This is a genomic window from Spirosoma luteum DSM 19990 (assembly GCF_000374065.1).
Taxonomy (GTDB): Bacteria; Bacteroidota; Bacteroidia; order Cytophagales; family Spirosomataceae; genus Spirosoma; species Spirosoma luteum.
Window position 1 is genome coordinate 1 of sequence record NZ_KB893262.1, and the last position, 56,610, is coordinate 56,610.

Annotated in this window: 61 protein-coding genes and 1 pseudogene (1 of these 62 only partly in view); 25 read left to right on the plus strand and 37 right to left on the minus strand. The window is 46.8% G+C overall.

Annotated elements, in window-relative coordinates:
- Positions 1-1,542: 1,542 nt before the first annotated feature.
- From B156_RS0115860 to B156_RS0115880, 5 genes are all read right to left on the minus strand, one after another.
- Positions 1,543-1,863, minus strand: a complete 321-nt coding sequence (locus B156_RS0115860) for a hypothetical protein (protein WP_018620739.1) — start codon at positions 1,861-1,863, stop codon at positions 1,543-1,545.
- A 201-nt stretch (positions 1,864-2,064) separates the two neighbouring features.
- On the minus strand, positions 2,065-2,994 hold the full coding sequence (locus B156_RS0115865; RefSeq protein WP_018620740.1) for an NAD-dependent epimerase/dehydratase family protein: 930 nt from the start codon (positions 2,992-2,994) through the stop codon (positions 2,065-2,067).
- 61 nt (positions 2,995-3,055) lie between these two features.
- Complete coding sequence (locus B156_RS0115870; protein ID WP_026260853.1) at positions 3,056-3,418, minus strand: VOC family protein; 363 nt, start codon at positions 3,416-3,418, stop codon at positions 3,056-3,058.
- A 291-nt stretch (positions 3,419-3,709) separates the two neighbouring features.
- Positions 3,710-4,297, minus strand: coding sequence for a polysaccharide deacetylase family protein (locus B156_RS0115875; RefSeq protein WP_018620742.1), 588 nt, complete (start codon positions 4,295-4,297; stop codon positions 3,710-3,712).
- Between the two features lie 237 nt (positions 4,298-4,534).
- Positions 4,535-5,212: a recombinase family protein gene (locus B156_RS0115880; protein ID WP_018620743.1), complete on the minus strand. Its 678-nt coding sequence runs from the start codon at positions 5,210-5,212 to the stop codon at positions 4,535-4,537.
- Between the two features lie 103 nt (positions 5,213-5,315).
- Between B156_RS0115880 and B156_RS0115885 the strand changes: the two genes are divergently transcribed.
- From B156_RS0115885 to B156_RS0115910, 6 genes are all read left to right on the plus strand, one after another.
- Positions 5,316-5,750: a hypothetical protein gene (locus tag B156_RS0115885; protein ID WP_018620744.1), complete on the plus strand. Its 435-nt coding sequence runs from the start codon at positions 5,316-5,318 to the stop codon at positions 5,748-5,750.
- A gap of 438 nt (positions 5,751-6,188) precedes the next feature.
- Positions 6,189-6,653, plus strand: coding sequence for a YpsA SLOG family protein (locus tag B156_RS29295; protein WP_018620745.1), 465 nt, complete (start codon positions 6,189-6,191; stop codon positions 6,651-6,653).
- Positions 6,653-6,874, plus strand: coding sequence for a DUF6965 family protein (locus tag B156_RS0115895; RefSeq protein WP_018620746.1), 222 nt, complete (start codon positions 6,653-6,655; stop codon positions 6,872-6,874). Before B156_RS29295 ends, B156_RS0115895 begins: the two co-directional genes overlap by 1 nt.
- Positions 6,875-6,881: 7 nt before the next feature.
- Positions 6,882-7,091, plus strand: coding sequence for a hypothetical protein (locus B156_RS0115900; RefSeq protein ID WP_018620747.1), 210 nt, complete (start codon positions 6,882-6,884; stop codon positions 7,089-7,091).
- Between the two features lie 46 nt (positions 7,092-7,137).
- Positions 7,138-7,689 carry a hypothetical protein gene (locus B156_RS0115905; protein ID WP_157627063.1) on the plus strand — a complete coding sequence of 184 codons (552 nt, stop codon included), beginning with the start codon at positions 7,138-7,140 and terminating at the stop codon, positions 7,687-7,689.
- A gap of 283 nt (positions 7,690-7,972) precedes the next feature.
- On the plus strand, positions 7,973-8,860 hold the full coding sequence (locus tag B156_RS0115910) for a DNA/RNA non-specific endonuclease (RefSeq protein WP_018620749.1): 888 nt from the start codon (positions 7,973-7,975) through the stop codon (positions 8,858-8,860).
- Between the two features lie 483 nt (positions 8,861-9,343).
- Here B156_RS0115910 and B156_RS0115920 read toward each other — a convergent pair whose 3' ends face one another.
- The 3 genes from B156_RS0115920 to B156_RS0115930 are packed head-to-tail and all read right to left on the minus strand — an operon-like array spanning position 9,344 to position 11,306.
- The gene (locus tag B156_RS0115920) at positions 9,344-9,550 is read right to left on the minus strand and encodes a hypothetical protein (RefSeq protein WP_018620751.1); all 207 of its coding nucleotides are present in this window, start codon (positions 9,548-9,550) and stop codon (positions 9,344-9,346) included.
- Between the two features lie 18 nt (positions 9,551-9,568).
- On the minus strand, positions 9,569-10,852 hold the full coding sequence (locus tag B156_RS0115925) for a Y-family DNA polymerase (protein WP_018620752.1): 1,284 nt from the start codon (positions 10,850-10,852) through the stop codon (positions 9,569-9,571).
- Positions 10,836-11,306: a LexA family protein gene (locus tag B156_RS0115930; protein ID WP_018620753.1), complete on the minus strand. Its 471-nt coding sequence runs from the start codon at positions 11,304-11,306 to the stop codon at positions 10,836-10,838. Before B156_RS0115930 ends, B156_RS0115925 begins: the two co-directional genes overlap by 17 nt.
- A 270-nt stretch (positions 11,307-11,576) precedes the next feature.
- On the opposite strand from B156_RS0115930, the gene B156_RS0115935 reads away from it, so the two are divergent.
- Positions 11,577-12,803: a tyrosine-type recombinase/integrase gene (locus tag B156_RS0115935; protein WP_018620754.1), complete on the plus strand. Its 1,227-nt coding sequence runs from the start codon at positions 11,577-11,579 to the stop codon at positions 12,801-12,803.
- 195 nt (positions 12,804-12,998) lie between these two features.
- On the opposite strand, the pseudogene B156_RS32610 reads toward B156_RS0115935, so the two are convergent.
- The 3 genes and pseudogenes from B156_RS32610 to B156_RS0115945 form a co-directional block, all read right to left on the minus strand.
- Positions 12,999-13,142: pseudogene (locus B156_RS32610) on the minus strand (hypothetical protein); the annotation flags it as partial.
- The gene (locus B156_RS32215; RefSeq protein ID WP_245563754.1) at positions 13,076-13,240 is read right to left on the minus strand and encodes a hypothetical protein; all 165 of its coding nucleotides are present in this window, start codon (positions 13,238-13,240) and stop codon (positions 13,076-13,078) included. The pseudogene B156_RS32610 and the gene B156_RS32215, both read right to left, overlap by 67 nt.
- A 59-nt stretch (positions 13,241-13,299) precedes the next feature.
- Positions 13,300-14,037, minus strand: a complete 738-nt coding sequence (locus tag B156_RS0115945; protein ID WP_018620756.1) for a hypothetical protein — start codon at positions 14,035-14,037, stop codon at positions 13,300-13,302.
- 653 nt (positions 14,038-14,690) lie between these two features.
- On the opposite strand from B156_RS0115945, the gene B156_RS0115950 reads away from it, so the two are divergent.
- Positions 14,691-15,809: a replication initiation protein gene (locus tag B156_RS0115950; protein WP_018620757.1), complete on the plus strand. Its 1,119-nt coding sequence runs from the start codon at positions 14,691-14,693 to the stop codon at positions 15,807-15,809.
- A gap of 207 nt (positions 15,810-16,016) precedes the next feature.
- Here B156_RS0115950 and B156_RS0115955 read toward each other — a convergent pair whose 3' ends face one another.
- The 4 genes from B156_RS0115955 to B156_RS0115970 form a co-directional block, all read right to left on the minus strand.
- Positions 16,017-16,385 (minus strand): hypothetical protein, encoded by a 369-nt coding sequence (locus B156_RS0115955; RefSeq protein WP_018620758.1) that lies wholly within the window; start codon positions 16,383-16,385, stop codon positions 16,017-16,019.
- Complete coding sequence (locus tag B156_RS0115960; protein WP_157627064.1) at positions 16,375-16,689, minus strand: hypothetical protein; 315 nt, start codon at positions 16,687-16,689, stop codon at positions 16,375-16,377. Before B156_RS0115960 ends, B156_RS0115955 begins: the two co-directional genes overlap by 11 nt.
- A 188-nt stretch (positions 16,690-16,877) precedes the next feature.
- Positions 16,878-18,338 (minus strand): serine hydrolase, encoded by a 1,461-nt coding sequence (locus tag B156_RS0115965; protein ID WP_245563755.1) that lies wholly within the window; start codon positions 18,336-18,338, stop codon positions 16,878-16,880.
- 170 nt (positions 18,339-18,508) lie between these two features.
- Entirely contained in the window at positions 18,509-20,986 is a 2,478-nt protein-coding gene (locus B156_RS0115970; protein ID WP_018620761.1) for an outer membrane beta-barrel family protein, read from the minus strand.
- A gap of 216 nt (positions 20,987-21,202) precedes the next feature.
- Here B156_RS0115970 and B156_RS30350 point away from each other — a divergent pair, with 216 nt between their 5' ends.
- From B156_RS30350 to B156_RS0116000, 4 genes are all read left to right on the plus strand, one after another.
- A complete protein-coding gene (locus B156_RS30350; RefSeq protein ID WP_157627065.1) occupies positions 21,203-22,258 on the plus strand; it encodes a sensor histidine kinase in 1,056 nt (351 codons plus the stop codon).
- Positions 22,227-22,970 carry a LytR/AlgR family response regulator transcription factor gene (locus tag B156_RS0115980; protein WP_040585718.1) on the plus strand — a complete coding sequence of 248 codons (744 nt, stop codon included), beginning with the start codon at positions 22,227-22,229 and terminating at the stop codon, positions 22,968-22,970. Before B156_RS30350 ends, B156_RS0115980 begins: the two co-directional genes overlap by 32 nt.
- Before the next feature lie 573 nt (positions 22,971-23,543).
- Positions 23,544-26,654: a lantibiotic dehydratase gene (locus tag B156_RS0115995; protein WP_084757765.1), complete on the plus strand. Its 3,111-nt coding sequence runs from the start codon at positions 23,544-23,546 to the stop codon at positions 26,652-26,654.
- A gap of 278 nt (positions 26,655-26,932) precedes the next feature.
- Entirely contained in the window at positions 26,933-27,427 is a 495-nt protein-coding gene (locus tag B156_RS0116000) for a LytR/AlgR family response regulator transcription factor (protein ID WP_018620767.1), read from the plus strand.
- Here B156_RS0116000 and B156_RS0116005 read toward each other — a convergent pair.
- From B156_RS0116005 to B156_RS0116055, 11 genes are all read right to left on the minus strand, one after another.
- Complete coding sequence (locus B156_RS0116005) at positions 27,424-27,876, minus strand: hypothetical protein (protein ID WP_157627066.1); 453 nt, start codon at positions 27,874-27,876, stop codon at positions 27,424-27,426. The two genes, B156_RS0116000 and B156_RS0116005, sit on opposite strands and share 4 nt — an antisense overlap.
- 51 nt (positions 27,877-27,927) lie before the next feature.
- Positions 27,928-28,326 (minus strand): hypothetical protein, encoded by a 399-nt coding sequence (locus tag B156_RS0116010; protein ID WP_157627067.1) that lies wholly within the window; start codon positions 28,324-28,326, stop codon positions 27,928-27,930.
- Positions 28,316-28,732 carry a DUF6166 domain-containing protein gene (locus tag B156_RS29305; protein ID WP_018620770.1) on the minus strand — a complete coding sequence of 139 codons (417 nt, stop codon included), beginning with the start codon at positions 28,730-28,732 and terminating at the stop codon, positions 28,316-28,318. The genes B156_RS0116010 and B156_RS29305 overlap by 11 nt, the downstream gene beginning before the upstream one ends.
- Positions 28,719-29,117, minus strand: coding sequence for an HPF/RaiA family ribosome-associated protein (locus B156_RS0116020; protein WP_018620771.1), 399 nt, complete (start codon positions 29,115-29,117; stop codon positions 28,719-28,721). Before B156_RS0116020 ends, B156_RS29305 begins: the two co-directional genes overlap by 14 nt.
- A gap of 18 nt (positions 29,118-29,135) precedes the next feature.
- Positions 29,136-29,774, minus strand: a complete 639-nt coding sequence (locus B156_RS0116025) for a PD-(D/E)XK nuclease-like domain-containing protein (RefSeq protein WP_018620772.1) — start codon at positions 29,772-29,774, stop codon at positions 29,136-29,138.
- 35 nt (positions 29,775-29,809) lie between these two features.
- Positions 29,810-30,160 carry a hypothetical protein gene (locus tag B156_RS0116030; protein WP_018620773.1) on the minus strand — a complete coding sequence of 117 codons (351 nt, stop codon included), beginning with the start codon at positions 30,158-30,160 and terminating at the stop codon, positions 29,810-29,812.
- A 120-nt stretch (positions 30,161-30,280) separates the two neighbouring features.
- Positions 30,281-30,820: a hypothetical protein gene (locus B156_RS0116035; RefSeq protein ID WP_157627068.1), complete on the minus strand. Its 540-nt coding sequence runs from the start codon at positions 30,818-30,820 to the stop codon at positions 30,281-30,283.
- Between the two features lie 98 nt (positions 30,821-30,918).
- Positions 30,919-31,626: a hypothetical protein gene (locus B156_RS0116040; RefSeq protein ID WP_018620775.1), complete on the minus strand. Its 708-nt coding sequence runs from the start codon at positions 31,624-31,626 to the stop codon at positions 30,919-30,921.
- A 79-nt stretch (positions 31,627-31,705) separates the two neighbouring features.
- Positions 31,706-32,020 carry an SH3 beta-barrel fold-containing protein gene (locus tag B156_RS0116045; RefSeq protein ID WP_018620776.1) on the minus strand — a complete coding sequence of 105 codons (315 nt, stop codon included), beginning with the start codon at positions 32,018-32,020 and terminating at the stop codon, positions 31,706-31,708.
- A 54-nt stretch (positions 32,021-32,074) separates the two neighbouring features.
- Positions 32,075-32,275 (minus strand): hypothetical protein, encoded by a 201-nt coding sequence (locus tag B156_RS0116050; protein ID WP_018620777.1) that lies wholly within the window; start codon positions 32,273-32,275, stop codon positions 32,075-32,077.
- A gap of 242 nt (positions 32,276-32,517) precedes the next feature.
- Positions 32,518-34,149, minus strand: coding sequence for a toprim domain-containing protein (locus B156_RS0116055; RefSeq protein WP_018620778.1), 1,632 nt, complete (start codon positions 34,147-34,149; stop codon positions 32,518-32,520).
- A 21-nt stretch (positions 34,150-34,170) separates the two neighbouring features.
- Between B156_RS0116055 and B156_RS0116060 the strand changes: the two genes are divergently transcribed.
- Complete coding sequence (locus B156_RS0116060) at positions 34,171-34,659, plus strand: lipocalin family protein (protein ID WP_018620779.1); 489 nt, start codon at positions 34,171-34,173, stop codon at positions 34,657-34,659.
- 13 nt (positions 34,660-34,672) lie between these two features.
- Here B156_RS0116060 and B156_RS0116065 read toward each other — a convergent pair whose 3' ends face one another.
- Positions 34,673-36,100 carry a DUF3945 domain-containing protein gene (locus B156_RS0116065; RefSeq protein WP_018620780.1) on the minus strand — a complete coding sequence of 476 codons (1,428 nt, stop codon included), beginning with the start codon at positions 36,098-36,100 and terminating at the stop codon, positions 34,673-34,675.
- Positions 36,101-36,218: 118 nt separating this feature from the next.
- Between B156_RS0116065 and B156_RS30355 the strand changes: the two genes are divergently transcribed.
- Both B156_RS30355 and B156_RS0116075 read left to right on the plus strand, forming a co-directional pair.
- Positions 36,219-37,073: a M23 family metallopeptidase gene (locus B156_RS30355; RefSeq protein ID WP_018620781.1), complete on the plus strand. Its 855-nt coding sequence runs from the start codon at positions 36,219-36,221 to the stop codon at positions 37,071-37,073.
- 362 nt (positions 37,074-37,435) lie between these two features.
- Positions 37,436-39,454: a PAS domain-containing sensor histidine kinase gene (locus tag B156_RS0116075; RefSeq protein ID WP_040585743.1), complete on the plus strand. Its 2,019-nt coding sequence runs from the start codon at positions 37,436-37,438 to the stop codon at positions 39,452-39,454.
- A gap of 223 nt (positions 39,455-39,677) precedes the next feature.
- Here B156_RS0116075 and B156_RS0116080 read toward each other — a convergent pair whose 3' ends face one another.
- On the minus strand, positions 39,678-40,196 hold the full coding sequence (locus B156_RS0116080) for a DinB family protein (RefSeq protein WP_018620783.1): 519 nt from the start codon (positions 40,194-40,196) through the stop codon (positions 39,678-39,680).
- Positions 40,197-40,533: 337 nt separating this feature from the next.
- Entirely contained in the window at positions 40,534-41,244 is a 711-nt protein-coding gene (locus tag B156_RS0116085; RefSeq protein ID WP_018620784.1) for a class I SAM-dependent methyltransferase, read from the minus strand.
- 258 nt (positions 41,245-41,502) lie between these two features.
- Between B156_RS0116085 and B156_RS0116090 the strand changes: the two genes are divergently transcribed.
- The gene (locus tag B156_RS0116090) at positions 41,503-41,811 is read left to right on the plus strand and encodes a type II toxin-antitoxin system RelE/ParE family toxin (RefSeq protein ID WP_018620785.1); all 309 of its coding nucleotides are present in this window, start codon (positions 41,503-41,505) and stop codon (positions 41,809-41,811) included.
- Between the two features lie 15 nt (positions 41,812-41,826).
- Positions 41,827-42,141, plus strand: coding sequence for a HigA family addiction module antitoxin (locus B156_RS0116095; protein WP_018620786.1), 315 nt, complete (start codon positions 41,827-41,829; stop codon positions 42,139-42,141).
- Between the two features lie 32 nt (positions 42,142-42,173).
- Here B156_RS0116095 and B156_RS0116100 read toward each other — a convergent pair whose 3' ends face one another.
- A complete protein-coding gene (locus B156_RS0116100; protein ID WP_018620787.1) occupies positions 42,174-42,386 on the minus strand; it encodes a DUF2158 domain-containing protein in 213 nt (70 codons plus the stop codon).
- A gap of 202 nt (positions 42,387-42,588) precedes the next feature.
- Between B156_RS0116100 and B156_RS0116105 the strand changes: the two genes are divergently transcribed.
- The 8 genes from B156_RS0116105 to B156_RS0116140 all read left to right on the plus strand — a co-directional run bounded on the left by B156_RS0116105 (position 42,589) and on the right by B156_RS0116140 (position 47,692).
- Positions 42,589-42,915: an ArsR/SmtB family transcription factor gene (locus B156_RS0116105; RefSeq protein WP_018620788.1), complete on the plus strand. Its 327-nt coding sequence runs from the start codon at positions 42,589-42,591 to the stop codon at positions 42,913-42,915.
- Between the two features lie 53 nt (positions 42,916-42,968).
- Positions 42,969-43,550: a DUF6428 family protein gene (locus B156_RS0116110; protein WP_245563757.1), complete on the plus strand. Its 582-nt coding sequence runs from the start codon at positions 42,969-42,971 to the stop codon at positions 43,548-43,550.
- A 30-nt stretch (positions 43,551-43,580) separates the two neighbouring features.
- A complete protein-coding gene (locus B156_RS0116115) occupies positions 43,581-44,021 on the plus strand; it encodes an arsenate reductase ArsC (protein WP_018620790.1) in 441 nt (146 codons plus the stop codon).
- A 45-nt stretch (positions 44,022-44,066) separates the two neighbouring features.
- Positions 44,067-45,173: an ArsO family NAD(P)H-dependent flavin-containing monooxygenase gene (locus B156_RS0116120; RefSeq protein ID WP_018620791.1), complete on the plus strand. Its 1,107-nt coding sequence runs from the start codon at positions 44,067-44,069 to the stop codon at positions 45,171-45,173.
- Between the two features lie 6 nt (positions 45,174-45,179).
- Entirely contained in the window at positions 45,180-46,265 is a 1,086-nt protein-coding gene (gene arsB / locus B156_RS0116125; protein WP_018620792.1) for an ACR3 family arsenite efflux transporter, read from the plus strand.
- A complete protein-coding gene (locus tag B156_RS0116130; RefSeq protein ID WP_018620793.1) occupies positions 46,262-47,065 on the plus strand; it encodes a metallophosphoesterase family protein in 804 nt (267 codons plus the stop codon). The genes arsB and B156_RS0116130 overlap by 4 nt, the downstream gene beginning before the upstream one ends.
- A 34-nt stretch (positions 47,066-47,099) precedes the next feature.
- The gene (locus tag B156_RS0116135; protein WP_157627069.1) at positions 47,100-47,345 is read left to right on the plus strand and encodes a hypothetical protein; all 246 of its coding nucleotides are present in this window, start codon (positions 47,100-47,102) and stop codon (positions 47,343-47,345) included.
- Positions 47,346-47,419: 74 nt separating this feature from the next.
- Complete coding sequence (locus B156_RS0116140) at positions 47,420-47,692, plus strand: hypothetical protein (protein WP_040585720.1); 273 nt, start codon at positions 47,420-47,422, stop codon at positions 47,690-47,692.
- A gap of 276 nt (positions 47,693-47,968) precedes the next feature.
- Here B156_RS0116140 and B156_RS0116145 read toward each other — a convergent pair whose 3' ends face one another.
- The 7 genes from B156_RS0116145 to B156_RS0116175 form a co-directional block, all read right to left on the minus strand.
- The gene (locus B156_RS0116145; protein WP_018620796.1) at positions 47,969-48,778 is read right to left on the minus strand and encodes an SAM-dependent methyltransferase; all 810 of its coding nucleotides are present in this window, start codon (positions 48,776-48,778) and stop codon (positions 47,969-47,971) included.
- Positions 48,779-49,035: 257 nt separating this feature from the next.
- Positions 49,036-49,644 (minus strand): cupin domain-containing protein, encoded by a 609-nt coding sequence (locus B156_RS0116150; protein WP_018620797.1) that lies wholly within the window; start codon positions 49,642-49,644, stop codon positions 49,036-49,038.
- Between the two features lie 382 nt (positions 49,645-50,026).
- On the minus strand, positions 50,027-50,491 hold the full coding sequence (locus B156_RS29315) for a GNAT family N-acetyltransferase (RefSeq protein WP_040585723.1): 465 nt from the start codon (positions 50,489-50,491) through the stop codon (positions 50,027-50,029).
- A 135-nt stretch (positions 50,492-50,626) separates the two neighbouring features.
- Positions 50,627-51,382: an SDR family NAD(P)-dependent oxidoreductase gene (locus tag B156_RS0116160; RefSeq protein WP_018620799.1), complete on the minus strand. Its 756-nt coding sequence runs from the start codon at positions 51,380-51,382 to the stop codon at positions 50,627-50,629.
- 193 nt (positions 51,383-51,575) lie between these two features.
- Positions 51,576-52,433 carry a helix-turn-helix domain-containing protein gene (locus B156_RS0116165; protein ID WP_018620800.1) on the minus strand — a complete coding sequence of 286 codons (858 nt, stop codon included), beginning with the start codon at positions 52,431-52,433 and terminating at the stop codon, positions 51,576-51,578.
- Between the two features lie 622 nt (positions 52,434-53,055).
- A complete protein-coding gene (locus B156_RS0116170) occupies positions 53,056-55,158 on the minus strand; it encodes a YWFCY domain-containing protein (RefSeq protein WP_018620801.1) in 2,103 nt (700 codons plus the stop codon).
- A 44-nt stretch (positions 55,159-55,202) separates the two neighbouring features.
- On the minus strand, positions 55,203-56,610 hold the 3' portion of the coding sequence (locus tag B156_RS0116175; RefSeq protein ID WP_018620802.1) for a relaxase/mobilization nuclease domain-containing protein. It continues 665 nt past the right edge of the window; the window shows 1,408 of its 2,073 coding nt (coding positions 666-2,073); the start codon falls outside the window, past its right edge; it ends in the stop codon at positions 55,203-55,205.

Below are 56,610 nucleotides of genomic sequence, written 5' to 3' on the forward strand. Positions count from 1 at the left end.
ATCCAGCACCTGACGTTTCCAATCGGTAATTTGTTGGGTATGAATGCCAAATTCGCTGCTGAGTTGGGGCAGCGTTTTGGCGCCCTTGAGGGCTTCCAGGACCACTTTGGTCTTGAAGGCAGCGTCGTGGACGCGACGGGTTGAGTTGGTCATTTTTAAACATTTTGTAGGTCGAAACTAATTGATTCAAGTTATCCTACCTGTCCAGTTTTTGGGGAGCATTATAATTTACTTACATAACAGGAGCAAATATGTGAATTTTGATAAGCTTGTGCATCATTAACGAGTATCTGAATACTGCTAATGAACAAGCCTAAGCAAATGCTATTTACGCTCTTATTTCTGTGGTTGGGGTACGCTAATGAATCGGTTAGAGCTCAACAAATTGATATTCCGGGCGTAACCGATATCACCAGCATTACAGCCACATCATCACCCGATTCAGCTAGTTTCGCCAAGTGGATAACTAAAAATTGGCGAGACTCTACATACTTCGTTCAACAGGTTACTAGTCAATTAGGCACTGTAACTTATCGAAGTGACTTGAAGGCCTATGTCATCTCGTGCGTCAATCCGAATGTAGTTTATACGCCTGACACAGCCGTTTGTGATCAATGGACGGGCGTTGTATGTAATTGGCCTAAAGCCAATAAATGGAACAATAAGGTAGTACACTTCAATGGTCGATACTTTCAAGCCCCTGGTGTAATGTTACGATACGGAGGTGAACGGATTTTTTATCTACATCTAACCGATATTCGATAAGGAGGCTGTTTTGTATTTCTCTCTGTAAATGATCATCACCTATTACACAGATATCTGTTATTAATCCCTTTACATAATCGTCACTTATACAACAGGCATTTATGATAAATCTAACTAAGGTTTACTTCATAGCCACATTACTGCTATCAACTATAGCAAGTCAGAGTTGTACAAAAAAGGCGGCTTCAACCATAACTCGTTCAACAGTAAAAGTTGATTCAACCCTGAGTAACCAGTCTCGATCTGCTCGTTCAACCCCAATGATAATTGACTCAGTAGTAGCTCCACTTGATACGAATTGCCATATAGATGGACCCGTTATTGCCCAAGCAAGAGACTTTGAAGGATACGTGTATTATCTGGGAACGACCAAACTATATAGTATAACCTATACTGTTCCCAATACCATAGATACACAATGGATCGGCTACGTCTGCAACATGCCTGAAGAATTTAAGCGAGGTTCATTAAAGGTTATGTTCAGCGGAAAATATTATCACGCTTACAAGCATATAAAACATCCTGGCATTGATGGACATCCTCAACTCTATCTCGTATTAGAGAAAATACGTATGATGTAAGGACAACTTGAAATTAAACTTTTTGAAGAAAGACTTCTATAACGAAGTCTAATCTTTTTTCACTTTAGTTTCACAACATAATTGGTAGTTATACAACGATCATAAAAATAGTACAAAATCAACTCGCATCGCAATTTTTGATATGTTGATTTTGTACTTTATGAAGAATATCACTTAATAGTTATTTTTACTTGAACTACTTTTTTGTTGTCACAAGCACGACGCCATTTTTGCCTTTTTGCCCAAATCGACTAATCAAATCATTGGTTGAAGCGGGTGAAAGGACTGTTATATTATCAATTTGATTAGGATTGATTTTTAGCCTACCCTGGCTAAGATCGCCGAAATAACCTTTCTCTACATTATCAACGATCAAAAGGGGTGGCCCATCAGCTCCTTTTAAGAATTGACTAGTGGTCGGTGAGGGAGGAATACCATTACTAACCTTGCTACAGCTAATGAAGCTAAAAGCAAAACAACCGAGTAAGGCGACTAGAATAGTATGTTTGAGTTTCATAGCCTAAGGTTCTTAGAGATAAGAGAATGGAATAAGTCCTTAAATATCAGAATAATACTGCTTTCAGGTACAAGCTAGTTAAGTATAATTTATAATTATTGACAGACGCGTTGTATAACTACCAATTATGTTATTCGATTAAAAGCAGATCTATTCAAAGAATAGCTAATGAACTAACTTGGAATAGGTTAAATTCGCTTTCTAAGAACTTGTCTGATTCAGCTTGCTCAAAACGGCTGGAATACCAATCTCGAAAGAACCATACTTCGGTTGCCACTTTAACTCTCGTTTGGCTTTCGCATTACTGACTCGGAACGAGCTGGTCAGCGATTTCACCAAAGGACCGCCGATCAATAATCCGATTAACCAAGGCGGAATACTACCCACCGACTTGACCCCTTGAGCGGAGGTGATCAAATCGACTAGTTGACGCAGAGGAATGGGTTTATTATCGACAATGTTATAAACCTCCCCGTACCGGCCATGAGTCAACGCCAACCCGAAGGCGCTGGCTAAATCGTCTACTTGAATTGGACTCCAGTAGTTTTGTCCTTTACCAAACACCCGAAGTTGGCCTTTTTTCAGCGTGTCATAGAACGACGTCTTGAATAGGCCACCAGGTCCGTATACGAAGCCAGGACTGAGCACCAGAAGTTTGAGCCGCTCTTTTTGGTGTAACTTCATCAGTTGAGTCACCACCCGAGCATGACCTTCTCCTAAAGGAGACGGCCTAGCCGGAGTGTGCTCATCAATCCACTCGGTGCCGTGGTCGCCATAATTGAAACAGCCACTAGTATAGATTAAGATTTTATCATGCTCAAGACAAGCTTTCGCTAAAGCGAGCGTCATCGCTTCATCGGCTTGATTAATTTTATCCTTGGTAGCATTGGTGAATCGTCCTTTCATCCCCAACTGAGCGGTCTGAATAACCGCATCAACAGTCGGCACAATGGGTAGATAGGTTTGGGGTGAAGTCATATCGCCCATCTGCGTATTCATTCCTTTCTGGGAGAGCGAAACGGCTTTGGCCGGATCGCGAATCAGCCCAATGACTTGATGCCCTTGCTGAAGCAATTCCTTGACGACTGCCGCCCCCACGAATCCCGTGGCCCCTGTGACAAACACATTCATATTTGCTGTTCTATAAGTGCCACTATGTTAATCGAATATCCAATGTAAGCTGACTCTAATTCTACGAAGAGACATGAATAAGCCCAATTTCGTTTCCATCAGGGTCATAGTAGCTTACTTTGCGGGTATTACTTTCGGGTCGTTCTTCTTTATTAGACTGGATGCCACGGGCTGCAATCTGGGAAACCACCGGTTCCAGGTCGGCCACCATCACATTTTGTATCGAGTGTCCGGCGTGTTGGGGCAACACGATCATGTAGATCATCAGGTGTTCGGCTACCTGCCAGACGGCTTCCACCTCGTTCGGGAAAAAACTGGGTTCACACCCGAAAAACCGTTGATACCAATCCAGCGACGCGTCATAATTTGACACCGCTATACCGGCAAACAGATCCTTTCCTTGCCCATTTAATGCGGGTTTCATTTCCTGTGACATAATCCATTCGATCTAATCATGAAAATAAGTAGATTTTTGGCATTAACTAAGTTATATAATCAACCGTTATGAAAAGCTAAATCGACTTTTACATAAATAAGCCGCTATATTCGCTTTATCAACAGGGAATTATAGATTCCCTAATGGTGTGGATAGAACGGGGCCGCCCGTGCGGCGGAAAGCAGACTAACAATGTTGGTCTGCTTTTTTGTTAAGCATGTAAAGTAATACAGATTGTAAGACAGACATTTGAACCCTTATACTGACGTATGACTAGCATTAAATTGCGCCTTTAAGCTGATCCGTTTTCTGGCGTAAATACGCCCTGATTTCCTGATCGTCTTCTACTAGCAGCTGTTGATGAATCGTTAGAAACCGGGCTTTCCGGGTGGCAAACCACTCGCTGGTCATAAACTCCCCCAGCCACTGACTGAAATCAAGTAACTCGGGTTGCTGGTGGGAATAGGTGAAGTACGCCGTGAAACCAGCCTGAGCCAAATTGGACCATTCATATTTTGGGAGTGGGTGAATGGGATGGCCAAAGAACTTATCCAGTACATACGTGTTGGCACAGAAAGTTTGCCAGATTTTGGCTTTGGCCTCGGCAAGCTTGCCCGACTTAAAGAGCAGCACTGCCCACTCAAACAAAAAGTCCGGAAAGCCAATATCATCGGGAAACGTTTTGGCAAACCAGCGGGTATAACCTAACCCCCCTTTGTAATCGGCCAGCTGGAGAGAATAGCGGGTAGGCAAATAACGCAGTCCCCGGGAATCATCATAGCCACCAAACTTCCGTTTTTCGGCCGCTAAGGCGCGTTTGATATCGGCTATCTTTTTGATGAGCCGCTGGCTCTGTTTGGGCGTCATACGTCGGGATAGTGGCTGGCTAAAACACCGACGAATATAGTGTCTTAGCCATCAATAAGTCAAGCCATTACCTTGGCTGATGAGATGGAAAAAGCAATCCTTATCAGGGGCACTTACCTGGGAAAAATCACAATGAACGGAGTCAATTTGTTGGTTAGAAAATTCAACACCTTCACCCCGCATCTTTGTTAAATACAATTAAGTGGATTTATAAACTCGTTCACGTAACCATTCCGGTTAGTTGAAAAGTGCCATAATACGTTGCACCTGCACGGCCTGAAATTGTTTCCCTCTACGGGTTCTGAAACCGTGCTCATTTAAGGTAGCCGCGATACCACTCCAGCTCGCTCCCGCCCCGCGCAGTGACCGGGCAAAGGCAGCCGCCCTCCGATTGTTCTCATGCTCGCGGGCATTCAGCTGCCGAACGGCCAGTCCCTTCTGCACCGCTAGGACCGTTAAATTTTCTGGTTTACCCAACACGTAACCAGCCCGTTTCTTTTCGGCCAGTGCTTTACGGGTACGATCGCCGATGACTTCCCGTTCGTGCTGGGCCATGGTGGCCATTACTCCGATGGTGAGCGTATTGGCCTCGGGCATATCGGCACAGACGAACTCGGCCCCCGAATCCCTTAATGTAAAAATAAAGGCTACGTTACGTGTTAACCGGTCGAGTTTGGCAATCAGGAGCACGGCTCCTTTTTCTTTGCAAAGCGCAATGGCTTTGAGCAGCTCAGGTCGGTTGTTTTTTTTGCCCGACTCAATGTCAGTGAACTCGGCGACAATTTCACCCCTGTTATAGATATAGGAATTAACGCTGGTACGCTGGGCCGAGAGCCCAAGGCCGCTGGCTCCCTGGCGCTGGGTCGACACGCGAAAGTAGGCCACGTACTGTTTGTAACTGAACGGGTGTTCCACGGCACAAAAGAAAGGTTAATAAGCCAAAGATAAGTCAAATTTACATTTTTCAAACGTCCGTTTAAAAAATGTAAATTACGAAAAATCCGGGTAGATTTGGGTCGTGAATACCCCGACCATCCAACCTCACCAACTTAGTACGGATTATAAAGTACTTATCGAGCACCTGGCCCTTTGCTGGGTGAGCGCTGATCTCTCACCCGAATGGTACTGGGAAGGCGAGCGGTTAGCCGAGCCGATCAGCTACCTGTACCTCGACTACCTGCGCTCCATCGGGAACCTGCTGCTAGCCACTCAGGACCCGGATCGTACCGAACAGATCTTTACGGCCGTGCTGAACCAGGCACAGGCGCTCGATAAATCTCCGCTCTGGGTGGAGCAGGAGTTAACTTTCGAAGGCATCATCGACGGAGCTGACCGGTCCGATTTTCTGCGGTTTGATCTGGAGCAGGCTATTCAGCACACCGATGGGAAGGTCACTGATGAACTGCTTGACCAATATAGTGAGCGGTTAAAACGATTTACCGACTATGACTAACCCGGAGCTATTTATATCGGTTTAGTTTTGACGGCACGTTTCAAGAAAGCGCTCAATAAACTTTTACAACCCGTACTAGAGGCCCTGGACTTGTAAAATTGATGATCAAATTCTGGCTGATGAATCAATCGCAGCTGCTAGACAGTAAGCGTTTATGATTATCCTTCGTTTAGTTCTGACTTTACTCTTTTTGCTACCTCTCTGGTTAGCCGTTGACACGCAGACTGTAACCTGCCGCACCAGCCAACATCCACACACGGTTAAACGTCCGGCTCCACGCACTGTTTACGTCTCTATTTGTGAGAGCCGTAGCGCGTATGCGTATCATAGAAGCAGATGCCGGGGACTGGCCCGGTGTACGCATGGGGTAAGTCAGATGACGGTTGCCCAGGCGCAGAACGTTGGCTATGTTCCTTGCAAAATCTGCTACTGACAACGATGCACCATCTTCAACGCGTTATCTCTGGTGGTCAGACCGGCATCGACCAACTTGGCCTAGAGGTGGCCAGGCAGCTTGGCATCCCCACGGGGGGCGTTGCCCCCAAAGGTTATTTAACCGAAACCGGCCCCGATCTGACACTACGTGATCACTACGGGCTGAGGGAACACGAATCGGCCCACTATCCACCCCGTACCCGCGCTAATGTCAGGCAGTCAGACGGGACGGTTATTCTGGGGGAGTTATCGGGTGGGACCAAATTAACACGGGCTACCTGCCAGAAAGAAGGTAAACCCTACCTGGTGAATCCCCCCGCGGACGAGTTGCGGACCTGGCTGGTCGATAAGCAGATCAAGGTGCTGAATGTGGCCGGGAACCGGGGAAGTAGATTACCATCAGAAGCGGTTGACCACTACCGACAGGTATTAGTAGACGCATTCACCAATCAGCCATCAATACCCTAATGGAAAGTAAAGAAGAACTGATCAACTGGTTCAAGGGGCGGGACTTACCCACCGGACATTTTCGCATTTCATCCTACGAAACAACCGACAACCTGACTAACCTGATCGAGCTGGCGCTGGCTAACATGGAGCGGGGCAATAAGACGTCACAGGCTGTACTCACCCGCGTTAAAGCAAAGCTGGAGCAGTCCGGTACCGAATCGACACCGGTGACGGCTTGACCGGATTATGAGCGCTGATGACAAACCCATAGAGTTGCCAACTGATAAAGTCGATAGTCGACGGGCTGCCCGTTCCGCTATTATCTGGTTGCTGATTGGTCTGGGTATTGGCTTGATCATGGGCTATCTGCTGTATGCTCTGCGGAATGATACGGTACAGCAACAGTACGAGGAGCACCTGCTCCGATACCACAACGATCCCAGGCCCCCGGCCTGACACTGGTCGGGTTTGAGCATTCTCCCACTACCTGTTACTTTCGGGCATGAACTATATGCTATGGATGGTAGTCCTGTTAACCGGGTGCGCTGGTTCGAAGCCGGTATCTTCCGGCCCGGACGGTGTGTATGCCGGTGTGCTTCCCACCAAAAACAACCTTGTCTTCTACCGGACCACCGTATCAAGGCGTGGTATACCTTCGGGGATGGCCGACAGCCGGGCTCGAGCCTGGTTTCAGACAGCAGGCCGGGCATTAAATGCGATGGAGCAGAAGCCCATCCGATACAAGACGGATTTGGTCTATCTGGCCACCCTACCCGGTCGCCGGTTTGCGGCTGATCCGGCTAACGACGAAGTGTTTATTCCTGCCTTACGCTTCTGGGTAACTGTCGATAACCGGGGGGATAGTACCCGCGTGTTTACTACGAACTACGAGGTACTGGATAAGACCAGGCATTACCAGCCGCTGGAAAAACAGGGGTATGATGCCCCACCCAAACAGCCCTGGGTGTCGATGTGGCTGGCCGACGTGGACGCGGCCGTGACGGAAATGATCCGCTCGCTGACGAACCGAATCACTCAGCCGGCTCCTCGTTGAAACCCGGGTCAGCCACCTTCGTTACGTCACGGTTGTGATCTTTTTTCCATTGGGTGGTGTACCGGGGGACATACACTGATCACGCTGGTCATGGGGTGGCGACCCCAACCCGAATTGCCCACTCCCTGGTAGGCGTAGCCAAACCGAACGATAACGAGGAGCGGGGATATAGTATTCCCCGCCCGTTTGGAGGAAAACAAAAAAGCAGTAACTGGATACGTACAAACTGACGGCTGAAACGGACGGGTTCGTTATCTTGCCACAAAACCCAACGTAATGAACGATGAAGACTTTTCGACTTAGCTTACTAAGCCTGGTATTGGCCGTCCTCTTATCGGATTGTAAGCAATCAGACCTCCCCCTTACTCCAGGCTCATCAATCCCTACCCGGGATAACAACCTGGCGCTGGGTAATCCATCGGGTGCTACCACAACCGAGGTCAATAACTACCTGCTTGACAAACAGACCTTCACCCTCAGCTATAATGCCGGGCGGGGTATTCCCAATTGGGTAAGCTGGCATCTGTCAACCGCCTGGAAGGGCAGCGCATCCCGTTACGGGGGTAGTTTCATTCCGGATGCCACCATACCGGCCAATGCCTACCCGGTCAAACACAGTGACTATACCAATACCGGCTTCGATCGGGGCCATATGTGCCCCAGCGACGATCGGGACTCGACGGCCGAGGAGAATAAGACCACCTTCCTGCTGTCAAATATTGTGCCCCAGGCTCCCCGTTTTAACCGGCAAAGCTGGCGACTATTAGAAGAATACACACGCTCCCTGCTGGCCGATGGAAACGAGTGCTACATCATTGCGGGCACCTATGGCCAGGGCGGGTCAGGCGATAACGGTACGGTGCAAACGCTGGCAGGCGGTAAGTTGGCCGTTCCTTCATTCTTATGGAAAGTAATCGTAGTGTTGCCGGTGGGCAGTAACGATGCACAACGGGTGGATACCCGGACCCGGGTGATAGCCGTATGGATGCCCAACACCAATGAGACAGGTGATCAGAAGTGGTCAAATTTCCGGGTTAGCGTGGACGCCATTGAAAAACAAACGGGTTATGATTTGCTGTCGGCCCTGCCGGTGGCCATCCAACAGGTGCTGGAAGCGGGAACCGACAATGCGTTTATTCAGTCGGTGTATCAACAGCCAACTGGTTGGTAAATTGATGGGTAGTTATCGACTACCGATGAAACCGCTCAGAAAACCCTAGCGTTGATTGAACCCATGGTTTTACTATCTTTCTAGTGGTCCCGCTCCGGTAGTGGTGCGGCATTCCGAAACGCCACTACGACGATGATTCAATTAACTATTTTCCACTGAAGCAACCAATAGCACTAATGACAATTGACATGATAAATCTAGCGCTCTCAATGGGGGAAATAATTTGTTTTATCATCCTATTGGCTTATCTGTGGAAGAAGACTGATTGGAAACAAGAGCGGGAATTTGAGCGGTTTATGCACAACATTGATTCAAAAAAACTACCTAAACATTCACGATCACAGAACCGATAGCGGTTAATCTTGGCTCGAAGTCAACAAGTCATTGTTCTTGTGTCATGGTAATTTTTAGGAGTTGTTTGGTTTGGGCATGGATTCCAATCAAGGGTAGCTGGCAACACGGCCAATCATGATTTGCCAGTGGCTATGGTAGTGGTTGTTTATCGGCCAACTTTTTCACATCGTCAGGGTTAACGAGTTTCGACTTCTGGTGTTTATTTCCATCGGGCTGAACCTTGAGTTTGCCCGATGACATCCAGGCAATTACGGTTGCTTTGTAGGATTTACGCGTGATATCGTTTTTGATGGGTGTGACCATCACCCGGTCCCCCGGCGCAATGACTCGGTTCATAACAGTGTTAGATTAAGCTCACGATGCTTCCAGTATATCTTCCCAGCGCGTCGTATACCGCTTGCTGAGATACTTCTGCTTCATGGGCCAATCGGGATTATACTGCTGAGAAGCCAGCCTGAGCTTATCCTGGCCATATCGCTGGTTTACCTTGTCAACGACTGACGATAGTGCCAGTAGCTTCTCATTGGGACCGTCTACGAATACGCCCTTTTGCCGGTAATCCCCGGGCACTAAATCCGATAGCATAATGCCCACCTTGAGGTAGTTATAGCCAAAGCGAAAGATGGCTTTAAGCCCCGATTCAGCGTATGTAAGTAGCTCCGTGGTTGAATTAGTGGGATGAGGTAAGGTAAGCGTGATGCTATTACTATACTGCTTAGCTGGTAACCCGTTGCCGGGTGTTTTGCGGAATCGATCGGTGTGTAGAAACACGGTAATCGCTCCGCATAATGAATCCTGTTTGCGTAGCTTCTCACAGCATCGGCATAAATGGGTAGTCAGGGCGTCGGCTAGGTTGGCCAGGTCGGGAATGAGTTTGCCAAAGCCAGGAGCCGTACAGATCGTTTTCCTGGCTGGTGGGTTTATCTCCAGCATGTGGCAGGGAAAGCCGCGCAGTTCATGCACCATACGCAATCCGTTCACCGTCATCAGGCTGTTAATCCAATCATCGGGCACGTCACGAAGTTGGGCCGCTGTATTGATGCCAAAGGCCTTCAGCTTGGCCGCGTAGCGACTGCCTACACCCCAAAGATCTTTTACCGGAAACTCAGAAAGTGCCTCCGCAATGGCTTCAGGGGTATCCAGTACGCACACCCCGTTTAGCTCCGGCGTTCTCTTGGCCAGTCTGTTGGCCAGCTTGGCCAGGGTTTTGGTTGGTCCGAAACCGACGCAAACGGGGAGCCTGAGCCACTGGTCCACCTTCTGCCTTATAGCTGTCCCTAAGTCCTGATAGGTTGGGTAAGTGCCCATATATTCCTCAATCCATAGAAACGCTTCATCAATCGAATACACCTCTACATCAGGCGCAAACTGGGTCAAAACGCTCATGAGTCTTGACGAAGTGTCACCGTAAAGCTCATACGCAGAAGAGAATACGACGATATCATGCTGCTCCCGAAGCTCTTTGGTTTCAAAGAACGGCTGGGCCATTTTTATGTTCAGGGCCTTCGCTTCATTGGACCTGGCCACAATATTTCCATCGCGGTTAGAGAGCACAATAATGGGTTTGCCCTCCAGGGTAGGGTCAAAACTGCGATGGGCACTGGCGTAAAAATTGTTCGCGTCAACTAAAGCGTACATACTTGGGCGGTTTAGAAACAATGAATGTGACCACACCTAGCACCCGAAATTGATCCTTACCCAGGTGGACGTAAATCGGCGGGTACTTCTCATTACTGGATTCAAGCATAATCATGTGCCCTTTGCGAACGAACCGCTTAACGCAGCAATCTCCATTGACCCAGGCCACCACTACGCTACCTGAAAACACCATCTTAACAGAATCCACAACCAGAATTGAACCCGGATAAATGTAGTCGCCAATCATGCTTTCGCCTACCGCCTTCACGAAATACGTGCAGTCGGGATGAACCACGCATAATTCGTCCAAACTTAGCTTTTCACGGATGTAATTCTCGGCGGGACTGGTAAATCCTGCGGAGACTAATGACTCATAAAACGGTAGCCGCCTGCGCCGGGCTGAGTTAACCAGGTAGATATTTTCGGATGGTATACGATCTAAGGTATCAATCATGGGCGGTCGGTGAATACTGCATCAAACCGCTATATTATACTTTTGTTATATATATTGCAAGTATCATACATCATCAACCTATTGGCTATTTTTCATTTCGGTCCGGCCGCTCGGTGGTCCGACTGGATAGCCGAGCAACTATGGCCTCGTTTTGTAGTGTAGACCGATAAGCCGAAGATTAAAAGAGATTAGTTTCAACAATTCATGGAAAACCTAATTTCCGAGATGTTGAAATTATACTTATCTTACTGCCTTACTGTCAAATGCTATATGGCAACCCGATCCACATCGATCATCGCTGGCAAGCCTGTCAACGAAACCATTCAGGTTGGTGAGCATGTGCTGACCGTAAGTCAGGCACTGAACTACTTTACTGCCTGGTTACCAAAGCCCGGTAACTATCCCCGGGTTGTCCGTCCGTATCTCCTGTTTTGTTTGGCCAATGCCTATCCCATTGACCGATTTAGTCTAGGTCTGTTTGCAGCAGGCCTGTCGGCAAATCGGGTGTCTCCCTTGCGGAAATTTCTATTGTTTTATCACACGCAGGGCACACCCCGTTTAGTCGCTGACCCGCCCCGCGCTTCGACAACGATTCCGGCCGCCAACGAATTGATCCTGGGCTTTCTCCACGATACGACCACCTTGCGGGGGGATGAGTCCAAAGATACCTATACCAAATCCCTCAACGCGTTCTTTCGCTACCTGGCCGATGAGCAACTGCAGGGCAGGCAAGCATCATTTGCCGGGCAGACCGTAGGACGCTATGTCGAATGGCTCAAAAATGAAGGGCTATCGGCCTTTACCGTCAATATCCGACTTTCAGCGATTAAGCAGTTAGCAGCCTGGGTGATCAAGAATCGCCATAAAGTGGGGGTATCAGCCGAGCAGGTAGATGCGTTGCGAGACGTAGCGGCCGTACGCGGTTTGACGACCGAACGCAAGTTTTATAAAGACAGTCTGCAACAGGCCGAGCGTGACGAGCTGCTTCAGGCGATTGACGATCCAATGGACCGGGCCATCGTAGCCTTGCTGGTGATTGAAGGACTGCGGACGGTCGAAGTTACCCGGCTTAAAGTGGGTGACATCGATTTTGAGCGCCAGCAGCTTTGGGTGAAAGGTAAGGGGAAAAATACAAAAAAAGACATCATCCTGTTCCCTACGTGCGCTCAGGCGCTGGACCTGTATTTACAGGAAGCTTACTATTGGCCCATTTCTACCCATGCAGGAAAAGCCTTGTTTCCTGCGTTGAAAACCCATCAAATTCGGTACCGGGTTGACAAATACTTGAAGCAATTAGCCCTGAAAAGGCCCCGCTTATCAGCTCATAGCTTACGCCACACAACGGGTCAGTTGCTGATTCAGGAAGGTGTTGAACCCATTCATGTGCAGCGGCACTTGCGGCATGAATTGTTCGAAACCACCCAATTTTACATCAAAAAACAAACCGAACAGGATTACTATGTAAAAATAGTGGTATCTAATAAGTCAGATGCATAAGGCTGTAATGAAGAAAATAACGTTAATCACTTAATACATTGTCTCGTTGTAAAAAAATATGTTTAATGCTTTGTTGCATTAAGCTTTTGTATTTATGTAACATTGTAACAAACGGCTTTTGCTCTTATATGAATTGGTACTGTAATTCAGGCATTATACCAATTAGCAGGGGATAGTTTGTAACTATTCAAGTAACTATTGACCATTGTTTTGACTGAGTATATCAATCGCTATTGGGGCCTCGGCAGGTAGACGTTGTACGGTTAACGCCATCATTGAAAGAAAATACATATTTTTTTGGCCTCGCTCAATTCGTGAAATGTAAGTTTGATCCAAGCCACATCGGTCAGCAAGCTCTTCTTGCGTAACGCCTTTTTAAAGCCTTCCTTTTTGACCGCTTTACCGAACGCCAGTGGAATAGAACTCTCCTTTATCATAGAAACAAAGTCCGGTAGCTCTTCGCGCTACAGAAATACCCGATAGGCTATCCTCCTGGTTACTCAGCAGAGCGAATGTATAAAGCGGCTTTACCAAAATTAACTCGATCCGTATACGTCTCCAATTCACGGTCGATGAGTTTGTTATCGTAGGGGACAGGTCGGGTGATGTATTTGGTATCAATAAAGATGATATTCAGCCGCTCATTGATTAGTTTTTCCGTACTCCGCTCGTCCGTACGCTGAGTATGCTTTAACATGTGCTCATTGGCCGTCCCCGTCTTGATCTCTTCCGTATCCTCAAAGTACCGGAATGAACAATACCAATAGCGATAATAGTGATGGTAATTCGATACACAGAATTGAAATTGATCGGGGGACTGGCGAATAGCGCGTAATAAACTATCAATATCCTGCAATTTCTGGTGTTGGCCCGGTGTCAACTCGTCCAGAAAGGATCGGGCATACAAATTATCGCGTTGCTCCTTCAGAATATCGTGGGCTGAGTCGGGTTTGATACCCCGGTCAATCTTATACTTATGCTTGTTATAAAAAGTAAGGGAGATGGCTGGCCGCTCGAAATTAACCAGTTTCAGATTTTTGAAGGGTTTTCCTGGCCTATAATAGGGTCTGAACAGCTCCATTTGCTCGGCGGGTACAAAGTAGTACTCTAGATCGGTCTCTTTGGGTAAAGCACTGACCTGATGAGTAAGTGGCTGTAAAAGAGTGGTGCAGGACTTTAGTAATTGACGAATTGCGGGTAAGGGCAGTAGGTCGGATTGCTTAGCTTTAGCCATACGGGTAAGGATTAGTAAAATATAGACTCCTATTTCCCTGCAAGGTAAATAGTTATATGTAAATTTCCTTTTTTACCCTTTTATATAATCAAAATTAGCGTTTGATTTTTTTGAATTTTATCAATTATTCCTTTTGATTGATTTAAGAGGTCTGTAACTTGCTAATTAACAATAAGTTATGAGCACAAAAACAAGGTTTAGTCGGTACGAAAGTGAGGTTTAGTCGGTTTTGGATAGCTCAAAAAGTGAGGTTTAGTAGGAAGAAAGGTTAGGTTTGGCCGATATAAAGGTGAGGTTTAGTCGGTCTGTTAAGTAAAGGTTAGGTTTGGCCAGGGTGAAAGTGAGGTTTAGTCGGTGTCTTATAATTACCAGCAGAATTGCGTATTTTCTGTGACCAATTGACACATTTATGCCGGTTTATCCCTGAAACCGGGGTATATATCCTCAAACTAGGGTGTTTGAGCACCAATTTAAGCGGTCAAAATCGGCTTAAAGTGAGGTTTAATCGGTCGAAAAGTGAGGTTCAGTCGGTGACTTATTGTTGAAAGGTTAGGTATAGTCGGTGAGGTTTTCAGTGAAAAGTAAATTTGATACAACCAAATTTACTTTTCACCTTTTTCTTTTTAATCTTTGTATATAGACTCCATTGGCAAATGAAGAAGACAGATTTTAAACCTCAGCAGTTATCCCTTTTTAATCGATATCCGACTAACTATCAGTCGAATCTGTTCACGGAGTCACGCCAGGAATTTACCGAGCTGGAAAAGAAAATTGTTACATTACTGGTTAACCAATTGGGTAATATGGCCGTGCAGGGGCAGGTTCAGCCTAACGTAAACGTGGTTGTTACTATACCTTACAGCGAATTGACCAAAGATCGGTATGATCGGATTACGGAAGCGGCTGAATCACTTTCTAACAAGCGAATATCCTTTAAAGATGATCGAAATGGCCAGTTTATCTTTATAACGCCTTTTCCTTTTGTACAATCGTTGTTAATTGAAGGCCGTCGGTTGATTGAAATAAAGTTACTGGCTGATGTTGTTCCTCATTTTGCAGCGCTGGGCCAGCGATATACTAAATACGATCTCGACGTAATGCTATCACTCACATCCGTTTATGCACAACGCATGTTTGAGATTGTGAGCATGAACTTTCACATCAAAAAAATGCGGTTTACGTATTTAGTGGATGAACTGCGCAATATCCTTAATTGTCCAGCCACGTACCGATATGTCGATTTCAAGATTAATGCCCTGGAAATGGCTCAACGGGAGTTACGGCAGAAAGCGGATATCATTCTCGAATGGCAACCCTCCCGCAAGGAAGGAAAGCGAGTCGTTGAACTTGAATTTGAGATTAAGACTGTGCAGCAACTAGCTGTCGAAGGCGTAAAAGAAGATGCCTTGATAATTAATACCATGTCGCCCAATGAGCTAGTAATAAAAGGGTATGAAGTGATGGCTAATTATCAATTGAAATCTTGGCAAAAGGACGCAATCGTTACTGATATGACTTTGCTGGAAACGCTGCTAAGATTGCATTCAGAATTCCTGAATGGCTTGCGGCCTGAGGTGAAGAACCGTAATAAATATTTAGCAAAATCCTTAGGTCTGGATAAGTTGAAGTCTCCTAAAGCCGTTACCCCTGCTGTCCATTCTCCTGTTGAACCGCAAATAAGCTTTGCCTCTTCGACTTCTGCATCTCGTTCAGGCGAAGCCAAAATTGGGTCTATTATCGGTAGGATAATACCATTGAAAGAATCGAAATAGGGTGTAATGAAACAAAAAATCAGGCCTTCAGAACGGGCAAATGTCTTGTCTCTTGCTTGTGCCCGTTAGTTAAAATCTAAATAATTTATTCGGCACAGTTTTCTGTGGGAGACTTTGGATGAAGACAAACTTATGGCTACACAAATTAGCCAAAGTCTGACACCAGTACCAGAAACACACTAATTATTTCGGTACGGCTTATCTCCGTCAATCCTTATCACTGGGGCGTTTCATATGCCGCTTATCTGTCCGACAGTAGAGGTCGAGAGATGGTGCATTAATTGACTGAACCTGCCAAATCTGACTATAGGGCAACACAATCCGGCTGATCTGGTCCCGATCACGTTCATTTAAACGGACACTACAAACTAATCCCTCGTCAGTTAATTCGACATCCGAAACTGTATCGGTGTTGAACCAAATCTGAGCCATGTACCACCGTTCACCAACTCGTCCCGGTGTTAAATGATCATAATAGTTGGATAAGACGGTATAATGATTATCAGGATTGGATAACCCGCCGATCACCTCTTGAAGGACTCCTGCCAGTTCTGATTCGATAGAGTTAGTCGTCATTGCCGAATTGTTTCCAGACCCGACGCATGGCATAAGCACTTTCCAGGGCTTCCCGCTTTTCTTCGGCGTACTTGTCGAGGGCATAAGCCACGATACCGTTCTTGGTAGTCACATTGAATTTAATCATCCAGCACTCCCAAAGCGCATTGAAGGACTCCTGACCGCTCAAGTGGTCGATGTAGTGTTCCCAGACATGGGCAAAACCACGATGTCGCTCTCTTAGTTGTTGAATGTCCTCGCGGGTGTAATTCCAGAATAGGGCGTTTACACAGTCGATAGCCAGTAGTTCAGGGGCGTGTTCCATATGGAGTAGTAGGAAAAGTAAAAGACCAGAAGGTAAGATAGCCCTCATAAGCATAACTTCATAGCAGCAACAGGCTATCGACTTGGTTCCTGTAAATACCACTGATCTAGGTTAAGCTCATATTAATAGCCATTCGGAGGGCCATATCTGCCATTAACTGATCTTTAATAGTCCTCGAATTACATTCATTAGTTAGGCAGCTTTTTAAAAATAAACGAATCATTGTCCACAAAATCAGTACCCTTTAATTCAAGAGACTGAACGCCGTTAGCGGCCACCCTAAACTTAACTGGAAATATACCAAAACGGGTATTGGAAAAAGTAAGCCGAAATGTGTCGTTGTCCATGTAGTCCAACTGAGCCGTTAAGTCGGGATGATGTTCCAGCCGCATTAACAAAGGTTGATTGCCTGCCTTATCGGTCGCTGGTGTAATAGTTAGCTTTCCGTATAAATCATTCTGATAAACTCCTATGTAGGCCATTAAGGGTAAGGTAGGCTTCGTATTTTTCTCTACTCGTACCGCCAAAGCTTTTATTTCATTTTGACTAATCTTGTTTCGGCTTCGGGCTCCTTTTAAATAATACTGATTACGATTCGTATAGGGGACGTTCAAATAAGAATCCAGCACCTGAAACCGTAGGGCTTCGTGAAAATTGTGATTGTCCTGATTGGTTAAAACAACGATGGCCAGCTTCGCTTCAGGAACAATCGTCGTGTTACTACGGTACCCCCCACAGGCACCAGCGTGCGAAAAGACGGCATAGTTAGCGTAATCAAACTTGCCGAACCCAAGGCAATAATACTGAAATCCTAATGGGAACAACTTCATTCGTTCGGTACTAATAATCGTATTCGGTTCGCGCGTCTTTTCCAGTACGGACCAGGGTAATACCGGCTTCCCATTTACTTTACCACTGTCGAGCTGAGTCGTCAACCAAGTGGCCATATCACGAATACTAGAGATCATACCAGTTGCGGGGCCTAAGTTGTTCAGATTATCGAATGGTAAGCTCGATAACTGATCATCAGCCGTGCAACAGGTAGTATAAGGCCGGGCTATATTATCCTGTTTCTGCATTGCTGACGAGGTCATGAAGGTTCGAGTCAGATGCAGCGGATTTAAGATGGATTGTTGGATGTATACCTCCCAACTTTCTCCCGCTACCTTGGGTATAATTTCTGAAGCCACAACGTAGCCTGAATTAGAATAACCAAAATCCTGCCGAAAGGGGTAATGAGGCACAAAATAACGCATACGCTTAAGAACATCTGTTCGGGTGAAATCGGTATCCCAGAACAAAAAATCCCCCTGGTAATTTTTAGTCCCCAACCGATGAGATAACAAGTCCCGAATTGTTAGAAGTTTGGTCGCTTCGGGGTCATATAGAGAAAAATCAGGTAAGTACTTAACAACCCGATCATCGAGGGAAATTTTTTTCTGTTCATCTAACAAAGCAATTGCCGTGGCCGTAAACTCCTTGGTATTGGAGGCAATCATAAACAGGGTGTTCTCATCCACCGGATCATTTTTCCCGGCCTCTTTTGTCCCGAATCCTTTAGCGATAACAACCTTGCTATCTTTAATAACGGCTACGGCTAATCCTGGTATTTGCCAGTCGGCCATACCCTGTTGGATGTAACGTTCCAAACTATCTGATATGAAGGAAGGCGTTGTTTGAGCCAGAACTGGCCATGGAGCCAAGGCGATGCCTATAAGTATGAGTAAGGCTTTTTTCATCAGTATTGTATTCATTAATGAACAAGGCTGTATTTAGATAAAATTATTCAAGAAACCCGGTTTATGGCAAATGGGATACATTAATTTCGCTTGGTGTCGAGTCTTTCCTGCTCCGTATCTGACCCAAACGAACGCAGTTGTATGGTTTTGGCTTTCCGATTGCCAAACCGGTACGAGTACGTTAGCAGAAACTGTTGCGACTCGTATTTATGGCGGAATCCGATGTTTGTGTTTAAGTATTCACCGTGATTACGGATCAACAGTGTATGGAAAATATCAGTGGCAGCTACTTTAATAGTTGCATTTTCACCCAATGGCCTTTGCAATCCCAAATCGACAAACCAGATTGGATCATAAATCATAAAGCCGACGACGGCCAGGCCCCGGTACGTTCCATTCAAATTAGCTGACCATTTTTTCCAGGTGAATGTATTATTGATCCGTATAATAGCCGTGGATTGCCTATTAAGAAAGGGTATTCCTTTGAATGTCGAATAAAAATGAGAATTAGCTGCGGTAATTACCCCCTGCATTAGCCACTCTTTAGTCAGTTTGAAAGGCATTGACAATGTAGCGGCAATACGACGCTCCCAATTGAAGTTTAAGCTATAATCAAGCGTTGTGGGGGAAAGTGAGTCAATGCGGTAAACAATCTCAGCAATTCGATTTCTGCTGTTGCTGTAAACGAGTGTTAAACTGATTCGCTTGGGTGTACTATAGATTCCCTGTATGGTCGTAGTTAGTTGAGGAACCAATAGGGGATTTCCGCTATACAATGTTAGGGGGTCATAAAAAATGTAGGCCGGATTAAGTAGGTTAAAGCTTGGACGAATAATCCGACGGTTTAGGGAGATACTGTATTGATTCTTTCGTTCCGATGTGAACTGCACATTTAAAGATGGGAATAAATTGACGTACGACCGATTAATGGCTATTGAATCACCCGATAATCCTTTATAATTGGTATGCTCCAGGCGCACTCCTGCTTGTAGCGACCAGTTTTTGATTTTGTAAGCCAGGTTAGTGTAAACGGATTCCGTTTGTTCCTGGTATTGATACGATTTGCTTAATAAAGAAAGTAACGATCCGAAATAGGGGGTGTAAGTCTCTACGTTGGGCATGGCATTCATCGTAAGCCAACTGTACTTGATGCCTGACTCAACCTGCCCTTTTTTCAGAAATGGAGTTACGTAGTCAATTTTAGCGGTTCGTATTTGAACCTGATTAGGATAACGTATTTGCACATATTCAGGCGGACGAAGTTGGGGAAGAGTCTGAAAAAAGTTGGCGGATGATGCTGAACCAACGGTAAATCGAGCAACATCAATATCGGCGGATAAGACGGTTTCCGCGTTCTTAAATTGCTTTCTGGCATTAACGTTACCGGCCAGATTGTTGATTCGTTGGTTTAGCTGCGTAATGGCATCGATTTGTGTTTGTGCCCCCTCGTTGGATAATTGGTAGGTTATGGACGAGATTGGGTTGTCAGTTTCTGCGGTATTTGTGAACTGCAAGACGGTGCCTACTGTAAGTCGCCTGGCAACTTTCCAGTCCCAGGCGGTACGAAGCAGATGAGACTTATTGTCAATTCGATTAAATTCATCGCTATGGGCAAACCCTCCTGTTTGCGATGGCCGGGTCGCCAGGTATTGATCAGATCGCCAACTGAAGTAAGTAGGTCGATAGCTGGGGGTGTACAGAAACGTTCCCTGCGCATTCGCTGTTTGAAAAGCCAGGCTTATAGATGCATTACTTTTAGGATAACGTCCTGCTCCACCCGATAGAGAAATCTCCCCGGTAAAGCCTTCTTTATTAATCCCTTTGGTATAGATCAATATGATTCCGCTACTGCCGGCATCGTACTGGGCTGAAGGATTCGTCAGAATTTCAATTCGGGAAATGACAGTAGCGGGTAGTGCCTGTAAGTAAGTTGTAATTTGATCAGGAGGCAGGTAAAGTTGATGCCCATTCTGGTATAAAATCAATCCCGTTTTTCCATCAATACCTATAGTTTTAGCTACAGCATCAATGGTGACACGGGGAGCGCGACCTAGTGCATCAAACGCATTGCCACCACTAAAAACTGGATTCGATTCGACATTCAGCACAATACGGTCTCCCAGTATCTCAAAAACAGGTCGTTTTTCACTAACCGAGACTTCATCCAACTTTAAAGCAGTAGCCCTTAAAATCAAGTGAACGGGTTGAGTAGTCACCGTATCGGAGACAATGAACTGGCGCTCAACTGATTGCCAGCCTACATAGCTGGCCTGAAGAATGTAAGAACCAGCCGCTAAGTTGTTTAAGTAAAAAGCACCCGTCGTATCACTAATAGTTGCTTTGACCAGGCTCGAATCGGCCCTTAACAAGGTTATTATGCCAGAAACAGCATTACCACCCGTTTCAAACCTAATCGTTCCTTGTAAAGTTGTTGTTTTCAGAATTTGTCGGTCAGATGGACTTGATTGACTGAAACCGGCAAATGCAAAACTTAATATAAACACAGGAACATTTATATACCAGTGATTGAACCAAGACGTTGAGTTTTTATTAAACATAACCACATGTTTCGTAAAACTAGAAAACGTAGTAACATACCTTATTGGTTTAAAGACCAATCACTGGTTGAGTTACCACCTCGCCCTATTACACTAACCCGCATTTGCGAGCATCTGCTGTTTTGGGTATGGAATGGCTATTCTGCATATAATGCTCTGGACCGTGTACTTCGTGTTGATCCAGCGATACCCCCTGATCCCGACTTGTTTAAATTGATGGATATCACGCACTTTGGCACGACGGTGGTATTATTTTACCTGTATGGCTACCTGGTCGTACCTGCTCTTCTGAGTTCGCTTGTGTACTACCGATCCACTCGTAAAATAATCTGGCCCAAAGTTGTGTATGTGGCCTTTGCTATCGTGGCGGCTTTTATGTTGTTCAACGTGTATGATTATTATTTATTCACCTACGTAGCGGAACATTTCAAACCAGAACCCGCCTATGTTAAACGGTACTATGATCTTTTACAACTTGCTGGACCCTTGGGCATTTTCACCAACTATTCCCTAGTAACCTTCATCTGGGCTTACAATTTATCGTACATGCTTCTTCCGATATTGATACGCACCATTCGGGAAGCCATTTCGTGGGGAGTAGAAAGCCTTGAACAGAAAGAGCAGAACCAGATTCTGATTCAGAACCAACTCAAATTGCTTCAGTTTCAGATTAATCCACATTTTTTGTTCAATGTGTTCAACAATATTCTGGCCCTGATCCAGCGTACTAATCAGGAAGCGGCCGAGCTGCTCCGCAGGTTATCCAGTATGATGCATTACACATTGCATGATACCAACCAAAGCTTTGTGCCTCTGATAGGTGAACTACAATTTTTGGAGAATTATATAGAAATTGAAAGGAGCAGGCATTTTGACCCGGACAAAATCACGTTTACAAAAACCGGTGATCCTGGCTCTTTTACAACACCCCCTCTCCTACTGGTGACTTTCATTGAGAACGCTTTTAAGCACGGCCTAAATAACTGCATCGATGAAGCATGGGTAATGATTGAATTGCTGATTAATGTCGAGACAGAAACCTTACAGGCAAGGGTAAGTAACTCCGTTTCCCACCAGATCAGTACTCCATCTAAATCAGGAGGGGTGGGATTAGTAAACGCCCGGAAAAGGCTGGATTTACTTTTCAAACCAAATACCTATCTCTTAACCGTGAATGAGCAAGCTAATTTCTACGAAGTCCTTGTAAAAATTCCTCTCAATCGAATTAAGCATAATGCCTATGATACCTCCTATCAGTTGTCTAATCATTGACGATGAACCGTTAGCCCAGGAATTATTGTCAGATCATGTAGAACGAATACCGTCTTTACACGTAATTGGTAAAGCTCAGAATAGTAAACAGGCCCTCAGCTTGTGTAAAGAATTACAACCTGATATGTTATTACTGGATATTCGGATGCCGGGTCTGAGTGGATTTGAATTTTTAGATTTGCTTCCCCAACCCGTCCCACTGGTTGTTGTGACAACGGCTTATCGGGAGTATGCGTTAAAAGGGTACGAGCATAATGTTGTTGATTTTCTGGAGAAGCCCATATTTTTTGACCGCTTTCAAAAAGCCATTCAACGGGTTGAAGAGCGTCTGGGGTCAACTCGGCTCAATAGCAACAGCAAATCATCACAAGAAGATAGTAGTATCAATTTGACGATGAAACTGCTATCGGTGCGCGTGGGCCGGGATACAATTAACATTCTGCTTGACTCCATTAACTATGTCGAATCGTTGGATAATTATGTTAAAATCCATCTCAATTCAAGAAGTAGTAAACCCGTTTTATCCAAAATGACCGTTGCTCAATTAGAAAGCAAACTACCTGATGACTCCTTTATTCGGATTAATCGAAAGTACATCGTTCGAATTGATCAATGTCAGAAAATTACAGCTAGTTCGATCCTATTGTTTAGTGGTGAGGAATTGCCCATTGGCGTAACCTTCCGGGATGCCGTTCGACAGACCCTACTATAACCCTGTGCAGTTGTGCATTTGAGATGGTGTAGAGCATCTTGAAGGAAGTGGGCCAAATTTACCCCCCAAAACCCTGTATTCATCCCCTCACCAACTAAATAAGGGCATTCGCCAACTACATACTTCCTGATACAAAATCAGTGTATATTTTGCCGAAAAATATCCACTATGAACCAGAAAACAACCTACAAGCGCTTTCAAGTCACGAAACGTCATCTCGCCAACCGTCAGGCCCTCACTTATAATATTACTTCAAAACCTGGCTCTGGAACAACGATTGATGTGACGATTAGTGCGTAGTATTTTTTGTTTTTTCTGGATTTTATAAGCTATTTTGTATATGAACTAACCTAATTATTGTAATATGACAACGTTAAATCGCTTTCAGCCCGTTACCAAAAAAACGGTAAAATCACGAATGGATGTCAAAGCTACTGCCTCCAAGAATTACACAGACTGTGGAGGTTCTGGTGGAACAATTGTTTCGACTTTATAGAGTCATTAGAACGAATGAGATAAATACCCCGCCTAATCCACCAGACGGGGTATTTTGTTGTTGATTAGCCTGATTATATGGAATTGGCCGTTGATCATTTTTCTTTTTTTGTTCTCCGACTGCCCCGTCGACCGATCAGTCAACTCATTGAACAAATCAATCGCGTTATACATCTTTCCTCCACGGATGAAAGTAAACTCTTACTGAAGTTGCTTCAACAACCTGGGGTAGATGAATCAATCTATTTAGCTTCGCCTGACCTATATATTGCCTGGCAGTCAGCGAAAGCAAATCCCAACGGGTTGGACGATGCCTTGAAGAAGTCGTTGTGGCGTTATGTAATTCGTTCCTATAGCCGGGCTACACCCTACGGCTTATTCGCGGGAGTGGGCGTGGGGACAATAGGCCCGTCAAGTCGGGCCATGTTCGGCCCAACTACCTGGAAAACGGTTAGTCGGCCCGATAGCCTTGCCTTGTTAGCGATAAGTCGAAGAGCTGACGAGGACCTTTCCATTCGGCCTTTACTTCACTATCGGTTAAATAACAGCCTTTATGAAACGGCTGAACAGTACCGGTTCTCCGAACGAACCGGTAGCCGTCATCAACCCAAAATTGTTCTATCGTCGCTACCCCATACCCCTGATTTACAAACGCTGGTAAATTTTCTACGAGTGCGTGGATCGGCCTCTTATGCAGAATTGATTATTCTATACGGTCCAGAATACCAGCAGCAAGTAAAGATTTACGTAAATCAATTAATCAATGATCAATTCTTAATCAGCAACCTAACCTTACCCGTTACAGGTTGTAGTACAGCGGATTATTTATTACAGCAGTTAAAAATACTGGGAACGGAATACCCTCTCTATCAACAACTTTCGAAAGCTTCGTCTCTATTAAGAGACTCTCCGATCAAGCTGACAAACCTAAAGCAGGTTCAGGAATTATTTCACGAACTTGTACATGACGAGACAGATGACCGTACAGATGCGTTGGTTCAGACCGATTTATTTTTCTATCCTACCCAGTTAGAACTATCATTAACAACGATAAAACAAATTGCTAAGCAGTTCAGTCAGCTTCTGACGGTCTTACAGCACCGAAGTGTTTCTCCTTTAGAAGAATTTTCCAGGCGGTTCAGGGAGCGGTTCGACCAACAGGAGGTTGATCTACTGACCGCTCTCGATCCCGACTTTGGTATAGGTTTTATGCAGGATACGTTGGCCGGTTTCCCGCTTCTAAGTGAATTGTTTGATACCCCTCCCTCCTCTCCACATACTAAACAGGAGCATCTTCAGCCATTTCGAGATTCATTGTATATTCGACACGTTCTCAGTAAATCGAAAGAAGTAGAAATCACGGAAGCCGATTTAGCTATTATAGGGTTAAAAATCACCAATGCTACTTCCCTTCCCCCTTCGTGGTACTTACATGGTGAGTTATTTTTCAAGCAGCAGACTTCTGAACCGGCTTTCTCTTCAATAGCCGATGACAAGCCGGATACCTGGAGGTTTGTTCTTAATTCGACAATATGTGGCTCAGCCGCTTATTTTTTAGGGCGGTTTTGTCAGGGGCACGAGCAATTAAGAGCACACGTTCAGGCCATGTGCGCCTGGGAACAAACCCAGTATCCTGAAGATACACTGGCGGAAATTGTTCATCTTCCGGTGAAGCCCGTTCAGGCGGGGAATGTTGTTGCACGACCAGTATTACGCAGTGTTGAAATACCTTACCTGACACCTGCGGGCGTATCAGATGACCACACCATTTTGTTATCTGATTTAGTCGTTTCTGTTAGCGACGGAGGGGAGGTCATACTAAGGCATAAAAAAACTGGACGGCGGGTTCGACCACGACATAGCAACGCCCACAATTCAGGATTGGGTGACGAAGTGTATCAATTTTTATCCGCTATCCAGGCAAGCGAATCGCCAATCCTGGCTTGGTCATGGGGGACATTGCATCATTTACCGTTTCTCCCCCGTGTCGTTTTTAAAAACATTATTGTCAGTCCTGCTCAATGGGTTATACAAAAACAGTCTCTACCACTCAATCATACTGTTTCGGCTGAGTCACTCAGACACCTTTACGAATTACCCCGATACGTTCAGTTGATTGAAGGCGACAACAAATTGTTGCTCGATCTTGAATTTGGCCCGACAAGTCAGATGCTGGTTGATGCAGTCAAAAAACAGGAACGGGTTTTTCTGAAGGAGTGGATTGGCCAAACTTTTCAGCCCTGGATAAAGGATGGACTAGATCAGTACGTATCGGAATTGGTTATACCCTTAAAATCGCCTTCGGTCCAAAAAAATACGTGGAGGATAGTGCGCCCAACAACGTCGTTTGTACAACGGACCTTCTTGCCTGGACAGGAGTGGTTTTACATAAAAGTATACTTGAATGAATCGGCAGCAGATCAGTTTTTAATAACCGTATTAAGCCCTCTGAATCAGCAATTTAAAAAAAAAGGGTGGGTAATAACTATGTTCTTTGTTCGCTTTGCTGATCCAGATTACCATTTACGAATCCGTTTTTCAACTTCACCTAAACAGTACGGACGGTTAATAAATGCCTGGCAAAAAGCAATTCAGGACTATAGCAGCACTGGTCTGGTGGAACGGGTTCAACTGGATACGTATCAGCGGGAACTGGAACGATACCAACCTGAACTGATAGACTGCTGCGAAGCCATATTTTCAGCCGATAGCCAGTGCTTTTTAGTCTGGCTGGTTCAGAACGAAGTGGCCACAGAAGAGGAACGGTATGCACTGGCCGTGCATAGTGTTGATGCCTTATTGGCTAACTTCGATTTCACACTCGATCAGAAACTACTTATTTATCAAGAGCTTCAACAGGCGTTTTTCAAGGAACATGGTGGTGGAAAAGAACTGAAGCAAAAGCTTAATGACCGCTATCGGAAATCCCATAAATCAATTTTTGATCAATCAGCCCGCTATGTCCAACTGATGGAAGAACGTAAAGATAGGATGCGGGTGGCCATTGACAGGATTCAAAATTTTTTCTCTACTGTAGATACCCATTCCACCTATTACTCTTTGATTGGAAGTATTATTCATATGACATTGAACCGGATTTTTCCGTCGCACCAACGAAAGCATGAGTTGATCGTTTATCACTTTTTAGCCCGTTACTATGAGTCACAAAAGGCCCGGATTCAGCCTTAATACCCACCTATATATCTATAAATCAGTCAAGAAGACGTGGGAAATAAAATGCACTTACTCTTTGTTTAATTTAACTAAATATACTTTTTACCATAATAATATCTATTTCGTCCACCGAAATAACCTGTTTACCCACCAAAGCCGCCTATTTATCCCCTCGCCAATTAATCCTGAGTATTCGCCAACTATTTCGTACGGTACCGAAGAATAGTTCCGAAACTTGGACTATGCTTTCTCCAAGTTTCTAACTGATTTAGTCAACTATACTCATGAACTCAATGAATAATTCCCTCGCTCAACTGACTGAACCTGCCCATCATGGACCAACCAATGATTCTTTAATCATTCAAAATTTAAGGCAGCAACTGGCCGATGCTTTACAGTTACTGGGGCGGTTACCCGAATCCAGCCAATCGACGATGGAGGATCATATTTATATTACCACTAACCGTCGGTTGCAGAAGGTATATTTCCAGGACATTCTATGGATCGAGAGCGACCGTAATTACGTCACCATTTACACGTCCACTCAGGTATATGCGGTTCATCTCCCCATTAGTAAGGTAGAGGAAAAATTACCGAAAAGTTTGTTCTCAAGAATTCACAAATCCTTTATCGTTGCCAGCAGAAAGGTCGACTTCATTCGTAGGAATCAGGTGGGTCTCCGTCGGGAACATGAAACCAAGTTAATTCCCCTGGGAGCACAGTTTAAGAAATCATTTATTCAATCGTTTGGCCGAACGATTCTAAAACACAAATCCTACAACTATTAAAGTTTAAGTCGTTGCAGCACAGTCATAACGGCGATGACTTCTTCGGCTTTCCAGCGTTCCGGTTCACTTTTCCGTAGATAATAGGTGTTGTAGTTAATACCAGCCTGTTTTAAGACCAATCCCAGATTCGACATTTTATCCAGACGGTTCGACAAATCGGTTTGCGCCTGTTTAAAGCTGGTAATCCGCTGTTTATGTTGCTCATCCCCAAATGTCAAGACCAGGTTTAGTAAATCTCCTTTTGTGAGAGCACGATGACCTAGTTTTTTCAAGTAGGCGGATTCCTTTGAACCGGAAAGATGACGCTCATCCACATTCGGTAGCCAATTCTTGATTTGTTGCTCCGCCCACTTCTCCATCTCTACGTACTGCCTGGCACTCTGCCCAATTTCGGTATCACGGAGCAATTGAGCCTCTCTTTCCGGGATGCTAAGTTCCTCTTTTGCCATAGGAACAAAGATAGGACTCATTTGAATTGGCCCGGTCATCTGGCTACCTGTTTAGCTTGGTGAGTCGTTTAAGCGGTCGAAATAACGAAGCAGGCTATCCAAACCTGATAGGGCCGAATCTTCAACTGGCTCAATTGGTCGAAACGCCTGCAAGGTTTCCAATACGATAAGCTGTCGAATGTGGTGCAGCGCAGCCACCAAACCGGCGGTATCTAAGGATAGTGCCGGCAGTTCATGAAATCGTTGCCAGATTATTCGGTCTTTTTGACTCGTAGCACATTCGGTCTCATGGTACAGATTCCACCAAGTCTCGACAAAACCTTTCAGTAGATTAGCAGGCTGATTACCAAATTTATCTGGAACCTGACCTAAGGCCCATCGTCGGACTAATTCGACCTCGACTGAATTAAACAGACGCTCGTTTTCCAGAGACAGTAGATTATGTTTCATCTTGATCATCCTGATTGTGTCCACTGTCATAGGCTTCGGCTATTGCTGGCCAGTAATCCAGCAAAAAATTGGTAAGATCAACTTGTACATTAAATGGCTTGGCCAGTGGCCATTTACTAACAAAATTCCTTTTAAAATCCTGATAGACCGTTTCAGCCGCGGTAACATTCTGAAAAATATGTAAACAGATAGCCAATGCAGTTTGGGCGGCTCCGCTACCATTATACCCCCAGGCAAAGCCATTGGGAGAATGATTCCTAACCTTCAAACTCCGCTCGGGCGTTAGTTCAACTCCATCGACAAAAAGCCGCTCCAGGGCACAGCATGGTTTCGATCCCGCTGCAATCGCCATAACCCCTGTTACGACGAAGGTAATTTTATCCGGTTTAGAATTAGTTGTTATCATGATGTTCTACCAAAGCGGTATCTTTTATAGAAAATAGGTTCAGTTGGGGGCCTGCTGCCTCGCAGTTAATGGAGCCTGCTGGTTGCAAACTCTCAATTGACTTGCTACCAAATTGTCCTTGAATTTCATAGAGCGTCAGCGTAACCAAATCTGTTACATATAGCAGGTAATCTTTTTGATGATGCGACTTCTTTAGATTCACCGTCAAAGCAGTGCATCGGTTGAACGAACGGTTGAGACGCATAATGCGGTCCTCTACGAAACGTTTTAATTCCTCGGGCGATTCAAGTTGATGATCGTCCAGCGAACGAACTACTTTCAGGGCCGCTTCCTGAAGACGATTCTTAGAACCGTAACTGTGAGTTAATTTTATAAAATAGGCCATTGGATTTGCAGATAAAAGTTAGTGAGTAATCGCAATCTGCCAGGAACTGGGCGTATAGGGTTTCTTTAACCAGGATGCCAACAGTTTGCGGTACTTTCGGCGGCCATTCTCAATAAAAGGATCATCGGGTAATAACTCGACAAGGTAAACTTGATGCGGCTTTTGTTTTTGGACACCGAACAGAATAAAGCGTTGAATAAGCTGACCAGCCATACGGCAACCGTCGATGTAAAAAGCCGCCTGCCGGTCGTACTCGTAGCGGAGGCAATTGCTCAAAAACTCTGCCCGGTTACGGGCGGAAGTCGTTTTCACGTCGGCGATCAGGGCATCACCTGGTAACAATAAATCCAACTGAGCCTTGCAGGGTAAGCCCGTGCGTTCATCGTCCCAGAATTGAGGGATTTCCGGAACAGCTTCCTTTAACAGTTGACAAAATCGTTCGTGGCTTTTCATGACATTCAGCATTCTCAGCATAGGCTTGGCTCCTACCCCACTGGGTGTGCCCTCACTATCCAAGAGTAAATACTGATGAAAGTTAGTGCCGAAAGTCAGGGAAGGGGAAGTAGACGGCTGGGGGGCTTGTCCATACAGCAACATATTTTTAAACTCGCTTAAATCGCTGTTGGCGATACGGGGCATGGTTCGGTAAGTTAGCATATGAAAAACGATTAGGCGTATTTAATCACTATTGATTACCAGGATGTCACAAAAATTGCAGGTTTAGTACAGATGTTACCTAACCACTTTATTCGCCTTAAAACCTGTTCTACGGTATAGACTGGCTCGGTTGTTTTGCCATCTTCATCGCACCCAGCGACAATAGCAATACCGTGAATAGGCCCGAATCCATTGAAGGAAAAAGCGGGTGGTTGTGGGTCTAAGCTTAACCCATCATCGTCAATAAGTAGGGCATCGTAGTTATCCTGCCGGGCACATACGTCCAGGAACTGGCAACCAATCAGATTGCAAAAACTTTCGTTACCAGCGTCACCTTCTACAGTAGTGACAGTACAGGCTTGAGGGTCAATTTTAATGAAGATCATAATAGCTCACTATTTTAGTTTTCCTGATTGATTAGGAAGGAAAAAAGTAGCCAGTTTAAACCGGCTGATCTTTCTCATTCACTGTAGCTTAGGTACAGGCTGATAGCTATGAAACGCATTCTAATTGTTCGTTAGAAGGAATGTAGCACGTGCGCCAACAAAGGCATCTTTCAAATAAGATGGCAGACTATTGATTAATTGCTGATAGGCTTCGTCGCCTAACCGGTTAAGTATATACGTCTCGTGGATGATGCTCACGGCGTAAATCTTCTGAATCAGTTTCTGCTGTAAACTTGCAAACTCGGCTTTAGTGAGTCGCACAGGTTTTTTACTAGTCGATGGCCTGTGTTGCATCAACTCGACTAATGGGTTATTATTATTGAAAATACCGTTGCCATACCGTCCGTTTGCGACCCATCTAGTTACCAGCTTTTCAATGGATTCGGGGTTAGCTACTAGGATACCATCTACAGCTAATACAGCCCGGACTGAAAATAGAAACGCAAAGTATGCCTGTGGGAAAATCCAGTCGACAGAAGTATCCATTTCGGACTGGTCACTAATTAACGGTCTGATTCGCAACGCGTATTCAGCACTCCAGGCGTTCAGGAGTAATTTAGCGACTTTGTCTATCTGGGGTGTTGTGGCAGTTGATTCCATGATGTTAAAATAAATTGGTTGCCCGGTCGCTGAGGTTCGCCACTCGGCTATCACCTCTTCGGCAATCTGACTCAGCGACCGGAACCCGTTAAACATTATTAAACTTCTCCATTACCTATATGATAGACTTCTTCAACGGCTCCCCGTACATCGTCAAACGTTACCCCTTCGGGCAATGCTTCAAGAACTTCACCCTGTACGAACGGATTGTAGAAATTGAAGGCCGTTTTCACGTTGGCAATGTCAGTAAGTGTTTCCTGCCGAAATATTTTTACACCATCCGAAAACTCTTTGAGCGTTTTTGTTGTCTCAATGTCGGCCATTTTGTAGCTGAACGTAGCAATGTAATAAGTGCCTTTCGGCTGGCTCTTTGTATACTCTTTCTTCTCAGCTACTGCGGTGATAATTACGTCGGCCAATATCAAATCATCATAATATAAGGGTTCAATAAGCCGAAAAATGTTGTCAACTGAATAGCCATGAAACAACACCGCCGATACACAATTTTGCTCATCAACAAAAAATAGTTCAGCCCAATTTTTTGTACCCATATTCAGGATATTATCCGTAAAAATGCGCCATGCAATCGGCTGAAACGTGAGGGTACGGCCTAACTTCTCGGTACCATTGATGTTGAAAATACCCTCTTTAGCATCAAAGCGATATTGGCGGGGGTGGCCTTCCAAATACTTGAATTTGTTAGTGACTTCGCCAGTTAACTCATTTACTTTCTGATACGACTTTAAGCTGGTTGAAACATCATTATCCGTTTCTTCAATAACTGCGGGGGCGGTTGACTTTGCCATAACAAGGGGAAATTAAAAAGGAACAAGAGTGGCCGGAACTTATCCCGTCCGGCCTTCGGGCTCACCGTTGAGGTACTGTTCAGGCTATAATCAATCGGTCAGGCCGAAAAGAACGCCAGTTTTGGACAAGGGTATCATAGTAGCGAATGGCTAAACCCTTTCGCGGAATGCTCGTATCTATTTGGGTATTGGCTCCGTAAAATCCAACGGCTTCACGCTGGCTACCATCCTCTTTCCAATAGTAAAATCGAACGGGTCTTTCCTGCATCTGAGCGCAAAGTTTTACGCTGGCCCATGCCTGTTTCTGGGCGGCTCCAAATGATAAGGCGGTTTGCTTTACGAGTAAGGCCGTCAGTTTAAGGACTTGGGTACGAAGGCTGTTTTGCGTTTTCATGTTGAGAAAAGTAAGGAGTTTAAAAAACTGGTTTGAGGGTGCCGAGCGCAAGCATTAGTAATAGGTATCGAGTGCCTGTTCAATCATCTGCTGTTGCATCTGCTCGTTAATGGCTCCTAAGGGGATTTCTACGCCATTGAGTCGAACTTTTAGAATTTCCACTTCGGGAGCGTCACCGGGATAATCGCGGGTAGGCCGTTCGCCGGGGGTGTACTTGAAATCGAAATCAAGGTCTGTTTCTGTTGTAAATGTCATGGCCTTTTTGCTCTTTGATTATGTATTAAAGATACAACCCTTTTACATTATTACAAAGAATTATATTTATTAAAATGTAAATTATTGACCCAAAAGAGGGCTTTTTAACCCTTTTATATAGGTTTGATAAATGCCTTCCGATGGTCGATAAATGTGAGTAGACTCACAAAATTTATGTGGCGAATGGGTCGCCATTCCTACAACTTCTGACGGGTATTCGCTACTCACTCACGTCCTGTTACTTACAAACCCTGCTCATTTGTAGGGTCAAGGCGTTGGCGATTGGCTTTAGACTTGAAGGTATCCGTGAAAGTTTTTTCTATTCCTTTTGGAGTAATACCTATTTCACCCTGTAAGGTAGGTATGAGTTGATCTACTTTTGTTTTAATCAGTTTCAGATTGGTGCCGATGGGTAGGTTGGCTAAACGGCCACTTTTCATTTCTTTTTCCAAAAATAAACGGGCTGCTTCTTCATTTTTTGCTCGGTGCAGTATCTGTCCACGCTCGGCATTAACAAGCAAGATAGGTCGCTTAACCTGGCGGAGTAATTCTCCTTTTAAATCTTCATTGAAATCTTTCCCGCGCGGACGCACAATGGCCACTGAGCAGGCAAATTGCCCCTGTTCAATTAATAAGGTATTGACGGTGTTGAGTAAGGCAGTATTGATGGGAATTTCCAGGGTTGAAACCGATGCGTTTGCCCGCCAATGAAACATATTTTTAGTTAGGTCGTCTCTTACTTCGCCCGTTGCCGGAGGCATGTAGGTTTTCATAGCGATATTATGCTCCGCTATCAATTTAGAAAACTGGCGTTGAATGGCGGGTGAAGAAACTTGCAGTGCAACGTATCCCTGCTGACTTGCCTGGGTCATTGCCAGGCCGTCTCTGGAGAGGGCTGCCAGGGCCGTAAGCGCATAGCGAGCTCCCTTGTCATCATTATCGAATCCGAATACAAGCTGGGTTGATTTATCCATGAATTTACCCAGAGTTGTCAAATGGTCCAGCGATAGACTACCCCCAATCGAAGCGTACCGGCTGTCGGTCTGCGGATGCAGTCCGGTACTAATTTCCAGTTGCCGGTACGAAAGCAAATCAATGGCACTCTCACCAACAACTATGCGATTCGTTACGGTATCGTTCAGGTTGGAAATCCAAACGCCATGTCCGCGATTTGAGCCACTGGCGTGACTTTTAAACCTAGCAGTACGTAATTCCAGACCGTTTATAGCTTCATTATCCCCCGGAATGTAGGGAAAAGCAATCGTTTCGGTGATGCGTTCGCCATTAGGCGGTTGCTCTGAACCTGTTATCGACACAGGCTTTCCGTCGGCAAAGTATACCCGTTGGATAGATATAGTTCCTGAAAACTGCGGACTGGTAAGCAAATCGGGGTGAATGTACCGTTCCTGAGTTAAGTAATTTTCGGCTGGAAGCTGACTAAGCATATAATGTTCCAGCAAAAATTCCTTTTCAGTACCTACTTCGTGGAAACTTTGATGGATGTAATCTTCCAGCTTTTTAACCGATTTTTTTTGCTCTGGAACAATACCTAAATAATCCTTCAAAACATCGTTGACGCACTGGGCTGGACTTCGATTGGAATTATTAAATTGACTGAAACAGGACGTTAAACGATTACTGACAAAATTGATCAATGTACCGCGATCCGAGTAAGAACCCGTTTGAAAATAAACCTGATTGGCAGAATCGTTGGGGTTCTTAACGACGATATGATCATCGAATCCGGGATGGTAGAGTACAGGCATTGTTTTCCCCTTTTTGGGTTGCCATTCATACCCGGCGTGTAAAGCGAGTTCAATGATGGATATCTGGTCCCGAAATTCCTGAAAACTCGGCTGGTTATAAGTAGGCATTTTATCCAATCAGTTGCATATATGAAGCGTTTACTTCTTTTTTTCGCCCTTACTGCTCTTGGGAGCTGTAAAAAAGGCGGGGACGATATACTCCCCGCGTTCGATCCTGCTTTAGTGGCTGGCTCGTGGAAACTACAGGCCTTAACCATTGATCCCGCTGAGACCGGTGTTTGGGGGACTAATGTTACTGACCTGCTGACAGCGTACCGAAACCAGATTAGCGACGATTGCATCAACAATTTTCGGATGAATACTACAGCCGATGGTAAAATCTCGCGTACTACATCTGATAATTGTTCTTCGCGTACTCTGACCTTATTTGGTTTTACCGAAAAGGGAACCTGGAAAGCATCGGGGTCTACGCTCAGCGTCTTGTCTCCGTACGAATCCGGCAATTATTACAACGTTTCGGTTGATCAAACTATGATGGTTTGGCATCGTCAGTATTCAACGGCTGACAGCGAGGATCATAAAGACCATGTAGTTACGCTGATCTGGACTCGCCAATAAATCGCTAGTCTGGTTAAACAGTTAAGCTCTGATCCTTCTGGGCTTTTTTGTTTTTCCTCTGACTCTGGCCTTTGCTTTGTCCCTTTTTCTTGGCCTGTTCACTTTTTAACGTCACATCGGGCGCATCTAATGCTCCGGAGGAGCGGCTGGGGTCAAAGCCTTTCTGTTTGGAAGCTGTTTTCTTTTGTTGCTGCTCTGGCCGTTTATCCCTGGTAGTAGAAGCACCGACTGAAGTGCCCTGTAATTGATCCGATGGGCGGGCTAAGTCCTTTGCTGTTAGTATATCTATCGTCTGCCTGATTGACTCAGAGGGTGGAGAAAAGCTTAAACTCCGCTTACCTGCCGATACTTGAATATCAGCACTGAATTTCTGCCCATTTTCGCTGGTGAGTCCGGCTAACCGGATAGCTCCACCCTGACGTAATGTTTCCTGCTGTTCCTTTGAAACATCGACTCCCTTAATCTGCATGGGAATATACACCCGGTCGGCTCGCCAAACCGTCAGTGAGTTGGTCTCCTGATCAAGACCAATGTACCCGTTAAATTTCTTTCTGGTGTACGAATCCTCTAATTCGACTCGTTTTCCCAACTCCCCTTTTTGCCTGAGTGTATCTTTATCCTCCTGGCTGAACACATACCCTAAATAGTGTTCGGGAATCTGTAGCGTTTGCTTCTGCGTTTGAAAGTAAGGTTTAATTTCTTCGCCTTGTTTAACCAAGTATACCTTACCCCGCAAGGGTGTTTTCTGCCCGTTGAATTCCGATTTAAAGTCGATCAATCCCGTTTTCTCTCCCCTTAACAACCGTTCCAGATTACCACTTTCGGCGAGTACCTCCCGCGTTAGGCCCATTTTACTTAATGTGGCTTCAACATCCTCCCATTGGTAGCGCGTTTTCTTGCTCACTTCGATTGGTGGTACTTCTTCGAGATTGTACGTTTTTTTAAAGTTGTGCATGAAATTGGCCAGTAATCCCCCGTGAACAATCTCGATACTTCTGTCTGGCTTCCTTCTGGCAATTTGATTAACCCTCTCCTCGTCAGTAACATTACGTTCAGCATCCGGCAACGATTGAACGGTGTGAACATAATACAGTTGATCGGCCCGGATTTTTTCCAAGGTGGGGTCCTGAATGATTTCGTGCAACTCCCAGAGATACTCCGTTAGTTTTTCCTGCAAGGTTTTGTCGTTACTGGGAAGGTTTAGAGCGGAAAGTTTCTCGGCTAACTCTTCTTTCACTAATCTCCCATCGCGCAGAGCCGCAGTAATTTCATCATTACTTAAAAAGCCGTCATTGCCTAAATACTGCCGTAACTCCTGATATTCTTCGGGCAAAAGCAGTTCATAAAATTGCTCTTTGATTTGCTCAGATTCTGGTACAGCCCCCTCTGCTGGTATAATTTTCAGCGAAGGTATGCGATTGATTTTCTTCTGTTTTACCATAATCGTAGCCGGAAAGCGTTTGTATTTTTTGAGTTATTACGACCGTATTTCCGGCTAATTTCTATAGTATATTCTTATAAACCAGCCCTTACGAGAACTTTTTTGCCTATTTTCGTCTATGTGGATGTCAAAAAAAGTACTCACGTTCTGGTCCGCACTATTAATCAGCATTTCGTCCTCTTTGGCTCAAGGGGTCTTTACTTCTTCAGTTCAACTTTTACAGAATAGAAGTAAAAAGTACGACGAAAAAGACTCCTCCAGATCGTTTCCAATTACGTATCTGGACAAGTCCGGGCCATCGCTACTATCAACAACCACTTTCGCCAAAGCGACATTATCGACAACGGTTCCTAGTCCGGTTAAAGACAGACTTTCTTTTCTTAATTATGTGGATAGTTTGTCAACATTGCACGCAAAAGGGATTTTCGCGAAGCAAAAAGAGGTAGATACCCATAAATCGGAAAGTGACTGGGATCGGTGGCTTAATCGGTTACGGGATGTCCCATCGATTCTGCCTTTTTTTGTTTCCTCTGCTACAGCCTCAAAAACGACGTGCCTGATTAAAACCCGCTTGAGTTCAGGGTTTGGTATGCGTCAGCATCCTATTTCAGGGAGTCTGGTTTCCCATTCGGGAATCGACTTACCCGCCCCAATGGGCACGCTTGTTTATGCTACTGCGGACGGGTACTGTCGACAAATCATCAACCAGTCGAATGGCATCGGGTTGGGCATCTACTTAATCCACGGACGAGGGCATCAGACTTTATATGGGCATTTACTTACGACCCTGGTCAAGCCGGGAGAGTTTGTCATGCGTGGTCAGGTTATCGGACAGGTGGGAGCATCAGGCTTGACGACAGGCCCGCACTTGCACTATGGCGTTCGCTACAATGGACTGGTTGTTGATCCCCTACCCTACTGCTTCTTGTTGGCTAAACCGATAAAAGTCACCCGTGCTTTAACCCGCAAGTAAGTCTGCCTATTTTATCACTACTATTAATCCCAAATCAAATCTAAATTTTGTCTCTCAAACTCAGGCTATGTACCGAAAATGAGATGTTGATTTATGAGATAATAATTTGAGACATCTTTTTCCACTTGTCCGTGTTTCTTGAAGAAGCTGGGTATATATGGCGCAAAACGGGCGTTATTTGAAACACCGCTTCCCTTGTATCGTCCGAAAAAATGTTGACCGTTGTCAAAACGGTAGCTATACACCGAAGGTAGCCCCCTGACCCGCATGATCCGATTAAGTTAGCAAACACAAGTCGCTATTGGGTGTTCTATACCCACAGATCAGTTCGGCGGCAGCTGGCTGGCTCACGAATGGAACCTATGAATACAACTTCAGGAAATCCCCAGACCGGTGCACAAACAGCCCTCACCGGGCCAGTGAGTAAGGCGTTTGTATCGGCCGATGAGTTGTGGGCGCTGATCGAACCCCTGGCGCAGGCGGTCTGGGAAACTAACCCTAAAGGCCAGGTTCTTGTTGACTCACCCACCTGGCGGGCTTACACGGGCCAGACCCGGGCGCAATGGCTGGGAGAAGGCTGGGCGAGTGCCGTTCATCCCGACGAGCGGGCTCAAGCCCTAAGCCAATGGCAGGAAGCCCTCCGCCAGCGAATACCGCTCAATACCGAGCTTCGGGTATCCACGTCCGATGGCCACTGGCAATGGACCAACCTGCGGGCCATCCCCGTCTACGGGCCCGACGGCTCAGTGGGCAAATGGATTGGCCTGAACCTGAACATCCAGGACCGCAAGCAAGCCCAGGAAGCCCGTCGTAAAAGTGAAGAGAGCCTGATCGCTGCCGCTATGGGCACCTATGTGTGGTATATCGAGGAGGATCACGGGGAGCCTGATGCCCAAATGCTCACCCTGTTCGGCTTGCCACCCGGGGGAGAACTGAATTTGGCCGCGGCCCTTGGTTCCCTGATCCATCCTGACGATGCGGCCCGCTATGCCCAGGCCGTCGCCCAAGCCGCCGACCCGGCCAGTAACGGTCAATTGCGGCAGGACATCCGGGTCATCCATCCCGACGGCCAGGAGCGCTGGCTCAGTATTCGGGGTCAGATGTTCTTCCAGGGTGCCCCCCGCCGGGCCCATCGCCTGGTAGGATCGGCCATCGACATCACCGAGCGTAAACGCAGGGAGCAAACCCAACAACTGATGCTCACCGGCTCTACGGTGGCCATCTGTCTGTTGCAATCCATTCGGGATGAGCAAGGACAGATTGTTGACTTTCTCTATCAAGGGGGTAACCGGGCGGCCGAGACCATCTTGGGCCAGTCTGTTGAGAACATGATGGGCAAAACGCTGTTGCAGCTTTGGCCCGGAGTAAAAGACATCTTCTTTGATTCGTACGTGCAGGCGGTGGAAACCGGCCAGCCGTTTCGGGTAGAGAACCATTATGATTACGAGGGCTTTGACCACTGGTTTGAGGTTTCAGGGGTGAAGAACGGGGATGGGTTCATCATGACCTTCCAGGATGTGACTCCCCAGAAGAAAGCCCAGGAAGCCCTGCACCGCAGCGAAACCCGCTACCGTCAGCTGTCGGCCGAGCTGGAAGCCCAGGTGCAGCAGCGGACCCAGCAGTTACAGGCTAGCGTGGGCGAGCTGGTGCGCTCGAACGAAAGCCTGCAACAGTTTGCCTACATTGCCTCGCATGATTTGCAGGAACCGCTCCGCAAGATTCAGCAGTTTGGGGATCTGCTCAAGACACAAGATACTGACTTAACCGAACAGAGTCGGCAGTATCTGAACCGTATGCAATCAGCGGCCAGCCGGATGTCGATGCTCATCAAAGACCTGTTAGACTTTTCCCGGATCTCTATCCAGCGCGATGCCAGCGGCCCGGTGTCACTTCAATCCGTGGTGGAGGGTGTGGTAACCACCTTAGACCTACGTGTTCAGGAGGTGGGTGCCCAGATTCACGTTGGCCTGCTCCCTACTGTTTCGGGTGATGCCTCGCAACTGGGTCAACTGTTTCAGAACCTGTTGAGCAACGCCCTGAAGTTCCATCGCACGGAGCGGTCCGGCGTTCCGGTGCCCCCCCATATTCAAATCCGATCGGCTCGGCTATCAGCCGATCAACTACCCGTTGGGGTAAAGCCTGTGCTGACGGGATCGGCCTATTACCAGATCGAGGTGGCTGACAACGGGATCGGTTTTGATGAGCAGTACATAGATCGTATTTTCCAGGTATTCCAGCGGCTGCATGGCAAGCACCAATATGCGGGGACGGGAATTGGCCTGGCCATCTGTGAAAAGGTAGTTGTCAATCATGGGGGAGCTATTACGGCGAGGAGTCAACCGGGTCAAGGGGCCACCTTTAGCATTTACCTACCAGCGTAGCTCAATGCGTTAGTTGAAGTTTTGTTCGTAATCCGGTGGCGCGATCCTTTTTTAGAAGCACCCACTTATTAGAAAGCTCATTCTCTAATAACGCTCTCAGCGTGAGAAGAATAGGTATCATGGGATGGATAGCCGCCAGCACGATACAGAAAAGCCTTTGCCAATCTTGATAAGGGCGAAGGCTTTTGTATAAGGGCTTACCCCTTGCAGGCTTACCGGCGGACTATACCTGGGGGCGGTCCCAGAAAGCAGGCGGTTCTACGCCCAGCGTACGTAGGTAGACATAAGCCTGAGCCCGGTGATGAATTTCATTATCGATCAGGTAGAACAGAAACCAGTAGATAGGTCCTTCATACAACCCAAAAGCCTTGTCGACTTCCTGGAAGCGAGCGGGTGGAATCAACGGCCAATGGGCAGCAATCGTCTCGGTTACCCCATCCCACTGAGCCAATACCTGCTGCTTCGTCGTTGCTTTGGGGGTTGACTCCGCCCCCTCGCCAAATGAAGGCCAGTTGCCCGAAACAACGCCCTGCATGCTCTGGTCAGCCATTTGCAGCACTTCATCCATCAGCGCCGAGCAAGGTCGCATGCCGCCCAGGGTATACGAGAAGAAGTGCTCCTCGGGGTAGGCTTCAATCAACCGGCGGGTGAGTCCCCGGTGTCCCTGCCAGTGGGCAAGCAGTTGCTGAGGTGAGAGAACGATCTGATCCATCGTTTGGCTAAGCTGCGATGTATTTTCCATGGTCTGCTATTGTTTAAAGTTATCGATTGATTGACAAGACAAAGAAAAGCCAGGGGAGTGACAACGGTATGTCAGTAGTGAACCCAGTCGACGGTGAATAGCACAGGCCACGGAAAAGACGTTACAGACTTATTCAAGAGTCAACAATGAATTGTATTTTACCATTATAGCGACTTCAACTTTGTGATTTTGGGCGACGTCACTATTTTGTACTTTTCATAGTAGTCGTTCAGTAAAGACCACCTTTTCGTGAACGCTTTCAGGTATCGGAGCTAAACGTTACTCTATTCCTATAAGTCATGTTAGGAGTTCATTTGGCCAAGCGTATTCTGAGACACTACTGGCTGATCGATTCCGGCTTTAAGCCCAATCCATAATAAAAATACGTGGGTGTTTGGTGTATCATTATTAACAAGCCCGCTGCTTCAAACGCCTTTTGTAGTTCATCCGCCGAATAAAATACTTTTATGATTGAAAAGCTTTGACCATCATTCAACTTCCGGCTCATGATCTGCGAATCCTCCAGGGGAAGTTGGTGGTCGTTAGCCGTACTAGTTTCCTGGCGCAAACCGTCTAGAAAAAACAGCTTACCACCAGGTCGTAAACAGGCGTTCACTTTATGAAGAAAAGTATCCAGTCGCTCCCGAGGGACATGGGAAAGCCAAAAGCTAAAGAAAACTGCGTCATAGGATTGGGCGGGCTCCCATTCAAATAGATCGGCCACTAGATACTGCACTTTAGCACTCCTCACTTTAGCCTGATTGATACTAATCATCTCGGGGGAAGCATCCACCGCCGTAATAGAGATAGCCTTTTCAGTCAACGTTTCGGTCCAGATACCCGTACCTGGTGCTAACTCAAGTATGTGTCCCTCTAGGCTAAATTGGCTAAGGGCTATTTTGACTTGATGAGCTTCCTCAAACCAAATCGCATTCGCGTTGGAACCGCGGTCATAGCGTCCCTGGCGGTACCACCATTGGTCGTACTCTTTTGCGCGAAGCTGGTAGTAGCTTTTTTGACCGGCTAAAGCTTGGTTGATGACTTGCATAGGGGGTGTTAATATGATTTAGGCTGAGTTGATTTATCTGACTACTAATCTTACTTTTCTATCTTATAGAATTTACAATTTTCAGACAATTAATTGTTCTTTGTCGCATATGGGAGCGTTATTTGAGAATTTATAAAAATGGAATCACAGTTCAGGAACGACCATCATAGGGTTGTCATACCTTAACGGTCGTAGAACAAAACCAAAGTGCCTATTTTTTGAGAATAATACTGTTGAATTTCTTGCTTTCAACTTGTAATGCGTAATATTACACGCTACGATGGTGTTATGATTATAAATTTCCGGCACAAAGCCTTGCAGCAGTACTACGAGGAGGGCAACGGCGCGAAGCTGCCCGCGCAGTATCTACGCAAGATCAACCGCGTTCTTGACCAATTAGACGCTGTTTCATCGGTCAGCGATATTCAGCAAATGGGATCAGGGATTCACAAACTAACGGGCGATATGACGGATTTTTGGTCGATCACCGTCACGCCGAATTATCGGATCATTTTCCGCTTTGAGGGCGGTGACATTCACGACGTGGATTATGTCGATTATCATTGAAGAAAGGAACCAGCTATGAAGCGTAATTTAGCCCCCGTACATCCCGGCGAAATTTTGCGGGAAGAATATATTCAAGAGCGCGGCTTGACGATTACTGAAGTAGCGAAAGGTTTAGGCATTGCACGCGCCAACCTATCGGCCATTGTGAACGAGCGGGCAGGTATTAGCCCGGAGTTGGCCGTGAAACTATCCGAGGCTTTCGGTAATACGGCGCAGTTTTGGGTAAATCTGCAAAAGAATTATGAGTTATGGCACGCCGAAAGGAAGGTTAACCGCTCCGTGGTGCGCCATTTTTTTGCGCCTGTTAGTCCGTCGCAGCAACCAGCGTAGGATACCACTATGGATGTCGCCGAAGGTTTAGTTTATGACTTCTCTAACTGATAGCGAGAGAACAAGCCCTGGTAGCGCACCTCACCTTCCCACCAAATGCAAATGAAACTGTCCGGGTCTTCGATCCACCGATCTGGCGTTAGCCAGCTGATGGGGTGAAGGTCTTGTGTACCGTACTCAACGACAATCATCGGCGGACTACCGGTTCGCAGTTGGACGACGTCACCCAGGTCAAGTGCTGCCATGTTTACGAATGATTGAGCTTGGGAAGCCATGCTAACCAGAAGCTAATGTAAGCAAACGCAGTATAGCGTCAAATAGTTGATTCTTGGTCCTATGGAATGGATTGTTGGCTATCTCCGAATGCTGGCTTACAACCCCTATGCAAGAAGCAAGAATATCTATCGTAATATTACAATGAATTAATTTTCTTGTTATCTTTGTCCCATGGGACTAACTAAAACCGAAATTTTCACCGACGAGCAAAACCGCATAGCGGATTTGGCCAAAGCCTTTGCCCATCCCGCACGGGTGGCTATTCTGCAAATGCTCATTTCCAAGAAAGCGTGCGTTTGTGGTGATCTGGTGGGCGAACTGCATTTGGCCCAGGCGACCGTTTCCCAGCATTTGAAGGAGCTAAAACGCATTGGCATCATTCAGGGCGAAATAACCCCGCCCCGCGTCTGCTACTGCATCAATCCCCCCGTATGGGATGAAGCTCAACAAGCGTTCGGTGCCTTGCTGGAAACGTTCGCGCCCGCGTCCTGCTGCTGATCTGGGAGCAGGTATTTTTTTGTTCTTTTCAATCGTAATATTGCAATAATACAATGGAGAATCTAATGACTGCATCCGAGCCAATGACCTGGCGAGCGTTCAAAAACACGCTCATTCAGAACCCCGATAAATTCCTGCAATTCCAGTACGCGGAAGGGGAGTTTGTCCATCCGTCGTTTCACATTACCGAGATCAAGCAAGCCCCCATTGTGTCGGTCGATTGCGGTGGCCAGATGAACACCTGGACGGAAGTCATCGTGCAGCTCTGGGAGCCGGACGTTCAAGAGGCCGACTGCTCGATGAAAGTCAGCAAAGCCCTTTCCATCATCAACCTGGTGGAAAAGTCGTTGCCCCTGAATCCGGTGGCCACGGTTAAAATCGAGTTCGGTAATTCCAAATTCGATACTCGCCAGATGTACCCCGGCGAACTGACGACGGAGGGCGACAGCTTCACGGTCAGCCTGACACCGGATTACACGCAGTGCAAAGCCCTTACCCGGTCGCAGAGTTGCGGCACCGCCACGTCGGGCGAATCCTGCTGCGCCCCTGCCGCTGAAAAAGAAACGGCCAAACCTGTTTTGGAACTTGTTGGAGCCGATGCCCCGGCTTGCGCTCCTGGTTCCGGCTGCTGCTAATCGAATCCATCGCTCACGGACAAAAACACCATGAAGAATATCCTAGTGCTTTGCACGGGCAATTCCGCCCGTTCCCAGATGGCCCACGGCTATCTGCAACATTTTGCCGATACGGCGGGCCGGGGCGAGAGCGCCCAGGTTTACAGTGCGGGCGTTGCTCCCCACGGGGTCAATCCCCTAGCGATTCAGGTCATGGCCGAGGATGGCATTGATATTTCACATCACACCTCCAACCATGCCGACGAATACACTAGCCTGCCGCTCGATTACGTGATTACCGTCTGCGATAATGCCCGCGAACAATGCCCGATTTTCCCGTCCACGGCCAAGAAGGTGCATCATAGCTTCACCGACCCGTCCCATGCCCCCGGCGATAATAAGTTGGCCCAGTTTCGCGCGGTACGTGATGAAATCAAAGCGTACAGCCAGCAATTCATCGAGGACAACGTAACGAGCCAAGTCCCTGCCTGACGAATTTGCTGACCGGCTCCGACGGGCCTACTAGTCCTGATATCCATGAACCAACACTCAAGTAAAGAAATAGACATTGTCGTTATCGGTGGCGGACAGAGCGGCCTGGCGGTAGGCTATTTCCTGCGCCGGACGGGCCGTTCCTTTGTCATTCTAGATGCCGAGTCTGCACCGGGGGGAGCCTGGAACCAGGGTTGGGACTCGCTGCGGCTTTTCTCTCCGGCCGAAGCGTCTTCCCTGCCCGGCTGGCCTATGCCCCGCCCTACAGAAATCAACGACACCGGGGAGTTTCCATCCCGACAGCAGGTCGTTGATTATCTGTCCGCGTACGAAAGCCGCTATAAATTACCTATTCAACGGCCGGTTGTAGTCAAACAAGTAATGGTCGCTGGGAACGGCTACGAAATAATGACGGATCGAGGGATTTGGCATACGAACGCTATAATCAATACCACCGGAACCGCCAGCCGCCCGTTCATTCCGTCTTACCCAAGTCAGACCAATTATAAGGGTCTTGAATTTCATTCGGCCAACTACCGGTCGGCTGAGGAGCTGGCGGGCCAGCGGGTGTTGATCGTCGGCGGGGGTAATTCTGGCGCGCAGATCCTGGCCGAGGTCTCGCGGGTGGCCCAAACTGTCTGGGTGACACTCATTGAGCCAACGTTCCTGCCTGATGATGTTGACGGCCGGGTGTTATTCAGCCGGGCGACGGAGCAATATCATACGTTGCAAACCGGCGAGACCCCAGCCCCCTCGGGTAATCTGGGCGACATTGTGATGGTGCCCCCTGTGCGGGAAGCCCGGAGCCGGGGGGTATTGCAAGCCGTTCGTCCCTTCGTGCGCCTTACCCAAACCGGTGTTCAGTGGGCCGATGGTCGGACCGAGGCCTTCGATACGATCATCTGGTGTACAGGTTTCCGCCCGGCGACGGATTATTTACGACCACTGGGTATCGTGGACGCGGAGGGGCGAATCGCCACCGAGGGTACTAGAGCCATTCATTCACCCGGACTATGGCTGGTCGGCTACGGCTCCTGGACAGGTTTTGCCTCGGCTACTCTAATCGGTGTTGGCCGGTCGGCCCGCGCAACGGCCGACGAAGTCGGAACTTATCTCAATCAACTTACGCCTGTTTTAACGACTCACGACTAATCAATTATGCTCAGTACCCCAACGCTTACCGAGCAGCCCCGGCTCTCGTTTCTCGACCGCTTTCTAACGCTGTGGATTTTCTTGGCCATGCTGATCGGCGTGGGCATCGGGTATTTCTTCCCGCAGTCGCAAGGCTTCATCAATCAGTTTAATTCCGGCTCAACCAATGTTCCATTGGCTATTGGCCTGGTGCTGATGATGTACCCAGCGCTGGCAAAAGTGCGTTACAGCGAGTTGCCGAAGGTGTTTGCCAATACCAAAATTCTCGGTCTGTCGCTGTTGCAAAACTGGATCATCGGCCCGCTACTGATGTTCGGTTTGGCGGTTATTTTTCTGCCCGACAAACCCGAATACATGACCGGCCTAATCATGATCGGCATTGCCCGCTGCATTGCCATGGTGATCGTCTGGAATGACTTAGCCAAAGGCGACCGGCTCTATGCCGCTGGCTTGGTGGCTTTCAACAGCATTTTTCAGGTGTTGTTCTATTCGGTCTATGCCTATGTGTTTATCACGGTGCTACCGCCCCTGTTCGGGCTGAAAGGCTATACCGTCAACATCACGATTGGCGAAGTAGCCAAGAGCGTTTTCATCTATCTGGGAGTGCCGTTTCTGGCCGGGTTGTTCTCGCGGATCATCCTGACCAGGCTGTTCAGCCGCCAATGGTATGAAGAACGCTTTTTGCCCGCCATCAGCCCCATAACGCTTATTGCGCTGCTGTTTACAATCGTCGTCATGTTCAGCCTCAAAGGGCAGTTGATCGTGTCTATCCCGCTCGATGTGGTGCGTATCGCCATTCCGCTGACGATCTATTTTGCCATCATGTTTTTTTCGGCTTTCTACCTGTCGAAGCGGGCCGGGGCCGATTACGGCAAATCTACGTCACTGGCCTTCACCGCAGCAGGCAATAATTTCGAGCTGGGAATCGCGGTAGCCATCGCCGTTTTCGGCATCAATTCCGGTGCGGCCTTTGCCGCCGTAGTTGGCCCCCTAATCGAAGTGCCAGTGCTGATTCTGATGGTCAATTTTGCGCTGAAACAAGAGAAGAAGTTTGCCCCTCACTACACAAAAGCCTTTCAAAAACACGCATGAGAATTGCCCTGTTTTCGGACATTCACGCCAATCTGCCCGCGCTCGAAGCGGTATTGGCCGACATTGACAGCCGCCAGCCTGACGCGGTGTATTGTTTGGGGGATATGGTCGGTTACAACATCTGGCCGAACGAAGTGATCCGCACCATTCGCAAACGCGGTATTCCGACGATTGCCGGGAATTATGATTATGGCATCGGTCGCAGCTCCGACGATTGCGGATGCGCCTACAAAGAGGAGCAGGAAAAGGCCAATGGCAAAGTGTCCATTGCCTATACTAATGCTCAGGTAGGTAATAATGAACGAAACTATCTGCGTACGCTCCCAACCCATATTCGGGTGGAATTTGAGCTAGGCAATGACCCTGAACACCTTTGGCAGCAACAACCCCCGTTTACGCTGCTGCTGGTGCATGGTAGCCCCCGGCGCATGAATGAATATCTGTTCGAGGATCGGGGCGACCGTAGTTTGGGCCGGGTGATCGAGGGCGCGGGAGCTGATGTGATGTGCTTCGGCCATACGCACAAACCCTTTCACAAAGTGGTCAGTGCAGAGCCAGAGGGCGAAGCGGCCTATTTCCGTCATGCCATCAATATCGGTTCAGTGGGCAAACCAAAGGACGGTGATCCGAGGGCCGGTTATGTGCTGTTGACGATCGACGAAACGGCACGGCCAGGTTCAAGCGAAGGGGTTGCCGTGGAGTTCGTGCGCGTTGTTTATGACGTAGAGAAAGCAGCCCAGGCCGTTGAGCAATGCGAATTGCCGGATGCCTACGCGGAAGCCTTACGCATCGCTCGATAATTGCCCAACTCGACCGCTCAAATCTTCGCAGCGCATGAGAAATATTCTATGTTGGTTCGCCAGTGCCGGGATGCTCTATTTTGTGGCAGCTCCCGGCTTTGCTCAGTCGAGCAGTAATTTTCTGATCGACTACACACGGGAGGGCGCATGGCGATATACCAGCGTGAGAGAAACACCCTACCAAAGTAACGGGCGCGTGATTCAGCACCAGTTAACCGCGCTGGGTAAGAAGCTCAATCATTTGTCGGTTGTCGATGCCCCGGCCTATTCGCAGCTCTAGGGCGATTTGCACGGGTACTTGCAACGGTCGACTATGGACGCGCAGAGGTGTTCCATGCCGTTTTACTGCGTCTGATGCAGTTCGAGGAGTCGATTAAAGAAAGCCTGATCAAGAACAGGCAGCGTGACCCGCATCCGATAGCGGCCAATGCTGCAAAGCCGGATGAAGGACAGGAAGCCGCCGTGCTACCGTATGCGTTGCTTTTCCGGCACCAGGATCACCGCTCCAAGCTGGTGCATATCGTCACCAGTGGGAAAGTCACAATTCTAAAGCATGGCCCGACGTACTGCCTGGTGCGGTGCGGCCCTCACGAGGGATATTTGCACAAAGGAATGATTCTTTGGTAACGGCCCTTTACCGTCGCTTTTCATGCGTTTTTGTTCACATGCATACGCTGTGTTGCCCGTATGCTACGAAAAGTAGCTGATTCTTACTGAGACAAGCTGTCCAATTAAATGCCCCATTTATAGAGCAGATCAATGAACGTTTCTCCGTCTCAAGTTGGAGCGATTACGTGAGAATAAGTAATTCGTATCCCAAGGTCTGGAAAATCATCAACGGTTAGATGAAGTCGTTATTTTCGCACTCAAGAAATTCTAAATCTGTTCGGAAAATACGCCTGTTTATTCTGGACTGCGTAAAAGCGGGGCTTGTGTGTACTGTGTAGAAATTGATAGAATGGGTTCAGTCGATACAACTCCTGCCCGTTTACGGCCTACCAACCGAGTATATCCCAAATACCGGCCAGCATCCGATGCCAAGGTGTCAATCTCGATTTTGTTGTCAGGGGCTATGGCTAGGTGCCACTGGTGCCATAAACGCCATCCCTCAGCCAGCGAATCGGCCACTTCTATGTCCATTAGGCCAGTCCGCTCCCAATGCCGTTTCCACCAGGGCGCCGAATGGAGGCACCATAAGTCCGGCGTCCACCAGTCGTTCAAATGCTCCGGGACCCTGGCAACAATCTCCTTCATCAGGCCCGCTCCGGCAATCCCTATTTGGCCACCGGGTTTGATGAAGCGAATTAGCTCGTTGAGGTATAAGTCATCCGTACCATAATAGAAGAAGGAATCAATGCTCACAATAGCATCGAAGAAATCCGCCCCAAAGGGCAATGTCCGGGCATCGGCACGAAGGGGAAAGACCCCTTGGTCTATTCCGGCGTGGCGAATCCGCTGCAGGTTCTCCGAGACCGAACATAGTAAATCGACTGCCCATACTTGTAGGCCAAACTCCCGATGTAGAAAGATGGAGGACAGTGCCCGTCCGCAGCCTAAGTCTAACACCCGCATGCCCGGTCGCAGGTCCAAGGCTTGGGCCAGCCATTCGGTTATCCACAAAGGATTGGCTCCGCCACTGATCCCTGCCTTTATCCACTCGGGATGATACTTGGCGGAGCGAGGGAACTCCGCTATTGCGAACAGATCTTCCATAGGCCACTTGGCTCGAGTACTCATTAATTAACTAGCCACACAAGTTGCTTAGAAAAATGGATCTAAGCTAATGGCAGTACCGATTCGTTGATTCACTACCGGTGTGGGCTAGTCACAACTTAACCTGAAATTTTCCCCGCTAACTACGTTTGTCTCAACTGCTTCCGTAATCGCCCTATTTACGGATAAGCAAATCTTCCCCGTCTCGTACGGGAGCGTTTTAGTGAGCCTGTATATGCCTTACTGGTCTATAAGGTTCAGCCTTGCAGTTTGTATTTATCTATAATGGCCTGACGTTGTTCAGGAAACACCGTTGTACCGAATTTTCTATCAAGAGCCGCTAGTCTATTGGCAATCTCCGGTGAGGTCGGATTCAGGTTTCTGCGGATCATATCAGGAAGGATTTTATGAAATGCCTCCTCTAAATAATCTTCAAAGTTTTGATTAAAATAATTGTCTATAAACCGTAAGGGTTTATCCGAAGCATTCCAGAACGTATGTACGATACGGCGAGGGCGAAAATTCCAGCCCCCAGCTTGTACTTCATAGATTTCCTTTCCAATCATGACAGTAGCCGTTCCTTCTACTACGTACATTAATTCGTCAAGGTCTTGATGCAGGTGAGGGGGTGGTCCCATTTGCTTTGGGGCCACGGCTACATCAACATTGGAGAATTGGTTGTTCGTCTGTCTAGCATGAATAATCGTGCGGATATCTAAATTTCCAGGCCCGGGCGACAAAGGGGCTGTAGGTGGAATATAAAAAGGCATCAATGGGTCTGCATACGTAGAGCCAATGGCAAAGCTGGGTATGTTTAGGAGAGAAATACCGCTAATTACTCGGGTAAGAAAATCTTTGCGTTCCATAGAATCGTGTTCGTTTGATAAAAATTGGGCAGTTGAGATAACCTGGTTAGTAGGGGTACCGCCCGAAAGTCCAGTGCCTGCATCGACAGGGCTGAACAGACCAGCAAACTGATGAGTAGATTCTTTTCATACGCGTAGACAATAGATGTGAATCGCTACGTAGCCGAACGTCAAAGCCTGGCGGGAAACGTTCGTGGACCAATGCGTCAGGTACAGCCGTTAAAAGTCCGTTTTGTGAGTAGCGTTTGACTATACCAAACGTAGCGCACCGAAGCACAACAGAAAAAATCACCGGAATAAACAGGCTATTATTTTCCATAATCCTATAGGGTTGTGCCACCCGAAGTTTTGGTTTTCAAAGTATATCGCTTGTCTTAGCCAGTCAAGGTTCGTGTGTAGCCGTAGCCAGCGGTAAACTCAACCATTGGCGGTTAGGCACATCGACAAAGCCTGTTCGTCGGTATACCCGTTGAGCGGGTCCATTGGCGGGGCCTACTTCAACCGATAGGGACCGAATCCCGGCTTGCTGGCAATAAGCCCGAAGTTCAGCCAGAGATTGGGAGCTTAATCCCCTATTTCGATAGTCAATTCGGACAAACAAATCGTCTAGGATGGCTTTCATGCCGCCATACTCCATACTGAAACAGAAGCTCAACACCAGATAGCCAACCGCCGTTGGTTGAGTGGGTGTTTCGATCAACCAGACGAGCCCTACCCGTTGATCGGCCAGAAGCGAAGCAAAGGCCTTCGTAGCGTGAGACTGATTAAGCGTATACCCCCCTTCCGCATAAAATTCAGCCATTAGCTCAACCAATAGGGGTAAGTCGGTCGGAGTCGCTTTTCTCATCGTTAATCAGTACAAGAATTGTTACTTGATCATGGGTGTCCTACTACGAGCTTTGTGCCGGACTGAACGTAGGGCAAGTTGGCTTAGCCTATTGACTAGTTTTTTTACGTTTAATTTGAGCGGGCTCTTTCCTGTTTAGTGATGGGTTAAGCCACCGTCCACATTGATCGTCTGGCCGGTAATAAAATCACTCTCATCCGAGGCCAGAAATAGTACCGCTCCGGCCAAATCGATTGGTGCTTCCCGGCGCTTGATAATTTGCTGCTCAACCGTTAGAGTCTGGATGTAATCGACCGTTTCCTGGGGCGCCATTTGCTGAACGCCTTGGGTCAGGGTAAGGCCTGGCGTAATGCAGTTCACATGGATACCCGTACCCGACAACTCACGGGCCAAACTACGGGTGAACGAGAGAATAGCGCCTTTGGAGGCCACATAGGGTAAGAGCATCGGCGTGCCTGCCCAGATCGTGTCAGAAGAAATATTAATAATTTTGCCTTTTCCCTGCTGACGCATGGTGGCTATCACCGCTTTGCAACATAGCCACATCCCTTTCACATTGACGGCCATCACCTGGTCCCAATCTGCTTCCAGAACCTGATCAAACGGGGTGAGTTTAGGGATCAGGGCTGCGTTATTGATTAGAATATCAATCCGGCCGTACTGATTGATCACTTGGATCGCCATCGCCTGCACACTGGTAGCATCGGCAATATCCGTAATGATCTCAATAGCTTGTCCACCGGCTTGCTTTACCGTAGTGACCGTCTCTGCGCAGGATAGAATGTCAACAGCCACCACCTGGGCCCCTTCCCGGGCCAGGGACAGGCAGTATTGCTGACCGATGCCACGGGCCGCGCCCGTCACAATAGCTACTCGATCAATTAGTCTCATGTTGGTATTGATTTACTTTGTAGCAGGCTCCTGAAGTTTGAGTCGTACGGATGACTTGAGCTGGGAAACTTCCGGTACTGGACATCCCCGTTGATACGCCCAAAGGTATAGGGTGCTTAAGCAAAGGGATAGTAAAAATCCGCCAAGTTCATCGGGCAATTCTTTGCTGCAAAAGTAATTCTCACCAGGAAATTTAGTAGGATGCGGATGAGCGGTAGGATGCTTGTTCGACGGGTTGCTCGGTGATGGCGGTCGCCTGGCAGAAAAATTCAGTGGGACTTAGTTGGGCGAATTGCTTGAATTCCTTGATCATATGCATCTGGTCGTAATACCCATAAGCATAGGCCAGCTCGGTTAGGCTTCGAGTGGGTTGCTGAAGTTTGGCTTTAACCACCTCATTGAATCGAACCAACCGCATATACAATTTGGGAGCAACGCCCGTTTGCTCGGAGAACCGTCGTTCAAAGTTTCGCACACTCATGTTGCAGAGGTCCGCATATCGATCCACCGTTAACCAGTGTTGTGTTGACCCTATATGATGGGTGAGGGCCGTAATGGCAGGATAGCCTACCGGCTTACCAGGCTGCCGGTTGAGTAAGGACAGTAAAAATGAATCCGCTAAATCAGCCATTTGCCGGACATTGCCAACCCTGCTGAGCTGCTCCTGTACCTCATTGATTCGGGCACCCCAAATATCTTCACCCAGGATTACCCGATTGGTTACCTCACTGGCGGGTATACCCAATAAGCTCGTAAAGCCATTGGCTTTAAACTGAATAATAAAGGTGTGATATATACCCTGAAAATTGACCTGGCCATTATACTGGGTTAGTACCCCAATCAGGCAATTGGGCTTTTGGTAGAGTTGCGAATCGGGGTTTGCGGCGATCGGCTGAGGTTGATCAGCTAAGTGAAAGGCGAGGGATGTTTCCGGGCTGGCCGCCCAATTGCCCAGGATTGTTACGTTGTGCCCTTGTGAAGTCGATAGTACATACTGATCCACAAGGTGGGCCAAATGGGCATGGGGCGCTATGGCATAGTCGTTGACCAACCGATATGGAGTTTATCATTTCGCTACTTTCAACGCAATTTAGGGAATTCTTCCCGCTCGCAAAACACCCAGTTGGCGAGGTGAATACGCATTCTTCTCGTATTACATAAAAAGTAGATAAACCGGTACTCGAACTAGTAGGGTTGGTTCGCCACGAAGACCTTAACTCGTAATGAGAATGCAAGGAGCAAGTTTTTTTTCATTCTTGTTTCGTCAAAATGACGACCCTCTCCCTTTGTGGAGGGGGACAAAGTTAGCCCTTTATCGGCTCACCGCGTGACCAGACTAGTACCTGTCAGTGTCAACCCTTTTAACCGTTAAAAGATTATGTTTGATGGTAATCTTCTGGCAAGCACATACAAGTATACTCGTCAATGGAAGTACATTACATTCTAGGCTACTAGTGGTGATTAGCTTTAACCGACAAAAAGAATAGAAATTGAAAATCTACAAATCTATTCTTTTACTATTTCGCAAAGTAAAATCACTCGTTCTTGTTTAAATACAATTAATGATTTTACTAATTTCGTCCACGAAAAGGCTCCTTTATTGATGCACCTGTTTTGTATAAGGTTGTCGATTGGAAGTAGCGAATTTCACGATACCGGTGAACTCTCCGTTGTTAGTCATCATCGGATTCCTGATACTGACTGACTAAGTGTTGATAAGTAGGGTCGTTGTTAAGTCTCTCCAGTTCAGATTTTACCAATGCTTTTATTTCCTGTTTGACCTGTTTAAAATTATCGGCCACTAGTTTATTCATTTGCTCATCCGAGTATTTTTCCATTTCCGCACGGGTGGGAATTGGCGTTAGATTCTTGAGTTGATCCAGCATGGTCTGTTCCACAACCAATTCCCCATTAAATGTCTTCAGCTTGACTTTCTGGTCGAAATTATCCGCTACACTCCCCACGAACGATCCCTGAGAAAGCCCGGAAATTTTACTTTCAGGAATAAGCGGTTCCATGCGCTCGGACAGGCTTATGTTCGTATCCCGCTCATTGAGCGATACTGAGCGGCTTTGCTGGCGAATTTTACCGAAGCGACTGGATAAATCCTTCGCTGTTTCGCCCAGGACTTGACCGGCGAAGATATTACCAATGATTGTCCAAATGGCATCGGCCTCTTTATCGCCGTACTGTTTCTTTATCTGCGTTTTATCCTGAATCCCCAAACAGGTAGCTATTTTGTTACTTCTGGCGGTGGCGATCAGATTATCCAATCCCATCAGATAGATGGTTGGTAGTTCATCGACTATAATCGAACATTTGAGTTGTCCTTCTTTATTGATGAGTTTTACCATCCGGGAGTTAATCAGGCCAATCACAATACCCTGCGTGTCTTTTCGCTCCTGATTGTTTCCCAAACAGAGAATTTTGGGTTCTTTCGGATTATTGATGTCTAGGCTAAAATCATTCCCCGTCAATACCCAGTAAAGGGCTGGGCTAGCCACCCGTCCCAGTGCAATTAGTGCCGATGAGATTTGGCCTTCCAACTGATTATTTGCTCCCTTTAACAGAGCGGACGCGAACGGACTCAGGAGTAACTCAATATCTTCCTGCGATTGCAGAATTGGGAAAAGTTGCTCTTTGACGGTGGCAATCATCTCGATGGTATGGGGCAAGGTGCAATAGAAACGGCCGTCGTGTTCAACACCATTGGCAGATGCTTCTTCTAACCGCCTGTCATCGTATTTCTTGAGGTACCAGATTACCGAGGTTAGAAAGTTAATAGCCGAATCAGCGAAGTAATCACCGCTTTTACCGATCCAGTCCCGGTTAATATTGTACATGATGATCTTAGCCGCTTCCAGCGCATCCTGAATATCCGTCATGCGTGTTGGGAGCAATGGGTTAATCCGCAAGGATTCGCGCGGTTTGTCAAAGTTTACGTTACAAAACATGGGCACCACGCCTTTTTCCCCGGTTACTGGATTCTTATTCAGGTCAGGATACTTGTCCTTATTTTTAAGGTAATAGGTATAGGCAATTTTGGTCAGTGTTGGGTATTTAATGTCATATACCATCATCGAAAATCCTTTTTCGATGTGTTGCCGGATGAAATTATTCAGGACCGCAAACGACTTACCCGAACCGGGCGTACCAACGATCATGGTGGCCCGAAATGGATTGATGATGTTGACCCAGCCTTGCCGCTGCTTTTTCTGATAGATGTAATTGATGGGTATGTTAACCGAATTTTCATTCACCAGCTTTTCTTCCTGGTGCAGGAATTGTTCATTTTCCTCGTTATACGGATCATCCCGCAGGTTGAAATCCAGAACCCGTTTAGCTAAGCTAACGGCACTCAACAGTAAAATAAACCCAGCCACGCTTGTGGTGATATAGAGGATGTTGCGGGTATCCACTTGTATAGAAGCCATCCGTAGCAAAAAGAAATTACCAAAAAAAATTAGCAAACCCGGCAGACCATTAGCCCATACCTGCGACCAGGTTGAGGTTAAATCTTTCTTAGGTTTATTGGCATACCCGTACATGCCCAACAGTCCTAAACAAGCCAGTTTTGTATAGAGCGTATTGTCAAAAATGTGATAATGCCGGTTTGCTTTTAGAAGGAATTGGTTGAAGTAAGATAGAGTATACCCCCGACTCTCCAGGCTGTCATAACAGAAAAAGTAAATGTGTACCAGCAATACGATAAAACTGGCAGTTAGTACAATCCGAATGACCAGATCGTAGTGCTGTTGTTCATTTTGCGTACTCATGATCGCTCTGTCAAATGGTTGTTGAATACCCCTTTTCTATATTCTCACAAGTCACGGCTCTGGCCTTTACCCCTCTTTTTGATTCCCTTTCCTACGTGCTTAAATTTCCCAGTCTGTTCATACCCGAAAACATCAGCCGCCCGAATGTCCAGCAACTGAGCGTTTATTGAAGGTTTGTCCATAAGCGTAATTGGTTCCTGCCTTGCCTCAAGTTCGGTTTGCCTTATCCATCCTTTTCCCTGTAGGCTTCGTCTCTCCAGAATGCCGACCAGTTCTACATCAGTGTATGTCTCAAGGCCCGGATCGAGTTGGTGAATCTGTTTCCGTAGCTTAGTAATTTCTATGGCTTTATTAATGCCGTCGTCTGATTTGACTTCTGTAGCCCGGTCGATAGATTGCGCCAAAGCGACCATGTACCGACCGGCTTCCGTAGAAAGTCCTCGTCTCCAGTTTTCTGTATTCAAGAGCGGGATTTGTTTGCCAAAAATTCCGTCCGGCGCTACGGCGACCTGGCGAGGAGCCTGATGGTATCGAACTAAATAAGTAGTTTCTTGAGTAAACTTCTCCCCTATCGGCTTCTGCAATTTGTCCACCAGAATACCCCGTTGGTAAAAATACCGTACCTGATCCGCTTCAACAACCGGGGCAGCTCTTGCTAGTTTGGCTACATAATTCTTATTCAATTGCCGATGAATACCAATCATTATATTGCGTTGCAGAATACGTTGCAAGTGCTCTGATCGTACATCGTAATAGCTTTCCTCAAACGGTTTTTTTGAGTTGCTAAGTAGCAGTACGGTACGCTCTCCCCGGGAATATTCTTCGGGAACGTTTAGGTCTGGACCTGTTTCTGACTTGATGGCTAACCAGCGTTCAGCTTCGATTTGATACATTAATTGTCGATTGATTGGACTGGTCAATAAGCCATTTTGATCGACTCGAACTCCTAAAGCTGAAAAGTATTGTAATTTAGTCAAAGCACTCCCCTCTATCTCACACCCAATCTTTGTGTAGGTATCCATCGTGCGCGTAAAGGCAGCCTGCTCCTTTCGGATAATCTCAGGCAATCGTGTTCGCTTATACTCCTCAAACCGCCGAACAGCCTCCACTACTTCGGCTTCTGTCAACTTTTTCTGAGTCAGTGAGTGAAGCGCAACCCGCATCGCGGCCGTTGGGAAATTTTCAATTAGCGCACTTTCGTAATAAATACGTTGGTTTTTCTTGTATTCGCGCAGTTGGTCTGACAAAATAGCTGCCACTACTTTGTATTCATCAATGGATAAGTGGTTGGGGTGAAGTTGCTCCTGCTGGATTTGCGCAGTCTTATCGAATAGGTTTTTTAACCCTTTCCAGGTAGCCCAAGTGCCTATCTCACTCGCCTTAATACGAGGAGACAATGCCTTGCCAGATTGATCGGTAAGCTGATAACTGATGCCCCGTAACTGTTTTCCC

Bases quoted from the DNA above. Each gene is read 5' to 3' on its own strand.
- B156_RS0115860 (WP_018620739.1), bottom strand. From the start codon at position 1,863: ATGAAACTCAAACATACTATTCTAGTCGCCTTACTCGGTTGTTTTGCT.
- B156_RS0115865 (WP_018620740.1), bottom strand. From the start codon at position 2,994: ATGAATGTGTTTGTCACAGGGGCCACGGGATTCGTGGGGGCGGCAGTC.
- B156_RS0115870 (WP_026260853.1), bottom strand. From the start codon at position 3,418: ATGAAACCCGCATTAAATGGGCAAGGAAAGGATCTGTTTGCCGGTATA.
- B156_RS0115875 (WP_018620742.1), bottom strand. From the start codon at position 4,297: ATGACGCCCAAACAGAGCCAGCGGCTCATCAAAAAGATAGCCGATATC.
- B156_RS29295 (WP_018620745.1), top strand. From the start codon at position 6,189: ATGCACCATCTTCAACGCGTTATCTCTGGTGGTCAGACCGGCATCGAC.
- B156_RS0115895 (WP_018620746.1), top strand. From the start codon at position 6,653: ATGGAAAGTAAAGAAGAACTGATCAACTGGTTCAAGGGGCGGGACTTA.
- B156_RS0115900 (WP_018620747.1), top strand. From the start codon at position 6,882: ATGAGCGCTGATGACAAACCCATAGAGTTGCCAACTGATAAAGTCGAT.
- B156_RS0115905 (WP_157627063.1), top strand. From the start codon at position 7,138: ATGAACTATATGCTATGGATGGTAGTCCTGTTAACCGGGTGCGCTGGT.
- B156_RS0115910 (WP_018620749.1), top strand. From the start codon at position 7,973: ATGAAGACTTTTCGACTTAGCTTACTAAGCCTGGTATTGGCCGTCCTC.
- B156_RS0115920 (WP_018620751.1), bottom strand. From the start codon at position 9,550: ATGAACCGAGTCATTGCGCCGGGGGACCGGGTGATGGTCACACCCATC.
- B156_RS0115925 (WP_018620752.1), bottom strand. From the start codon at position 10,852: ATGTACGCTTTAGTTGACGCGAACAATTTTTACGCCAGTGCCCATCGC.
- B156_RS0115930 (WP_018620753.1), bottom strand. From the start codon at position 11,306: ATGATTGATACCTTAGATCGTATACCATCCGAAAATATCTACCTGGTT.
- B156_RS0115935 (WP_018620754.1), top strand. From the start codon at position 11,577: ATGGCAACCCGATCCACATCGATCATCGCTGGCAAGCCTGTCAACGAA.
- B156_RS32215 (WP_245563754.1), bottom strand. From the start codon at position 13,240: ATGATAAAGGAGAGTTCTATTCCACTGGCGTTCGGTAAAGCGGTCAAA.
- B156_RS0115945 (WP_018620756.1), bottom strand. From the start codon at position 14,037: ATGGCTAAAGCTAAGCAATCCGACCTACTGCCCTTACCCGCAATTCGT.
- B156_RS0115950 (WP_018620757.1), top strand. From the start codon at position 14,691: ATGAAGAAGACAGATTTTAAACCTCAGCAGTTATCCCTTTTTAATCGA.
- B156_RS0115955 (WP_018620758.1), bottom strand. From the start codon at position 16,385: ATGACGACTAACTCTATCGAATCAGAACTGGCAGGAGTCCTTCAAGAG.
- B156_RS0115960 (WP_157627064.1), bottom strand. From the start codon at position 16,689: ATGGAACACGCCCCTGAACTACTGGCTATCGACTGTGTAAACGCCCTA.
- B156_RS0115970 (WP_018620761.1), bottom strand. From the start codon at position 20,986: ATGTTTAATAAAAACTCAACGTCTTGGTTCAATCACTGGTATATAAAT.
- B156_RS30350 (WP_157627065.1), top strand. From the start codon at position 21,203: ATGGATATCACGCACTTTGGCACGACGGTGGTATTATTTTACCTGTAT.
- B156_RS0115980 (WP_040585718.1), top strand. From the start codon at position 22,227: ATGATACCTCCTATCAGTTGTCTAATCATTGACGATGAACCGTTAGCC.
- B156_RS0115995 (WP_084757765.1), top strand. From the start codon at position 23,544: ATGGAATTGGCCGTTGATCATTTTTCTTTTTTTGTTCTCCGACTGCCC.
- B156_RS0116000 (WP_018620767.1), top strand. From the start codon at position 26,933: ATGAATAATTCCCTCGCTCAACTGACTGAACCTGCCCATCATGGACCA.
- B156_RS0116005 (WP_157627066.1), bottom strand. From the start codon at position 27,876: ATGGCAAAAGAGGAACTTAGCATCCCGGAAAGAGAGGCTCAATTGCTC.
- B156_RS0116010 (WP_157627067.1), bottom strand. From the start codon at position 28,326: ATGAAACATAATCTACTGTCTCTGGAAAACGAGCGTCTGTTTAATTCA.
- B156_RS29305 (WP_018620770.1), bottom strand. From the start codon at position 28,732: ATGATAACAACTAATTCTAAACCGGATAAAATTACCTTCGTCGTAACA.
- B156_RS0116020 (WP_018620771.1), bottom strand. From the start codon at position 29,117: ATGGCCTATTTTATAAAATTAACTCACAGTTACGGTTCTAAGAATCGT.
- B156_RS0116025 (WP_018620772.1), bottom strand. From the start codon at position 29,774: ATGCTAACTTACCGAACCATGCCCCGTATCGCCAACAGCGATTTAAGC.
- B156_RS0116030 (WP_018620773.1), bottom strand. From the start codon at position 30,160: ATGATCTTCATTAAAATTGACCCTCAAGCCTGTACTGTCACTACTGTA.
- B156_RS0116035 (WP_157627068.1), bottom strand. From the start codon at position 30,820: ATGGAATCAACTGCCACAACACCCCAGATAGACAAAGTCGCTAAATTA.
- B156_RS0116040 (WP_018620775.1), bottom strand. From the start codon at position 31,626: ATGGCAAAGTCAACCGCCCCCGCAGTTATTGAAGAAACGGATAATGAT.
- B156_RS0116045 (WP_018620776.1), bottom strand. From the start codon at position 32,020: ATGAAAACGCAAAACAGCCTTCGTACCCAAGTCCTTAAACTGACGGCC.
- B156_RS0116050 (WP_018620777.1), bottom strand. From the start codon at position 32,275: ATGACATTTACAACAGAAACAGACCTTGATTTCGATTTCAAGTACACC.
- B156_RS0116055 (WP_018620778.1), bottom strand. From the start codon at position 34,149: ATGCCTACTTATAACCAGCCGAGTTTTCAGGAATTTCGGGACCAGATA.
- B156_RS0116060 (WP_018620779.1), top strand. From the start codon at position 34,171: ATGAAGCGTTTACTTCTTTTTTTCGCCCTTACTGCTCTTGGGAGCTGT.
- B156_RS0116065 (WP_018620780.1), bottom strand. From the start codon at position 36,100: ATGGTAAAACAGAAGAAAATCAATCGCATACCTTCGCTGAAAATTATA.
- B156_RS30355 (WP_018620781.1), top strand. From the start codon at position 36,219: ATGTGGATGTCAAAAAAAGTACTCACGTTCTGGTCCGCACTATTAATC.
- B156_RS0116075 (WP_040585743.1), top strand. From the start codon at position 37,436: ATGAATACAACTTCAGGAAATCCCCAGACCGGTGCACAAACAGCCCTC.
- B156_RS0116080 (WP_018620783.1), bottom strand. From the start codon at position 40,196: ATGGAAAATACATCGCAGCTTAGCCAAACGATGGATCAGATCGTTCTC.
- B156_RS0116085 (WP_018620784.1), bottom strand. From the start codon at position 41,244: ATGCAAGTCATCAACCAAGCTTTAGCCGGTCAAAAAAGCTACTACCAG.
- B156_RS0116090 (WP_018620785.1), top strand. From the start codon at position 41,503: ATGCGTAATATTACACGCTACGATGGTGTTATGATTATAAATTTCCGG.
- B156_RS0116095 (WP_018620786.1), top strand. From the start codon at position 41,827: ATGAAGCGTAATTTAGCCCCCGTACATCCCGGCGAAATTTTGCGGGAA.
- B156_RS0116100 (WP_018620787.1), bottom strand. From the start codon at position 42,386: ATGGCAGCACTTGACCTGGGTGACGTCGTCCAACTGCGAACCGGTAGT.
- B156_RS0116105 (WP_018620788.1), top strand. From the start codon at position 42,589: ATGGGACTAACTAAAACCGAAATTTTCACCGACGAGCAAAACCGCATA.
- B156_RS0116110 (WP_245563757.1), top strand. From the start codon at position 42,969: ATGGAGAATCTAATGACTGCATCCGAGCCAATGACCTGGCGAGCGTTC.
- B156_RS0116115 (WP_018620790.1), top strand. From the start codon at position 43,581: ATGAAGAATATCCTAGTGCTTTGCACGGGCAATTCCGCCCGTTCCCAG.
- B156_RS0116120 (WP_018620791.1), top strand. From the start codon at position 44,067: ATGAACCAACACTCAAGTAAAGAAATAGACATTGTCGTTATCGGTGGC.
- arsB (WP_018620792.1), top strand. From the start codon at position 45,180: ATGCTCAGTACCCCAACGCTTACCGAGCAGCCCCGGCTCTCGTTTCTC.
- B156_RS0116130 (WP_018620793.1), top strand. From the start codon at position 46,262: ATGAGAATTGCCCTGTTTTCGGACATTCACGCCAATCTGCCCGCGCTC.
- B156_RS0116135 (WP_157627069.1), top strand. From the start codon at position 47,100: ATGAGAAATATTCTATGTTGGTTCGCCAGTGCCGGGATGCTCTATTTT.
- B156_RS0116140 (WP_040585720.1), top strand. From the start codon at position 47,420: ATGCAGTTCGAGGAGTCGATTAAAGAAAGCCTGATCAAGAACAGGCAG.
- B156_RS0116145 (WP_018620796.1), bottom strand. From the start codon at position 48,778: ATGGAAGATCTGTTCGCAATAGCGGAGTTCCCTCGCTCCGCCAAGTAT.
- B156_RS0116150 (WP_018620797.1), bottom strand. From the start codon at position 49,644: ATGGAACGCAAAGATTTTCTTACCCGAGTAATTAGCGGTATTTCTCTC.
- B156_RS29315 (WP_040585723.1), bottom strand. From the start codon at position 50,491: ATGAGAAAAGCGACTCCGACCGACTTACCCCTATTGGTTGAGCTAATG.
- B156_RS0116160 (WP_018620799.1), bottom strand. From the start codon at position 51,382: ATGAGACTAATTGATCGAGTAGCTATTGTGACGGGCGCGGCCCGTGGC.
- B156_RS0116170 (WP_018620801.1), bottom strand. From the start codon at position 55,158: ATGAGTACGCAAAATGAACAACAGCACTACGATCTGGTCATTCGGATT.